Origin of the sequence: Aggregatibacter segnis, assembly GCF_003130075.1 — a bacterium.
GTDB lineage: Bacteria > Pseudomonadota > Gammaproteobacteria > Enterobacterales > Pasteurellaceae > Aggregatibacter > Aggregatibacter segnis_A.
This window is the reverse complement of record NZ_NRCW01000002.1, coordinates 57,672-115,342: the sequence shown is the minus strand read 5'-3', so window position 1 is coordinate 115,342 and position 57,671 is coordinate 57,672. Positions and strand designations below refer to the sequence as shown.

The window sequence follows — 57,671 nt, the reverse complement described above, 5'->3', positions numbered from 1 at the left end:
ATCATGCCGGTTATCCGGAAGAAGGACGCGTTTATTTCTCGAATTTGAAATATAGCTTCTAATACCTTTAACGGTACTTTATTAATAATTAAGCCCTGTTAAAACAGGGCTTAATTTTTTCTTACTCTTCGCTAAATTCTCGTTTAGCACTCCCCACATAAATTTGACGAGGACGAACTATTTTAAAGTCGCCTTGTTTATGCATTTCTTTCCAATGCGCAATCCAACCTACAGTTCTAGCAAGGGCGAACATCACCGTAAACATGGATTTTGGAATACCGATCGCTTTCAGCACAATACCTGAATAGAAATCGACGTTTGGATAAAGTTTATGCTCAATAAAATACGGATCACTGAGGGCGATTTTTTCTAATTCAACAGCAACATCTAATAGCGGGTTTTTAATTTTCAGCTCATTTAATACTTCGTGGCAAATTTCACGCATGACTCTTGCCCGAGGGTCGTAATTTTTATACACCCGGTGCCCAAAACCCATTAAACGGAACGGATCATTTTTATCTTTAGCGCGGGCAATAAACTCAGGTATACGATCAACCGTACCAATTTCCTCTAACATATTGATACAAGCTTCATTAGCACCTCCATGTGCAGGCCCCCAAAGTGAGGCAATCCCTGCAGCAATACAAGCAAATGGATTCGCCCCTGATGAGGCAGCTGTACGCACAGTGGAAGTCGATGCATTTTGCTCATGATCCGCATGCAAAATAAGAATTTTATCTAATGCTCGTTCTAATACCGGATTAACCACATAAGGTTCACTTGGAGTGGCAAACATCATATATAAGAAATTGGCTGCATAAGATAGATGATTTTGAGGGAACATAAACGGCTGACCGATAGAATATTTATAACACATAGCAGCCAACGTCGGAATTTTTGCCAATAAACGAATGGCGGTGAGCTCACGATGTTCAGGGTTAGCAACATCGATTGCATCATGATAGAACGCAGCAAGTGCTCCACTTACGCCACACATCACCGCCATTGGGTGAGAGTCTCGACGGAAACCTTGGAAAAATTTTGTCAGCTGTTCATGCACTAAGGTATGGCGTTTTACTAAATTTTTGAACTCTTCGCCTTGTTGCTTGGTCGGGCGGTCTCCAAACAATAATAAATAACTGACCTCCAAATAATCCGACTTATCGGCTAAATCCGCTATCGGGTAACCTCGGTATAGCAACATGCCTTCATCACCATCAACATAGGTAATTTCAGAACGACACACCGCGGTTGAAACCAAACCGGGATCGTAGGCAAATAATTTATGCTTCGCTAATGGACGAATATCTACTGCCTCATATCCCAATGTCCCTTTATGTACATCAAGATCATAATTTTGATTATCTATTGTCAATGTAACTTTAGTCGCTGACATGCAAGCCTCCTTTTAACGTATTTAGTAAGTAAACTGTTAGGTAAAATCAAGCCTTTTCGAGGAAACTAGCACTAATAAAATAAAAAATGCAAGATTTTTCATATGAACATAATAAATTTGTTAAAAAAATGTGATCTAACTAACGTTTTAAGTTTGTATCTATTTTTTTTTATTTCAATGCTGATATTGTTTAATTAACTACGGGGCGTGGCAAATCAATCAACCATCGCTATATACCTTCTTTTTTCTTATTACAGGAGTCGATATGTGTTCAAAAGTCAACATTCCACAAGGTGAAAAAATTCAACTTATTGATGGCGCATTACAGGTTCCTAACCATCCGATTATCCCCTTCATCGAGGGGGATGGTATTGGGGTGGATGTAACGCCAGCCATGCAAGCCGTACTTAATGCGGCAGTAGAAAAGGCCTATGGTGGTAAACGTAAAATTGCCTGGATGGAAGTTTATGCTGGCGGAAAAGCTAATGAAATATATGGGGAAAATACATGGCTGCCGTCTGAAACCTTAGATCTAATTCGTGAATATCATGTTGCCATTAAAGGTCCTTTAATGACCCCTGTTGGAGGAGGTATCCGCTCTTTAAATGTCGCTATGCGCCAAGGCTTGGATCTCTACAATTGTTTACGTCCAATTCGTTACTATGAGGGGACACCGAGCCCGGTCAAACACCCTGAGAAAGTGAATATGGTAATCTTTCGTGAGAACTCCGAGGATATTTACGCCGGTGTCGAATGGGTTGCCGGTTCACCTGAGGCCGATAAAGTCATCAAATTCTTGCAAGATGAAATGAACGTTACAAAAATTCGTTTTACGCAGGATTGCGGAATCGGAATCAAGCCGGTTTCCAAACAAGGATCCCAGCGTCTAGTGCGTGCTGCATTACAATACGTCCTAGATAATGACCGCACTTCTCTCACCTTAGTACATAAAGGTAATATCATGAAATTTACGGAGGGTGCGTTTAAAGAATGGGGCTACGAGGTTGCGAAAGAATTTGGTGCGCAAGTGATTGATCAAGGCCCATGGATGCGATTGACTAATCCCAAAAACGGACGAGACATCATTATTAAAGACTGCATCGCCGATGCCTTTTTGCAAGAAGTATTACTTCATCCTTCCGACTATGACGTAATTGCTACATTAAACCTTAACGGGGACTATATTTCAGATGCACTTGCCGCCCAAGTCGGTGGCATTGGCATTTCACCGGGGGCAAATATCGGCAACGAAGCAGCTATTTTTGAAGCAACTCACGGCACCGCGCCTAAAATTGCAGGTCAGAACAAAGGCAACCCAGGTTCATTAATTTTAAGCGGAGAGATGTTGTTACGCCATTTAGGTTGGGTTGAAGCCGCTGATTTGGTCGTGAACGCGGTGTCTAAAACCATCGCCAATAAAACCGTAACGTTCGATTTTGCTGAAATGTTGGAAGGTGCCACATTACGTTCAACATCAGAATTTGCACAAGATATTATTGCCAATATGTAACTTTACTCTACTGCTTGATTCCCTTTCGAACATTTAGGAGTGACTATGTCAGACTTTCTACAAAACTATCAAAAACATGTTGATGAACGTGCTGCACAGGGGATTCTACCTCTGCCCTTAACGGCAGTACAAACGGCTGAACTGATTGAATTACTCAAAAATCCGCCTGTGGGGAAAGAAGACTTTTTACTGGATTTATTTGAAAATCGAATTCCAGCCGGGGTAGATGAGGCCGCGTATGTAAAAGCTTCATTCTTATCAGCTGTCAGCACCAAAAAAGTCACAACCCCACTAATTTCACCGGAAAGTGCGGTGAGAATTTTAGGTAAAATGCAAGGGGGATATAATATTGAACCATTGCTACATGCACTTGATGATGCCACCCTTGCCCCTATAGCTGCAACTGAACTGTCTCATACCTTATTGATGTTCGATAATTTCCATGATGTACAAGAAAAAGCGGAAAAAGGAAATCCTTATGCTCAACAAGTACTCCAATCTTGGGCTAATGCAGAATGGTTTACCTCTCGTCCTAAACTTGCCGAAAAAATTACCGTCACGGTCTTTAAAGTTTCCGGTGAAACCAATACCGATGATCTTTCTCCGGCACAAGATGCTTGGTCACGTCCGGATATTCCTCTACATGCCAATGCGATGCTGAAAATGCCACGTGATGGCATCGTGCCTGATGCACCCACTCAAATTGGGCCAATCAAACAACTCAATGAATTAAAGAATAAAGGCTTCCCACTCGCTTATGTGGGTGATGTGGTGGGAACAGGTTCCTCTCGTAAATCAGCGACAAACTCCGTGCTCTGGTTTATCGGTGAAGATATTCCTTATATCCCGAATAAACGTACCGGTGGTGTAGTACTAGGTGGAAAAATTGCCCCAATCTTTTTTAATACGTTAGAAGATGCAGGTGCATTACCAATTGAAGTGGATGTCAGTCAGTTAAATATGGGTGACGTCATTGATATTTATCCTTATGCGGGCAAAATTTGCGTCCATGGCACAGATAAGGTTTTAGCCGAATTTAGTTTAAAAACGAATGTACTACTTGATGAAGTCCGTGCCGGTGGGCGAATTCCATTGATTATTGGACGAGGTTTAACCCACAAAGCTCGCACTGCCTTAGGTTTACCTGAAAGCAACATCTTTGTGAAACCACAATCGATCGAGGCGAGCAATAAAGGCTACACTTTGGCACAAAAAATGGTTGGTCGTGCCTGTGGTGTAGAAGGTATCCGTCCGGGACAATATTGCGAACCCCGCATGACGTCTGTCGGTTCACAAGACACAACCGGTCCGATGACCCGTGATGAACTAAAAGATTTAGCCTGTTTAGGTTTCTCGGCGGATCTTGTGATGCAATCCTTTTGCCATACTGCAGCATACCCCAAACCCGTCGATGTAATTACCCACCATACTTTGCCAGACTTTATTATGAATCGTGGTGGTGTATCTTTACGTCCTGGAGACGGTGTCATTCACTCTTGGCTTAATCGCATGTTGTTGCCGGATACCGTCGGCACTGGGGGGGATTCACACACACGTTTCCCAATCGGCATTTCTTTCCCTGCGGGTTCCGGATTAGTCGCGTTTGCTGCAGCAACAGGCGTTATGCCGTTAGATATGCCGGAATCTGTATTAGTTCGTTTTAAAGGAAAAATGCAACCAGGCATTACTTTACGCGATCTCGTTCATGCGATTCCTTACTACGCAATCCAACAAGGCTTGCTGACAATAGAAAAACAAGGCAAGAAAAACATTTTCTCAGGGCGTATTTTAGAAATCGAAGGTCTAGAAAATCTCAAAATCGAACAGGCCTTTGAACTTTCCGATGCCTCAGCTGAACGTTCTGCGGCAGCCTGTACGATTAGGTTAAACAAAGAACCGATTATCGAATATCTCACCTCGAATATTACGCTATTAAAATGGATGATCGCAGAAGGTTACAACGATAAACGTACCCTTGAACGCCGAATCAAAGCAATGCAAGCCTGGCTTGATAATCCGCAATTGCTTGAAGCGGATCCTGATGCTGAATATGCGGCTATCATCGACATTAATTTAGATGAAATCAAAGAACCAATTCTTTGCGTGCCGAATGACCCTGATGATGCTCGCTTATTATCTGAAGTACAAGGCGATCGTATTGATGAGGTGTTTATAGGTTCTTGCATGACCAATATCGGGCACTTCCGTGCAGCAGGTAAATTGCTCAACAAGTTCCAAGGCATGATCCCAACACGTTTATGGGTTGCACCACCAACCAAAATGGACGCTGCCTTACTCACGGAAGAAGGCTACTACAGCATTTATGGTAAAAGTGGTGCACGTATTGAAATGCCGGGTTGCTCACTTTGTATGGGTAACCAAGCTCGTGTGGCTAATAATGCCACCGTGGTTTCGACTTCGACTCGTAATTTCCCAAATCGCTTAGGCCAAGGCGCTCAGGTTTATCTTGCTTCGGCAGAATTAGCGGCAGTTTCTGCTTTACTGGGAAAACTACCGACACCGGAAGAATATCTGGCTCATGTAAATGGCTTGCAAGATGAAAAAGACGACATATATCGCTACATGAATTTTGACCAACTACTAAGCTATTCTAAAAAAGCAGATGAGGTGATTTTCCAACAGGCTGTGTAGTTTATTGTTAATTAAAAACACCATAAAAAAGCACCGCACTTTGGTTTACAGAATCAAAGTGCGGTTTGTTTTAGCGGTGTTTTTCAATTCATTTATGCAAAAATTTAGGCTTCGTATATAATGAGCCGCTTTCCAGATAACCGAATAGAAACAATGAATACAGCAAGCCAAACAGAAAAGAAACAAAGTTACAATTTCAATAAATTACAAAAACGCCTACGCCGCAACGTGGGCAATGCCATTGCCGATTTCAATATGATTGAAGAGGGTGACAAAGTGATGGTATGCCTTTCCGGTGGGAAAGACAGCTATACTTTATTGGATATTTTGCTCAATTTGCAACAAAATGCGCCGGTCAATTTCGATATTGTGGCAGTGAATTTAGACCAGAAACAACCGGGCTTTCCGGAGCACATTTTGCCTGAATATTTGCAATCTATAGGTGTGGATTACAAAATTGTAGAAGAAAACACATATGGCATCGTGAAAGAGAAAATCCCTGAGGGTAAAACTACTTGCTCGCTTTGTTCCCGTTTACGTCGCGGGATTTTATACCGTACAGCGACCGAACTTGGCGCAACCAAAATTGCGTTAGGGCATCATCGCGATGATATGTTGGCGACGCTGTTTCTGAATATGTTCTACGGCGGAAAATTAAAATCCATGCCGCCAAAATTGATTTCTGACGATGGCAAACAAATTGTGATTCGTCCGCTTGCCTATTGCAAAGAAAAAGACATTGAGAAATACGCCGTTGCGAAACAATTCCCAATCATTCCTTGTAACCTGTGCGGTTCACAGCCGAATTTGCAACGACAAGTGGTGAAAGAAATGTTGAACACTTGGGATCGCCAATATCCGGGACGTTTGGAAACCATGTTTAGCGCTATGCAAAACATTACCCTTTCTCATTTATGTGATCCGAAACTTTTCAACTTTAAAGGCATTAAACACGGTCAAGCGCTTGAAGGTATCGAGGGCGATACTGCATTTGATGAGCAAAATATCACACCAATGCAATTTGACGATGAAGATCAGACTGATTTCAGTGAACAAGAGATGATTGCCTTTAAAGAAGTGAAGTAAAAAAACGTGGCTAAAAACCACCGCACTTTTAGTGCGAGGTGCATACAAATAAAAAAGGTGCGTTTATACGCACTTTTTTTATTTATCTTTTCTTCTACATCACTTAAATACGTCTCGCCTGCCAATAGGCTTTGCGCCAATAATCGCTATTCATGGAAGAATAAACGACACCACCTTTGGTTGAGGCATGGAGAAATTTATCCTCTTTCACATAAATTCCCACATGATAACCGTTTGGACCTAAGCCTGTTTTAAAGAAAATTAAATCCCCGGTTTGAATATCCGCTTTTTCGATATATTGTCCGTATTTAGCCTGATCTTTGGTTTGACGCGGTAATTTTATGCCAAAGCGATCAAAAAACGTGGTTTGCACAAAACCGGAACAATCCACACCATTACGACCAAGCCCACCAAGCACATAAGGGGTTCCCGCCCATTCATGTTGTTGTTCGCTTAATAAAGCAATCGCCATAATGGGATCGTTAATTTGTCCTTTGTAATTAATGCGCGAGGATTTGTATCCGCCGGAACAGGCAGCTAACGCCAACACACAACCACAAAGCAATAAAGATTTTAAAACACGCATTGATAGAACATCTCAAACTAAAAAGCTATCAACAAGGACATTATTGATAGCTTATTTTTATACTTATTAGGCTTTCGGTTTGACTTTCTCTACCCGATTACGCAATTTTTGTCCCGGTTTAAACACCACTACACGGCGAGCAGAAACCGGCACGCTTTCACCGGTTTTCGGATTACGCCCCGGACGAGAAGATTTATCGCGTAACTCAAAATTACCAAACCCGGATAATTTCACGTCATTCCCGGTTTCTAACGCAATTCGGATTTCCTCAAAGAAACTTTCGACTAAATCCTTGGCTTCACGTTTACTGAGATGGAATTTCTCAATAAGATTCTCGGCGAGTTCTACTTTAGTTAATGTCATAGTTTAATCTCTCAAGTAAGCATTAAAACGTTGTTTTAACTCAGATAATACCGCTGAAATTACTGCGTTAATTTCATCTTCTTCAAGGGTTTTTTCATTGTCTTGAATCACGAGACTTATCGCTAAGCTCTTATGACCTTCTGCGACGCCACTACCTTGGTAAACGTCAAATAAATTCACTTGCGTTAATTTATTACCGCCTGCAACACGACAAGCGTCTAATACATCGTCTGCTGCAACACTATCCGCAACCACAAGGGCTAAGTCACGGCGGTTCGCCGGGAAGCGGGAAATTTCTTTTGCTTTCGCAATATCACGACGAGAAATATGCGCAATGGAAATTTCACACACAAATGCCTTGCCATTGATACCGATTTTTTGTGCAATCGTCGGATGAAGTTGACCGATAAAACCAATTTCTTCTCCGTCTAACATAATTGCAGCAGATTGCCCCGGATGTAACGCTGTGTATGATTTTGCTACAAATTTTGCGCGATTTCCAGCAGAACTTAATGAAAGTAAATTTTCAATATAACCTTTTAAATCATAGAAGTCGGCAGGTGCTGCTTTTTCGCTCCAGTGTTCATTTGCTTTCGAACCGGTCATCACTGCCGCAAAAACTTGTTCTTGGCGTACGCCGAATTCGGCTTTTTCATCCGGCACAAAACGTAAACCAAATTCAAACAAACGCACACGATTTTGTTGACGATTCTGGTTATAACTTACTGCGCATAACAATCCGGTTAATAGTGAAACGCGCATCGCGGACATTTCAACAGAAATTGGATTAGGTAGAATAAATGGCTTAATTTCCGGATGTAGTAAACTTTGAATTTTCGGATCAACAAAGCTATAAGTAATGGCTTCATAAAAATCGCAACTCACTAATGCCGCTTTGATACGCGATAATTCAATATCCGCTTCGCTATGTTCACGCATACGCAAATGCGCTAACGGTGCATTATTTGGAATACTGTTATAGCCATAAATACGCGCGACTTCTTCAATTAAATCTTCTTCGATTTCAATATCAAAACGCCAAGATGGCGCAACGGCCGTCCAACTGTTGTTAGCGTAAGAAACCTGTAAACCAAGGCGTTGTAAGATATCGGTTACCGTTTCTGTTTCAATATGATGACCAAGCAACGCATCTAATTTGTGACGTTGTAATGTAACTTGTTGACGTTTTGGTAAATGGGCTTCATGAGTGACCTCACAAATTTCACCGGGTTCACCACCGCAAATCTCTAATAAAAGTGCGGTCGCTCTTTCCATTGCTTTACGTGACAATTCGAAATCCACACCACGCTCAAAACGATGAGAAGAATCTGTATGCAAACCATATTGACGAGCACGACCGGTAATCGCTAATGGCGCAAAAAATGCCGCTTCTAAAATCACATCTTTTGTGTTTTCTACATTCACGCCACTCGCTTCACCACCGAAGATCCCCGCCATTGCCAATGCGCCATTTTGGTCGGCAATCACCAAAGTATTCGGTTGAAGTTTCGCTGTGGTGCCATCTAACAATACAAGCTCTTCATTTTCTTTTGCCATACGAACTTGTACCGGCTGTGCTACTTTTGCCATATCAAAAGCATGCATTGGTTGACCGAGTTCAAGCAAAATATAGTTCGTGACATCCACAATGGGATCGATAGAACGAATATCGCAACGGCGCAATTTTTCTTGTAACCACATCGGTGATTGCGCTTTAACGTTGACATTCTTAATCACGCGTAATAAATAACGCGGACAGGCTTCGGCAGCTTGAACATCAATTTGTACTTTATCGCTAATGGTCGGTTTAACCACATCAAAGTGCGGTGGATTTTCGTTAAGTTTATTCACCACAGCCAATTCACGCGCCACGCCGGCAATGCTTAAACAGTCTGCACGGTTTGGTGTTAAGCTAATTTCAATAGCGCTGTCGTCTAATGTTAAATAATCGCGTAGATTGGTACCGATAGGCGCATCTTGTGGCAATTCGATAATCCCATTCGCATCAGATTCAATACCAAGTTCGCTGAACGAGCAAAGCATGCCTTCGGAAGGTTGTCCGCGTAATTTGGTTTTCTTGATTTTGAAATCACCCGGTAATTCAGCCCCTTCTACAGCACAAGCGACTTTCAAGCCTTGACGACAATTCGGTGCACCACACACGATGTCTAACAAACGCTCACCGCCGACATTCACTTTGGTTACGCGTAATTTATCGGCATCAGGATGTTGTGCGCATTCCACCACTTCACCAACGACAACACCGGTGAAATCGCCGGCCACTTTTTCTACACCATCAACTTCCAAGCCTAACATGGTAATTTGTTCGCAAAGTTGTTCCGTAGAAATCGCCGGATTAACCCATTCGCGTACCCATTGTTCACTAAATTTCATACTTATCTCTCACTCAAAATTATTTAAACTGTTTCAAAAAGCGTAAATCATTCTCGAAGAATGAACGTAAATCTGTGACGTTGTAGCGTAACATGGTTAAACGCTCTACCCCCATACCCACTGCGAAACCGGAGTATTCATTCGGGTCAATGCCGACATTACGTAAAACGTTAGGATGCACCATACCGCAACCCAACACTTCTAGCCATTTGCCATTTTTACCCATCACATCCACTTCGGCAGAAGGCTCGGTGAATGGGAAGTAAGACGGACGGAAACGCACTTGTAAATCTTCTTCGAAGAAAGCACGTAAGAAATCGTGCAATAAGCCTTTTAATTCAGTGAAATTCGCATGTTTATCCACATACAACAATTCGATTTGATGGAACATCGGTGTGTGGGTTTGGTCATAATCGTTACGATACACGCGCCCCGGCGCCATAATGCGAATTGGCGGTTGTTGTTTTTGCATGGTACGAATTTGTACCCCGGAAGTTTGCGTTCTTAACAATAATTCAGGATTAAACCAGAACGTATCATGATCAGCACGCGCCGGGTGATGTTTAGGAATATTTAAGGCATCAAAATTGTAATAATCGCTTTCGATTTCAGGGCCGGATTCCACAGAAAACCCGAGTTCAGAGAAGAATTTGGTCACGCGTTCAATGGTAATAGAAACCGGATGTAAACAGCCCATTTCTACTTTGCGTCCCGGTAAACTCACATCAATGCGTTCGTTTTCCAATTGTGCATTTAACAGGGCTTGTTCCCATTCCGCTTTTTTTGCATTTAAGAAATCTAATGCGGCTTGTTTGGCTTCGTTAATTTTCGAGCCCATTGCCGGACGTTCTTCCGCCGCCACGTTGCGCAATTCTTGCATTAATTGGGTAAAATGACCCTTCTTACCAAAATATTCCACGCGAATTTCATCAAGCGCGGCAAGGCTTTTATCTTCAATGTTGTCTATGGCATTTCTTGCTTTATCCACAAGCTCTTTAAGATGCTGCATAAATATCCTCTGTGATGATTAATCTATCTAAAAAATACTGTCAATAATAATACTAACTGCTTAGAAAATCACGCGATTTATCTATGACCGCGGAAATTATTCCGTAATAAAACGAAGATTTATCGAGAAAAATGACCGCACTTTATTCTTCCGTTTATATTTCAACTGAAACTTTTCAGCCATTTTCTTTGGATAAAAAATAGAGGCTTAAAAAAGCCTCTATTTATTAAAATTTTACTCTTAAGGTAACTGTTGCAATGCTTCAATACGTTTTTCCAACGGCGGGTGGCTTAAGAATAATTCTTTTAAGCCGCCACCACGTTTACCGTTAATGGCAAATGCTGCCAAGGTGGAGCCTTCCAGCTCTTCCGGTTCATGCAAGTTTTGTAAGCGTTTTAGCGCATCAATCATTTTTTGCTTACCCACTAAATTCGCTGAACCTGCATCGGCTCTGAATTCGCGTTGGCGGGAGAACCACATGGCGATCATGCTTGCCAAGAAACCAAATACGACTTCAAGCACCATCGAAACTAAGAAATAGATCCCGGAATTGCTTGAGCTTTCATTGCCTTGATTGCGGGAGTTCGCCACCACGTTTGCAATGATTCGTGATAAGAAAATCACGAAAGTATTCAGCACACCTTGCAATAACGCCATGGTCACCATATCGCCGTTTTTAATGTGACTGACTTCATGCGCTAAGACTGCATCCGCTTCGCCACGGGTCATTTTATTTAACAATCCGGTACTCACCGCCACTAACGAATTGTTTTTGCTTGCGCCGGTGGCAAACGCATTCACATCAGCAGAATGATAAATCGCTACTTCCGGGCGCGGCAAACCGGCACGATCCGCTTGTGAATACACGGTGTCCAACAACCAACGTTCTGTTTCGTTTCTCGGTTGTTGAATCACTTCAGCCCCCACAGAACGAATTGCCATGGTTTTGGACATCAATAGAGAAATAATAGATCCCGCAAAACCAAATAATGCGGCAAATAGCATTAAACCGCTCGCATCACGAGATTGAATGCCGGTTAACGATAAAATGATGTTAAAAACCAACAATACTGCCATGTTGGTGGCAAGGAAAAGTAAAATGCGCATCATAGATGAAAAACTCCCAAATAAAACAGTAATAAAAACACGCTTGGCTATAATGGCGACAAAAAAAGGAAAATCAAGTAGGCCAATGAATTCAATGAGAAAAAATGTTTGTTTTCTTGGAAAAAAGAGAAAAGTGCGGTGGGTTTTGACAATGTTTTTGAAAAGAAAAAGGGAGTTGGTCGATAAGCCGGGTTCTGTCGTGGACAATCATTCATCTAGGCGCACATTTACACATGCGCTCAAGCAACCTACCCGAATCCTGAACGGGCCATTCATTGGATTCCTATTTGGTCTTGCTACGAGTGGAGTTTACCCTGCTACCAACCGTTACCGGCGGCACGGTGCGCTCTTACCGCACCCTTTCACCCTTACCTGATCCCTTGCGGGCCATCGGCGGTTTGCTCTCTGCTGCACTTGTCGTAGGCTCTCGCCCCCCGGACGTTATCCGGCACTCTGCCCTGTGTAGCCCGGACTTTCCTCCCGCCTACTTGTCCCCCAGTTTACGCTTACGCGATGTTAGAGGCTTCAATAGACCGGCGATTGCCTGACCAACTCAGGCGCGCAGTATAGCGTAAATGCCGCCGGAAAGCCAACGGCAAAATGCGCCGCCCAATCACCGAAAAGTGCGGTCGGTTTTAACCACGTTTTTTACCACACCGTCAACCGTGCGCCACAATATCAGCGTCATCAGAAATGCGACAACATACACACCGCGATAATCAATCACGCCGATTAACCGCAGCGCGCAAAAACCGGCAATGTACGCGCCGATCAGCGCAACAGAAAGCTGCAATGCGGTATCAACGGTCGGGAAAACTGCGCGATCCAATAACATCGTCATCACGATAGGCAACAAAAAACTGTAACTCACGCTAAATAAAAGGATCGGATAAGCAATGAAATCGGCGCGGTTAATCGGTTCCAAGTAATAAAAAATCGCGATCAAGATAATTTGCCCGCACAGAGTATTGCGCAGTAATGAATGGCGCGAATATTTTTGTAACAGCCAACCACTGAACGGCGTAACAATCACGCCGGCAACAGGCACGATCGCCGAAAGCAAAATGCCGATATGCTGCGGTTGCCACGCAAGTGCGGTCAATTTTGGGATAAAAATTGTCGCCATTAAGCTGTACGGCACGCAGGAAAACAGGAGAAAAAATAACCAGCGGCGACCGAACGGTATTTCGCGCCAGAAATTAATCAGTCGTTTAAACAAGTAACCCAGCGCGAATTGTTGCGCTGCCGGCGCAAAAGTCGGTTCGCGATAAAAAGCAATTTGCACCAACAAACCGAACGAAAATGCCAGCATCGTACCGATTGCGGCTTGCCAGCCATAATGCTGATAAATCAGTAGAATGAGTGCACCACCCAGCATTTTGCCCAAGCGCGCGCCGATAACCTGCATAATGCCGCCGAAGCCGCGTTGTTTTTGCGGTAATAAGGCGCAGGTTAAACCTAACGCGGCACAGCCGAAAAACAGGCTGGTCAACGTTAAGCCGACACAGATAAGCAGCAGAAGATCAAAATCGCGCGCCGGCTGTAAAAAATACAACAAGCCAAACAGCCCGCAGAAAATGACATTGGTTGCCAGCAACCATGTTTTGAAACGCCCCACTTTTTGCCAATAAAAACGTTCCAATAGCGGCGCGACAATGGCTTTTGCCGCTTCAACTATCGCCAACAGCCAAACCCAACTGATTTTTTCCAATTCGATTCGTTGATTGCGCAAAATCGTTATCATCGCCACCAAATAAAAGGCGGTAATGATAAATTTAAAGCAAGCGACCGTGGTTAATATCGCCCAATCTTGGCGCGTTAGTCGGTATTCTTGCAATGATTCGCTCCATTATTTTGTTGTTGGCAGATCCAGAATTGATAATAACGCCCTTGCTTGGCGAGTAATTGTTGTTGCGTGCCCTGTTCGATAATGGTGCCGTTTTCCAGCACATTAATTTGGTTCGCGGCGACAATGGTGGAAAGCCGGTGCGCGATCAATAAAATCGTTTTATTTTTAACCAACACATTTAACGCCCGCTGCACCGCCAATTCATTTTGCACGTCCAACGCAGCGGTCGGCTCGTCCAACAGTAAAATCGGCGCATTTTTCAAAATGGCGCGCGCAATCGCCAGACGTTGTTTTTCCCCGCCGGAAAAATTGCTGCCGATGTCGGAAACTTGGGTTTGATAACCGTTTGGCAAGGCGCGGATAAATTCATGACATTGCGCCGCTTTAGCCGCTTCAATTACCATTTCGTCGGTGGCGTCTGGTTTTGCCATGCGAATATTATTTAGAATGCTGTCCTGAAACAGATAAACATCTTGAAACACTACCGAAATCATTGACATTAACTGCGCCTGACTGAGCCGTTTAATATCGACGCCACCGATAGTAATGCGCCCCTGCTGCGGATCAGCGTGGCGCAGCAACAATTTCAATAACGTGCTTTTGCCGCAACCACTGCTGCCGACAAACGCATTTAATGAATTTTCCGTAATGGTCAGATTAATCGCTTTTAACACAGGTTCAGTTTGATTCGGATAGGTAAAGCCGACGTTTTCAAAGCGAATGTTGTAATCCTGCGGCTGTTCGGTCGTGGTATTTTCACTTAACTCGGGCAACGTCATCAGCATATCCAGCTTTTCGCAGCTAATTACAAAAATTTCCAGCAACGACGACATTTGCACGAAGAAATTCAATAAATCCGCCACCCGCGCGATCATAATCAGCATGACGGCAAATAATAACCAATGCACCGAGCCATTTATCACACCGACCACGCTGAACAAGGCAATCACAATCAAGCCGAATTGCACGCTGGAAGTAATCAGTAAATTCGGTATTTCCCCTTTTTTTGTGCCGATCCGTTGAATTTCCGCCACATCTTGCGCTACTTGATTAAAACGATCCTGCCGATTTTCAATTTGTCCGCTGGATTTGAGTATGGATAATCCCTGTACAAACTCCACCGCCTCGCCTTTCAATTTTCCATTGGCTTCGGCTAAAAAGCTAAATCCACGTCGAAAGGCTTTGCGCCGCCACAAATACAACGGCACGGCAAGCGGGAAAACGAGCAAAATAATCACGCCGAAGTGCCAATCGAAAAAGCCTATGCCGATCGCCGCGCCGACGGGGACGACAACCGCGTAAATAATGGTCGTCATTAAAGTAAACGCATAACCAGCGGCTTCATTTACGCCTTGCAACAGCGCATTATTCACTTCGCCTGCGCGTAATCCTTGTAATAATACCAAGGGGACGCGACGTAATTTCTCGCCTAAGGATAGCCGCAAGCGGTCAATGGCGAGATTGGCAAATCCTTTGGTGTCATAGTGTTCCGATATAATCCGCAACGCTATGGAACAAACTAACAACACAATTAACAGCCAAAAATAGCCACGCCACGCACGTTGCATTTCCATATTCAATAGCAATGGATACAGCATGGCGATACTAATGCCGAACAATAAAGCGGAAAGTGCGGCTAAATTTAGGCAGCGAATTAAAATTTTCTTCTGATCGCCAGCACTATTTATGAGATAAGCATAAGTCCGCCACAAGTCTTTGGCATGAAAAGTGTTTTGATTGAAATAGCGCGTTAAGTTCATCAATGATTCTCCAACGTCCATTGCTGCGTTTGTTGATAGTTTTCCCATAATTGTCGGTAGGATTCGGATTCGCGTAGTAATAGGCTATGTTTTCCTTGCGCGATAATTTTGCCCTGTTGCATATAGATGACTTGATCTGCGCGCGGTGCAACGGATAAACGGTGCGCGATCATCAGCACGGTTTTGTGTTGCATTAGCACATTAAACGCCTGTAATAAGTTGGCTTCATTTTCTGCATCGGAAAACGCGGTGGGTTCGTCTAGCAACAAAATCGGTCGATTTTGTAAAAATGCACGGGCAATGGTTAAACGTTGTTTTTGTCCGCCAGACAACAGCTGTCCACGCTCGCCGACTTCGGTTTGATAACCTTGCGGCAAGCTCATAATAAAATCGTGAATATAGGCTTGGCGGGCTGCGGTAATAATTTGTGCCTCGTCGGCATCTTGAATGCCAAAAGCAATATTTTCGGCAATCGTGCCAGAAAATAGATAATTATCCTGAAACACCACAGAACATTGTTGTAACAACCAGTTCGGCTCAATGTCCCGAATATCCACCCCACCGATTTTGATATTGCCTCGCTCCACGTCCCAAAACCGCAGCAACAGATTGAGCAAACTGGTTTTGCCCGAGCCTGATTGTCCGACCACTACCGTAAAACTGCCTGCTGGCACAAACAAATCCACGTCCGTGAGTGCAGGTTGTTGCTGTTTTGCATAGCGAAAAGAAACTTGCTCAAAACGAATATCAAATGTTTGCGGAAATTGCGGCGATTGCGTCAGCGGCAAAGAGTTGAGTGCCTCGATTTCATTAATTCGTTCAATCGCCGCACGGGATTTTTCCAATAAATGAAACAAGCCCATATACGGGTGCATGGTTTCAATCAAGCCCGCCGCCAGCAATAAAAAAGCAAACAGGGTAAACGTGGAAAGTTGGTTTTGCGCCTGCCAATAAGTTCCGATTAACAATAAAAACAACATCATCGGCATCGGCGTGAATAAGGCACGCGCTAAGCGGGTGGAAAAACCGACGCGCGCCAACCAATCGCGCATGATTTGCCGAAAATCCGCCAACGCGCACTGAAAACGTCCGAACGAACGCTGCCCTGCGTCAAACGCGCGCACGGTACTCATGCCCTGCACATATTCGATAATCGCGTTATTAATTTGCGCCAACGCCTGTCCGTATTGACGGCGGAATAATTTGCCGCGCCGAAATAAAATTTGCAGCACACCCAATATCACCAACACAAAAATCAGCACCACGCTGGCAAAACGCCAATCAAGCCAAAATAACGCGATTAACACCAAAACCGGCGTACTGAACGCTTCCGCTTTTAACGGCGGCGCGTCAGCAACAAAAGTATGCAATTCGTGCACGTCATCCAGCAGTACTTTGGTTAATGCGCCGGAACCGATATTTTGCACCTCGCCCAACGGCAAGCGGCTGATTTTGTGTGATAACCGGCGGCGCAAAATTTGTTCCAAGCGGAACGCGGCATAATGGGATTGATCGTGCGCCTTGATTTTAAAGGTGTAATACAACACGGTGAGCGCGAACAACGCAAAAACGCCGCCGAAAAGCACCGCACTTTGCGACGCCTGCGCATAATTGCGGGCAACATCAATCAGGTAAATCATCAACAGCCAGATAGTCAGCTTGATCAATTGCGCCAAACTTGCCAAAAACATGGAAAGGCGTAACTGCTTGGCGACTGGACGGCAAATTTCCGTATGCACTGAAGACATCGTTTTTCCTTAAAAATAAAGTGCAGTAAGAAAAAATAAAGTGCGGTAAGAAAAATAAAAATTTTTTTAACCGCACTTTTTCGGCTTAGAAACGCAATTCGGTGGAAATGCCGAATAAGCGCGGTTGTAACAACGCCGCTTCGCCGCGCACAGTGGACGGCACGGAAATGGCGGAGCGGTCGTTAAACAGATTATCCACAAACAAGGTCACGCGCCCTTGTTTGAAGTTATACGCCAAATACGCGTTGGTCTGCGCGTAGGCGGAAATTTTGCCCGTCGCGTTATTGGCATAATTGGAATAATAACCGTCGGTAAAACGAGCGTCCGCGCCGATTTCCCAACCGTTGCTAAAGCGGTAATTGGAACCGACGCTGAGGGTGTAATTCGGCGCACGGCTTAATTCTTTGTTTTCATAATCGCGGTGCGCAGAATATTTTTTTATTTTGGTTTTCAGCAAACCCAACGCCGCATAAACGTTCCATTGTTCGCTCGCCTTCCAATTCAAATTAAATTCCGCGCCGTAAGTACGCGCCTTTTCCGCATTGCCGATCAGCCCGTTGGCATAGGCGAGCTGCATATCTTTGTAATCGTTATAAAAAAGATTGCTATTCAATTCCAACGTGCGCGCCGCGTTGCTCCAGCGGTGATAAAGCTCGTAATTCCAGACGTATTCCGGATTGTATTCATAGCTGGCATATGGCGCTAAAAAGGTCACGCCGGCACCGCCCGGATTATAACCGCGCGCCGTTCTGAAACCGATCCGCTGCTGCGCGTCCAAATTGAACGCGATGTCCAGTTTCGGCAGCAACACGCGATCTGTTTTATCCCGCTGAATGCGCAACACCGAACTGCCGCCGTGGCGTTGATGACGTTCCTGTTCATAACGCGCGGCAAAGGTCACTTCCATATTTTCCAACGGCGTAACGCGGATTTCACCGAACAACGCCTTGGTTTCGGTTTTGTCGTTAAAGCGGTTGCGCCCGCCCAAGCGGGCATTCATATCTACCCATTCGTGTTGTTTGGAACGGAAATAATATAAACCGAGCAACGCACCGGTTTTCTGATCGGCGGATTTAAAGCTGATTTTCGGTTCCCACTGAATTTCTTTGCCGTCCAGCGCCGCCGGATTGCCGCGTAAATTCACCGGCAAGGAACGACGGTCATTGGTGTATTTGCTGTAAATCAACTGGTTTTCCCACTTCCATTGATCCGAAATCTGCCAGCCGATGTCCCAAATGCCGCTTTTGGAACCGGTTTTAAACACCGGTTTTTCGTAAGCATAGCGTACACCTTGCGGAATCACTTCATTTTGCGGCGCTTTGGCATCGATGTAATGATAAGTCAAACGGCTGTAAAAATCGGGCAAGGCGGACGGTGTCCATAATAATTTGGCACGCGCCGTTAGCGTTTCAAAACGACGCGGATCACCGACCGGTTGATACGATTGCAAATCAACGAAACTGGTGCGGCTCTGCCGTTCCGCACTTAAACGGAAGCTGAGTTCGTCTTTAACCAACGGTCCGGACAACATGGCGGCAAATTGGCGGTAATTCTGATTACCGAAACTGAATTTGGTTGCGCCTTCAAATTCATCGCTCGGATCGTTGGAGATCATCACCACCGAGCCGGCAACAGCATTACGTCCTTGCGCATAACTCTGCGCACCGCGGTAAATTTCCACCTGTTTCATATCCCACAGTGATTTTGTTCCAAACGCCAGTTCGTTATAGGTCGCCGAACGCCCATCAACAGATAAATTCAGGCGCGGACGTGAACCGGCGAAAAACGCCACCGCGCCGACCGCCGGTCCTGCGCCGTCGATACCGCGCACGGTCGGCAATTCGTTGCCCAATCCGGTATCTAAAATATTCGCGCTGTTTTGCAACAATGCGGTGGTGGAAATCCAATCCGCACGGCGTTTGAAATCTTTCTCCGTATAAACTGACAGGCTCGAACCAGTCACGGCTTGCGAACGTTCGGATTTTTCACCGACCACCACGATTTCGTCTAATTGGTCCGGCCGTGCCGTTTTCGCTTCTTCCGCTCCGCCCAACTGGCTGAACATCAAATAACTTCCCGCAAGTAAAACCTGCTGTTTGGTTAAACGCTGCATTTTTTCCTCCGCACTTAAGTTTACATTTTTACGTTAAAAATATGAATTTTGTTAATTATATTGATAATCGTAATAAAGTAAATGAGAATTTATCTTATTATCAGCGCTACCGATTTGACCGCTCGCCGATTTTTCACTATCGTTAGCGCATTACGCGTTTCCGGAAATGACAATGAAAAAAGAAGATCAGATAAAACACGCCGCCCTCACTTTATTTTCCCAATACGGCTGGCTACGCACTTCGGTGGAAGACATTTGCCGGCAGGCGAATATCAGCCGCGTCACATTCTATAAATACTTTCCGAATAAAAAACAGCTGCTGCAACAGCTCTTTCTTGAACAAAAAAATGACATGAAAGCCGGTTTCGAGGCGTTGCTGACAGAAAATTCGATCGAACAAATCATGCGGCATATTTTCACCTTGCAAAAACAGGCGATGCAAACCATATATTCCGCGCCGATGCTGATCGATTTACAGCAGCACAAAGACGAAGAACTGAGTCGTTTTTTTGCCGCAATGGAACGGGAAAAACACCAATTCATGCACGATTTTTTTCGTCAATTACAAGAAAAACAGCTGATTCAGCCTCAGCTGCCGATTCTGCTCATTGATCTTTTTATCCGCAAAATCGACGAAATCGTCAAAGATCCCGCCGTGATTGAGCATTACCGCAACAACGAACCGCAGCTTTTCCGCGACGTATTAAGCCTGTTCGCCTATGGTTTGGCGCAGCGAACGAAATAATAAAAAGTGTGGTGGATTTTTCCGGCATTTTTAAAACACGCCGAAAACCCACCGCACTTTTTCTACACAGGAATTGAATTATGCCGCACAAAGGCGTATAACCTACCCTGTCATTTCCAATTTGAGGAATGTTCAGTTTATGCCGACCGATCCGCTTACACCGACCTTAACGGTCACCGCTTGTTACCGGACGCAACAAACCGAAGTCATCTACCGCCGCGGCGAGCAGGTGATTTTTCAGCGTATTTTCCATGCCTTTGAATGCGAGCTGGATAGCTATATTTATAGCCATCAACGTCATCTGCATGCACTCACCAAAATCAGTGAAGCGCTTAAATTAAAGGGCGAAATTTGTGAATACCAAAAAGATTATTACCGTGCTTTTCGTTCTTACACCTTAGCGCTCAAACTCAACCCACATTTAGATATTCAAAAAAATCTGGACAGGGTCGCCAGCCATCTGCATCCCGATTTAATAGATTCTGTGAATATGGCGCTTGGGTTATATGCTAACGCTATGATTCGTATGAATAAAGATGTGAAAAATACGGCTTATAAGAAATATAGTGTTAAGTAGAAAGTTAAGCTAGAATGAGCGCCATTTAAAATACATGAAAAAGTGACCGCACTTTTTCCCTTTCCGACAAAAGGAATCCCAATGGATTATTTACAAATTGCTCGGGAAACCCTGGGCGTTGAAGAAAAAGCCCTCGGGCAACTCAGCGAAAAATTAGACGACACCTTCACTGACGTTGTTGATTTAATTTTAAATTGCAAAGGACGCTTAGTGATCGGTGGTATCGGCAAATCCGGTTTAGTGGGCAAAAAAATGGTTGCCACCTTTGCCTCCACCGGCACACCGAGTTTTTTCCTGCATCCTACGGAAGCCTTTCACGGCGATTTAGGTATGCTGAAACCCATTGATGTGGTGATGCTCATTTCCTACAGCGGCGAAACTGATGATGTCAACAAACTCATTCCAAGCCTAAAAAACTTCGGCAACAAAATCATTGCGCTCACTTCCAATAAAAATTCTACTTTAGCGCGCCATGCGGATTATGTGTTGGACATTAGCGTAGAACGGGAAGTCTGTCCGAATAACCTTGCCCCGACCACTTCCGTGGTTGTGACTATGGCATTGGGCGATGCGTTGGCAGTTTGTTTAATGCGCGCGCGTGATTTCCAACCGGAAGATTTTGCGAAATTCCATCCGGGCGGCAGCTTAGGTCGCCGTTTGTTATGTCGCGTGAAAGATCAAATGCAAACCCGTTTACCGATTGCCGCCTTAGCAACCTCCTTCACCGATTGCTTAACCATCATGAATGAAGGTCGTATGGGCGTAGCATTGGTGATGGAGCAACAGCAATTACGGGGCATCATCACCGATGGCGACATTCGCCGTGCATTAACGGCCAACGGTGCCAATACGCTTAGCAAAACCGCACAGGAATTGATGACCTCTCATCCGAAAACCATTCATCAAGATACCTATTTATCCGAAGCGGAAAATTATATGAAAGCACATAAAATTCACTCTTTGGTTGTGGTGGATGATGCACAAAATGTGGTTGGTTTAGTGGAGTTCTCAAGCTAATGACAACAGAATTACAAGAAAAATTAAAACAGGTGAAATTCGTTATCACCGATGTAGATGGCGTATTGACAGACGGTTTACTGCACTACGATGCTAACGGCGAAGCGCTCAAAAGTTTTCATGTGCGCGATGGTTTAGGTATTCGGATGTTGATGGAAGCCGGCATTCAGGTCGCTGTGTTATCGGGGCGTGATTCGGCCATTTTGCGCAAACGCATTGCCGATTTAGGCATTAAACTCGCTTTTTTAGGCAAGCTGGAAAAAGAAAGCGTCTGTTTTGAATTATGCCGCCAAGCCGGTGTTGCACCCGAACAAACGGCTTACATTGGTGATGACAGCGTTGATCTCCCCGCTTTCGCTGTTTGTGGTCTTTCCTTCGCGGTTGCCGACGCGCCGGAATATGTCAAAAACTGTGCCGATTACACCCTAGGGTTAGGCGGTGGCAAAGGCGCCTTCCGTGAAATGTCCGATATGATTCTAAACGCCCAAGGCAAAGCCGAAATTTACAATTCAGCTCAAGGATTTTTGACGACGGCGAAAAAGATGGCGCAGTAAAAACGCCGTGAGAAACGACCGCACTTTTTAAGTCATACAGTAGGCGGGTGCAGCCCGCTCTACTTTTCTCTCCCCTTGTTATCACTATTCTTAAATAAAAATTTTTATTTCCCCTTGACTTTAAACACCTGTACTAGTTTAATAGTGCAACTTTATTTTATGTTTTAAGGAAATGAGAATGTCTTCCGCTTTTATTCAAACTTTTACGCAAAACGTACCTTATCACAGCGATCCTACCGCCATTTTCGCCACATTATGTGAAAACAAACCGAATACGCTACTGTTAGAATCTGCCGAAATTTCCAGCAAAAACAGTCTTAAAAGTTTATTGCTCGTTAACGCGGCCATGAAAATTTCCTGTTTGGGACAAACCGTCACTTTTCATGCGTTGACCGACAACGGTGCCGCAGTGTTACCGTTAATTGCGCAAAAACTTTCGGCACAGGTAAACGTAACATCCCAAACAAGCACCGAACTGCAAGTAGCATTCAAACCTGCCGACAATAATGCAGACGAAGACAGCAAATTATTAGCACCAGGCATTTTCGACGGTTTACGTTGTTTCACCGAACTTTATCAAGCAAGCCCGTTGCCGATTTTTTTAGGCGGATTATTCGCCTATGACTTGGTGGCAAATTTTATTCCGATGGAAAACATCTCCTTGCAAGATGATGGCATTACCTGCCCGGATTATTGCTTTTATTTAGCGGAACAATTACTGGTGATCGACCATCAATTGCAACAAGCGGAATTACAAACCTTTTGTTTTGCACAAAATGCGTTGGCGACACTGCAGCAGAACGCCCAAGACATTGCCAAAAAACTCTTGAAAATTCGACCGCACTTGAGCCTCAAATCGGCTTCTACCGAGGTTGCCATTAATTTAGATGATGATAAATTCAAGAAAATTATTGAGCGCCTGAAGCAACATATTTATTGTGGCGACGTGTTCCAAATCGTGCCGTCCCGTCGTTTCTCCCTTGAATGCCCGAATACGTTGGCGACTTATCGTCAGTTAAAACAAAACAACCCAAGCCCGTATATGTTCTTTATTCAGGACGAGGATTTCACTTTGTTCGGCGCCTCACCGGAAAGCGCCTTGAAATATTCGCAAACTACCCGTCAGTTGGAGATCTATCCGATTGCCGGTTCCCGTCCGCGCGGTTTTGATGCTGACGGCAATATCGATCCGGAATTAGATTCCCGTTTAGAACTGGAATTGCGTTTGGATCATAAAGAACAAGCGGAACATTTGATGTTGGTGGATTTAGCGCGTAACGACATCGCTCGTGTGTGCGAAAGTAAAACCCGCCATGTGAAAGATTTAATGCAGGTGGATCGCTATTCGCACATTATGCACCTTGTTTCTCGCGTTGTAGGTAAACTTCGCCCTGAACTGGATGCGTTACACGCTTATCAAGCTTGTATGAACATGGGGACGCTAACCGGTGCACCGAAAATCAAAGCCATGCAGTTAATTTATCAGTTTGAACAACAAAAACGCCACAGTTACGGCGGTGCCGTAGGCTATTTACAATCTGATGGCAATTTTGACACCTGTATCGTGATTCGCTCCGCCTTCGTGCAAAACGGCATTGCCCATGTGCAAGCCGGTTGCGGTACGGTGTTGGATTCCGACCTGCAAATGGAAGCCGATGAAACCCGTCACAAAGCCCGTGCAGTCATCAACGCCATCGTACAAACCAATAAGAAAGCGAATCAATAGGAGTGACATCATGGCAACCATTTTATTTTTAGATAACTTTGATTCCTTTACTTACAATTTGGTGGATCAATTTCGCGGGTTGGGACATCAGGTTCACATTTACCGCAACGATTGCGATTTAGCGATTTTAGAAAAAAATGCCTTGGCGCAGCCGGATACGATTCTTGCCCTCTCCCCCGGGCCGGGCACCCCGGATGAAGCGGGGAATATGATTCCGTTAATTAAGCGCTTAATCGGCAAAGTACCGATGTTGGGTATTTGCTTGGGGCATCAAGCGTTAATCGAAGCCTTCGGCGGCAAAGTCGTTCACACAGGTGAAATTTTGCACGGCAAAGTGTCCAGAATTGCACACGACAATGAAGCCATGTTCAAAGGTTTGACCAACCCGATGCCGGTCGCGCGCTATCATTCCCTCATGGGAATTAATTTACCCGATGAATTGCTCCCAAACGCTTCTTATAATGGCATAAACATGGCAATTCGCCACCGCACTTTGCCCATTTGCAGCTTCCAATTCCACCCCGAGTCTATTTTAACGGTGCAAGGGGCACAGTTATTAGCACAGTCGGTGGAATGGTTGTTGAAACGGAATTAATATACCACGTCCCCTCTTTAGCAAAGAGGGGGGATTTTAAATAGAAAAGGATAAAACATGATCACAGTATATGGCTTAAAACGTACTCTCTCCCCGCGCAAATCTGCTGTAGCGGAGGTGATTTATAACTGCCTGGAACTCGGTTTAGATGTTGCCAAAGGCAAGCACGCGCTTCGTTTTATTTGTTTGGAAGACGATGATTTTTACTACCCGCATACCACAAACCGCACCGACAATTACATGGTGATTGAAATCAATTTAATGCAAGGTCGTTTAGAGCAAACGAAAAAGCGTTTAATCAAAATGTTGTTCAGCGAATTTGAATACAAATTAGGCATTAGCCCGTTTGACGTGGAAATCACCATCAAAGAGCAACCGGCACATTGTTGGGGCTTCCGTGGTATGACCGGCGATGAAGCGCGCGATTTGGATTACGATATTCATAAATAAGGACAAGGATGATGGAAAACCAAGCTCTATTAGAAAAACTTTATGACGCACAAACCTTAACCGCAGCGGAAAGCGAAGCCTTATTTAACGCCATCATGTTGGGCGAATTAAGCAACGAACAAATCTCTGCCATGTTAGTGGCTCTAAAAGTACGTGGCGAAACCATCGATGAAGTCAACGGTGCCGTATTAGCCGCCGTTAAAAATGCCAAACCATTTCCAACACCCGATTACCCCTTTGCTGACATCGTCGGCACAGGCGGTGACGGCGCCAACACCATCAATATTTCTACGGCGTCCGCTATCGTCGCAGCCGCTTGTGGTGCAAAAGTAGCAAAACACGGCAACCGTAGCGTTTCCAGTAAAACCGGCTCAAGCGATTTATTAACCACACTGGGTGTTAATATTGCTATGTCAACAGAACAAGCCCGCAAGGCATTGGACGACATTGGCATCAGCTTCTTGTTTGCACAGCAATATCACCCAGGTTTCAAATATGTCGTGCCTGTACGCCAAGCCTTAAAAACTCGAACACTCTTTAATATTCTTGGTCCGCTTATTAATCCGGCACGTCCAAAACGTCAATTGCTTGGCGTTTATTCTCCCGAACTGATTGATATTTACGCCAAAACCGTTGCCCAATTAGGTCACGAACACACGATTATCGTGCACGGCAGTGGCTTAGACGAAGTGGCAATTCATGGCGCGACAGACGTGGCGGAAGTGCGTAACGGCGAGATTGAACGTTATACCTTAACGCCACAGGATTTTGGCTTCCAAATCAAACCATTGGAAAGTTTGCGCGGTGGCGAACCGACAGAAAATGCGCAAATGATCACCGCACTTTTACAAGGCAAAGGCAAAGCGGAACACAACCAAGCCGTTGCCATGAACACTGCACTATTATTAAAACTGTTCGGACAAGAAGACATTAAAGATAATGCACAACGGGTATTGGATGTGATTGCGCAAGGTAAACCGTTTGAAACCTTACAGAAATTGACGACCTATTAATTTAAAGCCCCGTTTTCGAAAATAAGACATAAACATGATCACACAAGACTTTTCCAAACCACTTGAAACCGCCACGGTATTACAAAAAATCGTGCTCGATAAAGCCGAATGGGTAAAAAACAAAGAAGCGGAATTTCCGTTAAGTGAATTTGAAAAAAACATTCAAAAATCCGACCGCTCTTTTTATGATGCGTTGGCAAAAGGCACACGCCAAAAACCGGCGTACATTTTGGAATGTAAAAAAGCCTCGCCTTCCAAGGGGTTGATTCGCAGTGAATTTAAACCGACAGAGATTGCGCAGGTCTATAAACACTATGCCAACGCGATTTCTGTGCTGACCGATGAAAAATACTTCCAGGGCGATTTTGCCTATATCAAACAAGTTCGCGACGTTGTCACACAACCTGTATTATGCAAAGACTTTATGATCAGCGAATATCAGGTTTATTTGGCGCGTTTTTACCAAGCCGACGCGATTTTACTCATGCTTTCAGTGGTGAACGACGAGACTTATCGCATCTTAGCGGATTTAGCGCATTCTCTCGGAATGGGCGTGTTAACCGAAACCAGCAACGAAGAAGAATTTGAACGCGCCTTGGCGTTAGGGGCGAAAATTATCGGCGTGAATAACCGTAATTTGCACGATTTAAGCGTGGATTTAAACCGCGTAGTAGCATTAACCACCCGATATACCGACCGCATTCCTGCCGATGTGCGAATCATCAGTGAATCAGGCATTTACCATCATCAACAAGTACGTGAATTACAACACGTTGCCCACGGTTTTTTAATCGGTAGCAGTTTAATGGGCAGTCCCGACTTAAACAACGCCGTGCGTGAAGTCATTTTCGGCGAAAACAAAGTGTGCGGTTTAACCCGTGCACAAGACGTAAAAACCGTTTACGACAGCGGCGCATTGTACGGTGGGCTGATTTTTGTCGAAAACTCCAAACGTTGTGTCAGCTTACGTCAAGCCCAAGAACTGGTGACAGCCGCCCCACTTCGCTTTGTGGGCGTGTTTCAAAATCAAGACATCGATTTTATCGTGAAAATCGCACAGCAATTACAGCTCTACGCCGTTCAGTTGCATGGCGATGAAACATCGGAATTTATCACCGCACTTCGCACCGAATTGCCTGAAAGCATTCGCATTTGGAAAGCCATTTCCGTGGATGTAACCCATCAAAGTGCGGTGGTTTTTGACGATGTTTTTGAGATTGATCGTTTCGTTTTCGATAGCAAGTCAGGCGCACAACAAGGCGGTACGGGTGAGACTTTCGATTGGTCACTGATTCCAGCCCATCTGAAACATAAAATTATTCTGGCGGGTGGCATTAACCCTGATAACATTGAAGATGCATTGGCACAACATTGTGTCGGGGTTGATTTGAATTCCGGTGTGGAAAGTGCTCCAGGTGTGAAAGACGCGGAAAAAGTGCGGTCGGTTTTTGCAAAGATTTTATAGCATCAATAAACTACCGTGTGAATAAAAAACCTGTTTCTATCCAACATTAGAAACAGGTTAAATCTAATTAAACTCTACCAAAGATACTCATCATGTTTGTCAATAATTTCATTGAGATCTTGCACTGATGAACTGGATGATAATTTATTTAAATCTTCTTTCAGATCTTCCCAAACACCTAAAGTATCTGTAAGTTCATCTTCTTCATCAGAAAAAAGTTCAACCTCCGTATCATTAAGATTATCGTTTAACTGATCATTAAGCGAATCAATTACAGGATCCGTTTTAAGAACCAAATTTTCAACGAAATTGATATGATCATCGGTTAAAAAGCTTAAATCAAATGCTTTAGCAAGTATCAATAATCCATTCAAGCCATTAACAACCTTGCCAATTTCTTCGTTCATTTCTTCTGTAAAATGCATTTTTCTGCCTTAGTTAAGATTATATTTTTTTAAAAGATCACAAGCCCCTTGCTCGTTATTATTACAGGCTTTCGTTAGCCATTTTTTTGCCTGTTGACGATCTTCTTTTACCCCTGCCCCGTATAAATAAAATGCTCCTAAAGCTCTCTGCGCTTGAACGCTCCCATTATCTACAGCCTTGCGAGTCCATTTTACAGCCTCTTTAAGATTTATATCCAAATACAAGTTAACCAGCGCCTCTTGAGCTTTCAAACTACCAGCTTCTGCGGGTTTTAAGCAAACTTCAATCGCTTCATTAACCCTATCAATACTATTAGCAGTTACCGCAGCAACAGCACACTTTGCTTCCTCCGGCGTCACCTTACCTTGTTCATTGTTTGCGCTCGCAGTAATGCATAAAAGTAAACCACTAAAAAGGGTTGCCATTGTAGTTGTTTTAATTAATTTCATTAGATAGATCCTTACAGTTGTAAATTAATCGTTCCTTGTCTAACTTTCTATTTAGCAAGGTGTTTTGTTAGGTCTATCAAGACCTAACAACAAGCATTATAATGCTTCACCCTGGTTAAAAAAGAATCAACTCAATAATAAGAAAAACGAGAAAATAGGGGATAGAAATAAGCCTAACTTTGGCTCACTTTTACGCTTATAAAAAAGTGCGGTCAGTTTTTGTAAAGATTTTATAACATCAATAAATCACACTATAAAGGATAGCGCACAGTTTATAACGTGCGCTTTTTTCTTCATTGATTAAATTTTTCTTCCATTATCGTCTCCCCTTCCCAACTCCAAATAAAATTTAATACCTCGTTATAGTTACAACAATTTAACAAATGAGAATAACTCTCAATTATTTTGTAAAAACAAAAGGTTACATCTTATATTCAGATAAAAAATAGGGATATTCTTGATGACGATCAAATAATGTTCCACCTTATGAGCATATCATAGCGCCGATAACCATGTATAAAATGTGTGAATTGGAGTGAATATATGCAACGAAGCGATGGATTATTTTCTGCCTTAGCCGATGTTTCCCGCCGGGATTTCATGAAATTATGTACCGCACTTGCGGCAACAATGGGGCTAAGTAGTAAAGCCGGTGCGCAAATGACAGATGCCTTAACGGCGCCTGCTCGTCCGCCGGTGTTATGGATTGGTGCACAAGAGTGTACCGGATGTACAGAATCTCTGCTACGTGCCACTCACCCGACGGTGGAAAATTTAGTATTGGAAATGATTTCCTTAGAATACCACGAAGTCCTTTCGGCCGCGTTTGGGGAACAAGCTGAAGATAATAAACATAATGCTATGCATAAATATTATGGCAAATATGTTTTAGTCGTAGATGGTTCCATTCCGGTGAAAGACGGTGGTGTTTATTGTATGGTCGCCGGGAAACCGATTGTGGAACACATTCAAGAAGCGGCAAAAGGTGCTGCTGCGATTATTGCCATCGGTTCTTGTGCCGCCTGGGGTGGTGTGCCATCTAGCGGTGGTAACCCAACCGGCGCCAGCAGCTTGTCTGAAGTATTACCGAAAGGTACGCCGATCATTAACATTCCGGGCTGCCCGCCGAATCCACATAACTTCCTTGCAACAGTCGCTTACATTCTTACTTATAAGAAATTGCCGGCAATGGACAAACTCAATCGTCCGCTATTCGCTTACGATCGCTTAATTCATGAAAACTGCTATCGCAGACCGCACTTTGATGCAGGTCGCTTCGCCAAAGAATACGGCGATTATGGCCATCGCAACGGTTGGTGTTTATACCATCTCGGTTGTAAAGGCCCAGAAACTTACGGTAACTGCTCTACCTTAGAATTCTGTGATGTCGGTGGTAATAACTGGCCGGTAGGTATCGGTCATCCTTGTTACGGTTGTAATGAAAAAGGCGTGGGCTTTACCAAAGGCATTTTCCAATTAGCCGGAGTAGAAAACCCAACTCCGCGCGCTGAAAAACCGGATGTAAATAACACCGAAGGTTCAGGTGCCACGATGACAGCTATCGGTTTATTAGGTGGTGCTGCTGCCATCCTTGCCGGTGTCAGTGTCGTGACCTTACGCGAATTAAGTGTTCAACATAAAGCCCGTTCCGAAGCCAAAGCGGCAGAGAAAGAACAACATACAGGTAAATAAGATGGATAGACGAAAATTTCTAAAAGCCGGTGTGCTTGGCGGAATTGCTTCCACCTTGCCTGTGTCGAGTGCACAGGCATCGGAGGCGGTTGAGCCTATTCCCGGTGCGCTTGGAATGCTTTACGACTCTACCCTTTGTGTAGGTTGTCAAGCGTGCGTGGCTGAATGTCAAAACGTGAACCATACACCGGTGAACCCAAAAGGCGATCAGACTTGGTCAAATAACGACAAACTCACACCGTTTACCCGCAACATCATTCAAGTTTGGAGCGATGGCGATGGTAAAAATAAAGACCAATCGGAAAATGGCTATGCTTACGTGAAAAAACAATGTATGCATTGCGTTGACCCAAACTGTGTTGCGGTTTGCCCAGTTCAGGCCCTTACCAAAGATCCAAAAACAGGTATCGTGAAATACGATCCCGACATTTGTACCGGTTGCCGTTATTGCATGGTAGGTTGTCCTTTTGATGTACCAAAATACGACTATGACAATCCATTCGGTGAAATCAGCAAATGTGAACTCTGTAACCAAAAAGGTGTTGAACGCCTAGATAAAGGCGAATTGCCGGGTTGTTGCCATGTTTGCCCAACGGGTGCCATTATTTTCGGTACAAGAGAAGAATTATTGGCGGAGGCCAAACGCCGTTTAAGTTTATTACGCGGTACTGAATACGATTACCCGCGTCAACACGTCAATAGTACGGATAAATACCGCGCTACCGTGCCGGCATATCAATACCATATTTACGGTGAAAAAGAAGGCGGCGGAACACAAGTCCTAGCCTTAAGTGGAGTACCATTTGAAAATCTTGGCCTACCACCTTTAGATGAAGTGGCAACGGGAAGTCGTGCAGCGCATTTACAACATTTCTTGTATCGTGGTTTAGCGTTGCCGTTAGTGGCACTTGCCGGTCTTACCTTTATGACTTACAAAAATATGCATGGCGATAAAATTGCCGAGCGTATTGCAGCACAAAAAGAAGCCATGCGTCAGGCACGCAAGGAAATTGAAGAAGCGGAGGATGAGCATCATGAGTAATCCACGTCCGGTGGGCGGTCGCCTTGTTTCTGCCGCAATTCTCTTTTTTGCACCACTTGCCGTACTTTGCGTTTTATTAATTTTAAAACGTTTGGTTTTCGGTATCGGTTCCGTGACCGCACTTAATGGCGGTTATCCTTGGGGTTTATGGATTGCCTTTGACTTGCTTGTCGGTACAGGTTTTGCCTGTGGCGGTTGGGCATTAGCTTGGACTGTGTATATTTTCAATAAAGGGAAATATCACGCTCTTGTGCGCCCGGCATTGCTTGCCAGTCTCTTCGGCTATTCCCTTGGCGGTTTGTCCATTACCATTGATATGGGACGTTATTGGCATTTACCCTACTTCTACGTTCCGGGACAGTTCAATACCAATTCCGTGCTGTTTGAAACAGCATTTTGTATGACGGTGTATATCATTGTTGTCACCTTAGAATTTGCACCGGTGTGGCTTGGTTTCCTTGGTTTGAAGAAATGGTTTAATAAACTCAATAAAATCATGTTCTTCATTATTGCGTTGGGTGCCTTATTGCCAATGATGCACCAATCTTCAATGGGTTCCTTGATGATTGTAGCGGGACACAAAGTTCATCCGGTATGGCAAAGCTATGAAGTGTTACCGATTCTCTCCTTGCTTACTGCTTTCATTATGGGCTTCTCTATTGTGATTTTTGAGGGTTCTTTAGTTAAAGCGGGTCTTGCAGGAAAAACACCGGATGAACGTCATTTATTCACACAATTAGCGCGTGTCACTGCAGGTTTGATCTTCTGTTTCCTAGCAGTGCGTTTTGGTGAGTTGATTTATCACGACAAACTGCAAATGGTTGTGGGTTTCGATAAATTAACTAAATTTGAAGCATGGATGTTCTGGATGGAAGTCTGGTTGATGGTATTACCGTTACTTACCCTCTTCCTCGGAGAGAAAAAATCAGATTCCCGTTGGTTATTTATTTCGGCATTAAGCATGTTACTCGGTGCAGCATTATGGCGGATGAACTACTCTCTCATCATGTATAATCCTGGCAATGGCTATCAATATTTCCCATCAGCGGAAGAATTGCTTATTTCAATCGGCTTCGTCTCTATTGAAGTTGTAGCCTATATCTTAATCATTCGTTTATTCCCTGTATTGCCGGTATTTAAAGAAAAACATGCCGAAGACTCAGAAAAAATTATTGCCGAAAAAGCGGCATTCAGCAAAAAAGTTAGCGGAGCAGAATAATGTCAGAAAAAAAACGTATCTCAATTGACCCAATTACCCGTATTGAGGGGCATTTACGTATTGATTGCGAAATTGAAAACGGCGTCGTCACCAATGCTTGGTCATCCGGTACCATGTGGCGCGGTATGGAAAATATCGTAAAAGGTGCCGATCCACGTGATGCATGGATGATTATGCAACGTATCTGTGGCGTATGTACCACAGTACACGCGATTATCAGCGTGCGTGCCGTAGAAGATGCCATCGGCGCTAAAGTGCCGGTGAACGCACAATATATTCGTAACATGATTCTTGCCGCACACACGATTCATGATCATATTGTGCATTTCTATCAACTCTCCGCCATGGACTGGGTAGATATCACTTCTGCCTTAAAAGCAGATCCGGAAAAAGCGGCTGATATGCTAAAAGGTGTATCCACATGGTCATTAAACAGTGCCAATGAATTCCGCAATGTACAGAAAAAAATTCAAGCATTAGTAGATAGCGGACAACTTGGTATTTTTGCCAACGGCTATTTCGGTCATGCTGCAATGAAGTTGCCACCGGAAGTAAACCTTATTGCTGTGGCGCACTATTTACAGGCTCTTGAATGTCAACGTGATGCTAACCGTGTAGTAGCATTGCTCGGTAGTAAAACACCACACATTCAAAACTTGGCTATCGGTGGTGTGGCAAACCCAATTAATTTGGATTCACAAGCCGTGCTTAACCATGAACGCCTCATGTTCGTGAAAGCCTGTATTGATCGCTTAGGCGACTTTATCAACCAAGTTTATAAAATCGATGCAGCTGTATTTGCGGCTTTCTATCCGGAATGGTTCGACCTCGGTAAGACATCCGGCAACTACTTAGCCGTACCGGAATACCCGATTGATGCGGACAATTCTAAATTCATGTTGAAAGGTGGTTATGTAGAAAATGGTGATTTATCCACCATCCGTGTCATTGACCAACAAAAAGACGAATTTGTCGTAAAAGGCATTAAAGAAAGCGGTAAACACGCTTGGTATGAAGACGATGAGCCATTAGAGCCTTGGGCTGGTTTAACCCGTCCAAAATACACAGGCTGGCAAGACGACGGTAAATACTCTTGGGTAAAAGCACCAACGTTCTACGGCAAAGTCGTAGAAGTAGGCCCTCTCGCCTATTTAATCTGCGGATTAGCCTCCAATGACAAACCAACCGTTAAACATTTTAACGAAGTAAAAGACATTTACGAAAAATTAACCGGCAACACGTTAGCCACCGAGCAATTACACTCCACCCTTGGACGTATTATCGCTCGTACCGTGCATTGCTGTACGCTAAATGACGTTTTAGGTACGCAATGGCAAATGCTCATTGATAACATTGCGAAAGGCGATACTACCGCTTATATCAAAACTGACATTCCGGCAAGCGGTGAATTCCGCGGTGTAGGTTTTGGTGAAGTGCCACGTGGTATGCTTTCTCACTGGGTCGTGATCAAAGACGGCCGCATTGAAAACTATCAAGCTGTCGTACCATCTACTTGGAACTCCGGTCCACGTAACGAGCAAGACCAAATGGGGCCTTACGAGCTTTCCATTATTGGTACGCCGGTGGCAGATCCAACGAAACCGTTAGAAGTGGTGAGAACCATTCACTCCTTCGACCCTTGTATGTCATGTGCCGTACATGTGGTTAACACAGAAAATGGTGAAGTGACCGAAGTTAAGGTGCTGTAATGAAGCCGTTGATTCTAGGTGTCGGAAACATTTTATTAAGTGATGAGGGCGTGGGGGTACGTGTTGCGCAGGAACTTGAAAAACGCCCTGAAATTCAACCGCACTTTGACATCATCGACGGTGGCACTTGTGGCATGGAGTTGCTGGAAATCATGGCAAAGCGCGAGCATTTGATTATCATCGATGCCGTGCTTGCCAATAAGCAACCGGGTGAGATTATCGTATTACACGACGAACAAGTGCCGACGTTTTTCTCACGCAAAATCTCACCACATCAACTGGGTATTTGTGATGTCCTTTCCGCTCTCAAACTGACGGATGAATTTCCACAAAATCTTTGTCTCATCGGTATCCAACCGGAATCATTAGAAGCCGGCATTGGATTAACGGAAACGATACAAAAAGCATTAGCAAATGTTTTTGTAACCTTGAATCAAGTGATTGATGAGTATGGTTTGAATCTGGACTCCCCTCTTTAGAAAAGAGGGCTGGGGGAGATTTGACTTAATTAATAGAGGCAAGAGTTAAATCTCCCCTAACCCCCTCTTTAGAAAAGAGGGGAATTTTCTTTAAGCTTTCGCCTACTATTCTTTAATCTTATTAATATTGATAAATAACCATGTACCGACACGAAAAAACTCCTGAAAATGCCACCGCACTTTTAACCTCTGTTACCGGCTTTGATGAAAACCCAACGGATCTTTTTCTTGCTGAAATGCAAAAAATTGTTCCTGAAATGCAAGATCTCCCCTTCTTTCATCACAATATTGAATGTTTCTGCCCAAAATTCGTTTTATTTGAAGGGCAATGGGTCGGCTCAGTGTTAACTCCATGGATGATTAGCGTCGTTATTCTGCCTGGCCCGCAACAAACGTGGGAACCGCGAGAATTGGGCGACAAAATCACCGTTCAACTGCCTTACAAAGCCCTTACTTTCACGGTCAGTGGCGTTGAAACCGTACCGCAATATTTAAGCTGTTCCTTGCATTCCCCACTTGATCCGAATCTTACCAGCGAACAAGCCATCCAACTGACACAGGATTGCCTACGCATGATTTTATCCATGCCGACCAAACAAACGACGTTTGATCCAGATCGCCGCAATTTATTTAAAGCAATGGTAAAATAAGCGCAAATTTTTAATCGGAGTAAATGAATTATGTGTTTAGGTGTGCCCGGTCAAATTGTAAAAATCGGCGACAGCGCATTACAACTTGCCACCGTGGATGTTTGCGGTGTGCAACGTGATGTGAATATTTCCCTTATATGCAGCGATGACCCCAAACCTCTGCTTGGCAAATGGGTTCTCGTCCACGTTGGTTTCGCGATGAGCATCATTGATGAAGAAGAAGCCAAACAAACCCAGGAAGCCCTGCTTGCCATGAGCCAGCTGGAACATGAAGTAGGCGATTTTTTGGGTTTGAATCAGCAGTAACGCGAGATATTGAATGGCAATAATTTGAAGAAAAGCAGGCTTTTAGCTTGCTTTTTATTTTCATCTTTCAGTGCTTTGTTTGCAAGATCTGCTTATTTGCAATATTATTCCAGCATTTTATAGCTAACTCCCTGGAGGCATTCATGTTCGAAATCGATTCTATTGAGCTTTTAGGCTATGTCGCAACATTCTTTGTGGCAGCATCATTTTTATTTAAATCTATCGTTTCTTTGAGAACTGTTAACTGCATCGGTGCAATTTTATTTGTAATCTATGGTCTTTTAAAAGGCTCCTATCCCGTAGCGTTATTGAACATTTTCTTGGTTTTAGTGAACGTTTATCAATTATGGCGCTTAAGAAATAAAAGCACAGTAGTGAGTGTGAAATAGTCACAATAGAACTTCTCTTCAAATGCGTGCTCATGAGTTATTAAATTTGTCATAGGGTACGCATTTTTATTTTTAGATAAGCCTAAACTTCCCTTAAAAAGCACCGCACTTTTTTCCTCACTCCTCCCCCATTTCACTCAATTTATGATCTCAATCACGGTTTTGTGAAAATGACTTGGGTAGAATAAAAATCCCATATTAAATATAAGGATACGACTAATGACTTCGGCAGAACTTTTCGGTGAGGGAATTAATCTGATGTTTTCAGGGATGGGTTTTGTATTGGTCTTTTTGCTCATTTTGATTTGGGCAATCGGGCTAATGTCAAAGCTGATAAATAAATATTTTCCTGAGCCTCAACCCTCGCCAAAAACGCCTTCAAATTCCACCGCACTTTCTGCGGCACCTACTGACGATTTTGAGCGTTTGCGCCCTGTAATTGCAGCGGCTATCGCGCACCATCGCCGTACCCAACAGTTCAAATAAAAATAAGGATTTTACTATGACTAAAAAAATTAAAATGACCGAACTGGTGCTCCGTGATGCTCACCAATCGCTTTTCGCGACCCGTTTACGTCTTGATGACATGTTGCCAATCGCTCAAGAATTAGACAATATCGGCTATTGGTCGTTGGAAGCTTGGGGCGGTGCAACCTTTGACAGTTGTATTCGTTTTTTAGGGGAGGATCCGTGGGTACGTTTGCGTGAATTGAAAAAAGCCTGTCCGAAAACCCCGTTACAAATGCTGTTACGTGGTCAAAACCTCTTAGGTTATCGCCACTATGCCGATGATGTGGTAGAACGTTTCGTCGAACGTTGTGTGGCGAACGGTATGGATGTGTTCCGCGTATTTGATGCGCTCAACGACCCACGTAATATGAAAGCGGCATTGCAAGCCGTGCGTAAATTCGGCGGTCATGCACAAGGGACATTAAGTTACACCACCAGCCCGGTACACACCATGCAAACCTGGCTTGATACCACCGAACAATTACTTGAAATCGGTATCGACAGCTTAGTTATCAAAGATATGTCCGGTATTTTAAACCCAATGGCAGCCGCAGACTTAGTGCGCGAAATCAAAAAACGTTTCGACGTCGAATTGCATTTACACTGCCACTCCACTACCGGTATGGCAGAAATGGCGCTGTTAAAAGCCATTGAAGCTGGCGTAGATGGTATTGATACTGCAATTTCCTCTATGTCCGGCACCTACGGCCACCCTGCAACAGAATCCATGGTCGCGACCTTACAAGGCACTGAATATGACACTGGTTTGGATATTCCGCGTTTGGAAAAAATCGCTGCCTATTTCCGTAATGTGCGTAAAAAATATGCAAAATTTGAAGGTCAGCTACGTGGCGTAGATAGCCGTATTTTAGTCGCACAAGTGCCGGGTGGCATGCTTACCAACTTAGAAAATCAATTAAAACAACAAAACGCTTCCGATAAATTAGATTTGGTTTTAGAAGAAATCCCACGCGTACGCAAAGACTTGGGTTACATTCCGCTTGTGACGCCAACCTCTCAAATCGTCGGCACACAATCTGTTATTAACGTGCTCACAGGCGAACGTTACAAAACCATCGCCAAAGAAACCGCAGGTATTTTAAAAGGTGAATACGGCAAAACGCCTGCACCGGTAGATAGCACATTACAAGCTCGTGTATTGGAAGGTGCGGCACCGGTAACTGACCGTCCGGCTGATCACATCGCCCCTGAAATGGCGAAAATTGAAGCGGAAGTAGCTGAACAAGCCAAGGCGAAAGGCGTGAAGTTAGCAGACAATGCCGTGGACGATGCATTAATCGTGGCGCTCTTCCCACAAATCGCGTGGAAATTCTTAGAAAACCGCAACAATCCGGCTGCCTTTGAACCGGCGCCAACCGGCAATGAAAGTGCGGTAGAAAATAAACCTGTTTCTAAAGCTGCACCAGCAGCGTCTGGCTCCGCCGTTTATACTGTGGAATTAGAAGGCAAAGCCTTTGTGGTGAAAGTCAGTGAAGGCGGCGACATTTCACACGTAGCCACAACAACTCCACAAGCTGCGCCACAAGCCGCACCGGCACCAGCGCCAACCAGCAGTGGTACACCGGTAACGGCGCCAATGGCGGGTAACATTTGGAAAGTGGTGGCAACAGAAGGTCAAACTGTCGCGGCAGGTGATGTGTTATTCATTCTTGAAGCCATGAAAATGGAAACAGAAGTCAAAGCGGCACAAGCCGGTACCGTGCGTGGTATTTGTGTCAAAGCCGGCGATGCCGTCGCGGTGGGTGATACCGTTATGAACCTCGTCTAAGGAGTTACCTATGGATAGCATTATTGCATTAATTCAGGGTATGGGACTGTTCCATTTGCAATGGGGTCAAGCGGTGATGATCGCTATCAGCTTGCTCCTCTTGTGGCTTGCCATCGCACGCAAGTTTGAGCCATTGCTGTTATTGCCTATCGGCTTTGGTGGATTGTTATCAAACATTCCCGAAGCCGGTCTTGCCATGACCGCATTGGAGAATTTGCTTCATCTCGGCTCACCGGAGCAAATTGCTGTGATTGCTGCGAAATTAGGCGTAGCCTCTGATCCTGCACTGATTAAAAACGCCCTCGCCACGGCTTCCGGCTCTACCGTAAATCAACTGGAAGCCTTGTCGATGGACATGGGCTACAGCGCGGGGATCTTGGCTTTATTCTATAAAGTCGCTATCGGTTATGGCATTGCGCCGTTAGTGATTTTCATGGGCGTAGGCGCGATGACAGACTTCGGCCCGTTATTGGCAAATCCGAAAACGTTACTACTTGGTGCAGCGGCACAGTTCGGTATTTTTGCGACTGTACTCGGTGCATTGGCATTGAACTATTTCGGTATTATCGAATTCACGCTCCCACAAGCGGCATCCATCGGTATTATCGGTGGTGCAGACGGCCCAACCGCGATTTACCTCACCAGTAAACTCGCGCCGGAATTGCTTGGTGCCATTGCTGTGGCGGCTTATTCCTACATGGCGTTAGTGCCATTGATTCAGCCACCGATCATGAAAGCCTTAACCACGGAAGAAGAACGCAAGATCCGCATGACACAAATGCGTCATGTGAGCAATCGTGAAAAAGTGTTATTCCCAGTGATTTTGCTGTTGCTCGTTGGTTTGCTTTTACCGGATGCCGCCCCATTGCTTGGGATGTTCTGTTTCGGTAACCTCATGCGCGTCAGTGGTGTAGTAGAACGTTTAAGCGATACCACGCAAAACGCCTTGATTAACATTGTGACCATCGTGCTTGGCTTGTCTGTAGGTTCCAAACTGATTGCCGATAAATTCCTACAACCGCAAACCTTGGGTATTTTAATTCTTGGCGTGATTGCCTTCGGGATCGGTACCGGCAGCGGTGTATTAATGGCGAAATTGATGAACAAATTCAGCAAAAACAAAATTAACCCACTCATCGGCTCTGCCGGTGTGTCTGCCGTACCAATGGCTGCACGGGTTTCTAACAAAATCGGTCTGGAAGCAGACAACCAAAACTTCCTACTCATGCATGCCATGGGACCGAACGTTGCCGGTGTGATTGGTTCCGCTATCGCCGCCGGGGTAATGCTGAAATATGTGGGTGCCATGATGTAGCTTAAAAACACGGTGAAAAAGCACCGCACTTTTATTCATTTCAAATAAAAAAGCACGCGATTCCGAAGCGTGCTTTTTTATTTCCCATCAATTCATTGCAAAAAACAACCGCACTTTTCTTTACTCTCTTTTAAATTTCTTCATCAATTCCCTATACTTTTACGTACTAGTGTAGTAGTATATTGTTCATTATAGAAAGTGCGGTCATTTTTCTAAATGAATTTTTCCGTACGCCAATTCCACAACAAGGAGAAATGAACATGACAAAAATTGCATTGGTGACAGGCGCCACCGCCGGTTTTGGAAACGCCATTTGTCACACGTTATTGAAAGCGGGCTATTTAGTGATTGGTACAGGAAGAAGACAAGAACGTTTAGCGCAATTAGAACAAGAATACGGCAGCCAATTCTTTCCTCTTGCATTCGATATTTCGGATCGTCAAGCGACTGAAAATGCATTCAAAACGCTGCCGACAGAATTACAAGCCATCGATTTATTAGTGAATAACGCAGGCCTTGCCCTTGGCTTAGAAAGCGCAGATAAAGCCGATTTAGACGATTGGGAAAAAATGATCGATACCAACGTGAAAGGTTTGGTCACCGTAACCCGCTTAGTTTTGCCGCAAATGGTGGCGCGTAATCAAGGGCATATCATCAATTTAGGCTCAATTGCCGGCAATTATGCCTATCCGGGTGGCAACGTTTACGGCGGCACAAAAGCCTTCGTGAAACAATTCAGTTTAAACCTCCGCGCAGATTTGGCTGGCACCAATGTGCGTGTTTCCAATGTAGAACCGGGATTATGTGGCGGTACGGAATTTTCTAACGTACGTTTTAAAGGCGATGACGCCCGCGCAGATAAAGTGTATGAGAACGTCCAATATGTCACTGCACAGGATATCGCCAATATCGTGTTATGGCTCAATCAACAACCGGAACACGTGAATATTAATCGAATTGAAGTGATGCCGACGGCGCAAACTTTCGCGCCATTAAATGTGGCAAGAAATGGCTAACAAAAAAGGAAACTACATGTCAGACACGATTTTAAACCCTTATTTTGGGGAGTTTGGCGGAATGTATGTGCCGGAAATTTTAGTGCCTGTGCTTCAACAATTAGAAAAAGCATTTGTTGAAGCGCAACATGATCCGGAATTTCAACGTGAATTTCAGGATTTACTGAAAAATTATGCCGGCAGACCGACCGCACTTACACTTTGCCGTAACTTAACCAAAGGCACGAAAGCCAAAATTTATTTAAAACGGGAAGATTTGCTCCACGGCGGTGCCCACAAAACCAACCAAGTACTAGGTCAGATTTTACTGGCAAAACGCATGGGAAAAACCCGTATTATTGCAGAAACCGGCGCAGGTCAGCACGGTGTCGCTACTGCCCTTGCTTGCGCCATGTTGGATATGCCTTGCCGCATTTACATGGGCGCGAAAGACGTGGAACGTCAATCACCGAATGTATTCCGTATGCGCTTAATGGGTGCTGAAGTGGTGCCGGTGCAAAAAGGCTCTTGCTCCTTAAAAGATGCGTGCTGTGAAGCCATGCGTGATTGGTCGGCAAACTATGAAACAACCCATTATTTATTGGGTACGGCGGCAGGTCCTCACCCCTTCCCAACCATTGTACGCGAATTCCAAAAAATGATTGGCGAAGAAACCAAACGTCAAATCTTAGAAAAAGAAGGCCGTTTGCCTGATGCGGTGATTGCTGCGGTAGGTGGCGGATCAAACGCTATTGGTATGTTTACGGATTTCATTGATGAACCGAATGTACGTTTAATTGGGGTAGAACCCGCCGGTCACGGTATTGAAAGCGGTGAACACGGTGCACCGTTAGGCCATGCGAAAGTCGGCATTTATTTCGGCATGAAATCGCCGCTCATGCAAACCGAAGACGGCCAAGTGGAAGAATCCTACTCCATTTCTGCCGGGCTGGACTTCCCTTCTGTCGGCCCGCAACACGCCTATTTGCAAAGCATTGGGCGCGCGGAATACCCAAGCATTACCGATGATGAAGCCCTAAATGCGTTCCAAGCACTGGCAAAATATGAAGGCATTATTCCTGCATTAGAAAGCTCTCACGCGTTGGCGCACGCGCTAAAAATGATTCATCAAGAACCGAATAAAGCACAAATTTTAGTGGTGAATTTATCCGGTCGTGGGGATAAAGACATTTTTACCGTAGATAAAATTTTAAATGAAAAAGGAATGCAATTATGAGCCGTTTTGAATCGACCTTTTCCCGATTACACGCAAAAAAGGAAGGCGCATTCGTTCCTTTCGTTACCTTATGTGATCCGACATTTGACCGCTCTTTTGAAATTATTTGTACCCTCGTCGATAACGGTGCGGACGCATTGGAATTGGGCTTCCCGTTTTCTGATCCGTTATTGGACGGTCCTGTTATTCAGGCAGCCAATAATCGTGCTCTCAACGCTGGGCATAGCACAGAAGACAGCTTTAAATTGCTTGCCAAAGTGCGGTCAAAATACCCGGAGATTCCCATCAGCCTATTACTTTGCGCGAATTTAATTTTTGCAAAAGGCTTGGATAATTTTTATCAACGTTGTGCGGAAGTCGGTGTGGATGCCGTTTTAGTGGCGGATATTCCATTATTGGCAAAAGAAGACTATGTCAAAGCAGCCAAAAAAAACGGTGTTCAACCCGTCTTTATTTGCCCGCCAAATGCGGATGAAAAAACGATTCAAGGTGTGGCTGAAAGCAGTAAAGGTTATACGTATTTGGTCTCTCGTGCTGGCGTGACCAGCGCAGAAAACCAAGTTCATGCAGCTAACTTAGATACCCTTGTAGAGCAACTCAACGCTCACCATGCTCCGCCTATTCTACAAGGTTTCGGCATTGCCCAACTGGCGCAAGTAAAAGAAGCACTTCAACTCGGCGCAGCCGGCGCGATTTCCGGTTCGGCAACCGTAAAAATCATTGAGCGAAATTTAGAAAATCACACTCAATGTTTAACGGAACTCGCTGAGTTTGTTCGCAACATGAAAGCCGCTACGAAATAACGGAAAAAATGACCGCACTTTTGAAAAAAAAAACAATAAAGTGCGGTCAAAAAATGTTTCTTTTTTTCTCCAATCTCAAGCTTAATCAGCATCTCAATCCCTCACCTAATGCACCACTTCAGAAGACAAGATTTTCTATTCTTATCTGAACATGAATTTTATGCACGGAAGAAACGACAACATCATTTTACTAAAATACCTAAATTTTTTACCGAACTTTTAATGTATAAACTGTAACCAATTATCTCTAAAGGATTTTCTTGGGACCTCACAAATAGCAAGGACTTTTTCCTAAAATGTGATCTCGATCTAATTTTATTTTAGGCGTATAATGTCGCCCAGTTTTTTTAAGCATCATTGATATAAAGTTACGCAAAAATTAAAGTTTTTATAATACAAATAGTTATGGAGAATGTAATGTCTAGAAAGTTAAGAAGAACAAAAATTGTATGTACTATGGGACCTTCCACAGACCGCGGTAACAATTTAGAAAAAATTATTGCCGCTGGTGCGAACGTAGTGCGTATGAATTTTTCTCACGGTACACCGGAAGATCATATTGGTCGTGCAGAACGTGTTCGTGAAATCGCAAAAAGACTAGGCAAAACCGTTGCGATTTTAGGTGACTTACAAGGTCCTAAAATTCGTGTATCTACATTCAAAGATGGCAAAATTTTCTTAAATGTCGGTGATAAATTTATCTTAGATGCAGAATTACCTAAAGGTGAAGGCACACAAGAAGTTGTTGGCTTAGATTACAAAACTTTACCGCAAGATGTGGTTCCAGGCGATATCCTCTTATTGGATGACGGTCGCGTTCAATTAAAAGTGTTATCTACCGAAAATGCAAAAGTCTTCACGGAAGTTACTGTTGGTGGCCCATTATCAAATAACAAAGGGATCAACAAATTAGGCGGTGGCTTGTCTGCTGACGCATTAACAGAGAAAGATAAAGCGGACATCATTACAGCAGCGCGTATCGGTGTAGATTACCTTGCAGTATCTTTCCCACGCTCCAGTGCAGATTTGAACTATGCTCGTCAATTAGCGAAAGATGCCGGTTTAGAGGCCAAAATCGTTGCTAAAGTAGAACGTGCTGAAACCGTAGAATCTAACGAAGCGATGGATGACATCATTTTAGCTGCTGATGTCATCATGGTTGCCCGTGGTGACCTCGGTGTTGAAATCGGTGATCCGGAATTAGTAGCGGTTCAAAAGAAATTAATTCGTCGTTCCCGTCAATTAAACCGTGTGGTAATTACTGCAACACAAATGATGGAATCCATGATCAGCAACCCTATGCCAACCCGTGCGGAAGTCATGGACGTGGCGAATGCGGTATTGGATGGTACTGATGCGGTCATGCTTTCTGCTGAAACGGCTGCAGGTCAATACCCGGCTGAAACTGTTGCGACAATGGCAAAAGTTTGTTTAGGCGCAGAAAAAATGCCGGGTGCAAGCGTTTCTCATCACCGTATGAATGTTGAATTTGACGACATCGAAGAAACCATTGCCATGTCAACCATGTTTGCAGCCAACCATATGAAAGGCGTCAGCGCCATTATTGCGATGAGTAGCAGTGGCCGTACACCGTTATTAATGTCCCGTATTAGTTCCGGTTTACCGATTTTTGCCTTATCACGTAACCAAAAAACATTAAACTTGTGCGCATTATATCGCGGTGTAACTCCGGTCTTTTACAATGATGTTAGCCGTACAATGGAAGGTGCTCAAAAAGCAATTAGCGTGCTAAAAGACAAAGGTTTCTTAATGGCCGGTGATATCGTGTTATTAACTCAAGGGGCTGAATTTAGCGAAAGTGGTACAAACACTTGCCGTATTCTGACCGTTGAATAATTGATTGTATAAAACAAAAGGCTTAGAAGTATTTCTAAGCCTTTTTTATATTAATTATGTTGTCTTTATCGTGAAGAAAATCTTATCTCACTAAAAATACCTTATTTCCTGACCGCACTTTATTCTACTGCATTAAGCAACCAACTCGGTTTTCATATAAGTTAAACGATCTACGTTAGTAATAAAACGACTTAAGTCTTGCTCTTCCGGTTTGTGAACATAAGAAACCTCTCCCAGTAACGGGGCATCAATTTTTTGTTTCAAGGTTTCGATCACTTCTGCGTAATGCCCTAATCCAGGGTTAATTCGATTAGCTACCCACCCCAACAACGGCAATCCTTTATCAATAATCGATTGCACTGTTAATAAAGCATGGTTGATACAACCTTCTTTAATCCCAACAACCAACACAACCGGCATATGATGCTCTGCAACCCAATCGGCAAAGCTGTAATCTTTATTAATCGGTGTTAACCACCCAAAAGAACCTTCAACAACAACTGATTGATACTTGTCACGTAAATGAGCCAAGTCTTTATTTAATTTTTCAATATGAACCCGCTTACTGTCCTCTGTTAAGATAGGTATCGTGTGTAAAAACGTATAGCTATTCACTTCTTCATAACTAACTTTTTCTTCTGTACTCGCCATTAACGTTAATACATCAGGATTATCTTTCGTGTCATAGTCGCTATTTTCAGATAAATTATGTCGCGGATAAATCATTTCATCCTGACCAAATGCAATAGGTTTATAGCCGACGACCTGCACACCCGCTTTTTGTAAGGCCTGCATAATTGCCCGACTTACCACAGTTTTCCCTACATTTGTGTCAGTTCCGGTGACAAAAAAACTACTCATTAATATCCCCTTTTTCATATGATTTTCAGAATTCTAAGAGAATTTATAATGAGTAGTATTGAGCTAAAACAAATTTGCTGAATTTATTTACAATTTATTCCTGTTATTCCAAACTGGTTAACAAAGCTCCGTCATAAATTCCTTGCTTAATTGCGGCAGCAGCGACGACCGGACTATTCCATTCATATTTCCCCATCACAACTTCTGCAACCTTTCTATGAGAAAAATAAGTTGTGAGTTTTTGATTGAGTTCTTCAAGTAAAACATCTTTAACAATTAACATACTAGAGTTGAGCATGATCTTCTCTGCAGAGAAAATATGAAGGAGATTCATCAAAATATAGGCTAAACAATCCGTTAAATGATCCAAAATTCGTAATGCCGTCTTCTCTTGTTGGATAATATTTCTACACAAGAACTTAATTTTTTCAGCATTTGTGGAAAAATGATTATTCGGATACAGCAAATCAATGAGCTGAATAATTGCCCGGTGGGTAATCTGATGTTGTACTTGATAACGCTCTACTTCCGGTAAATCACGATTAATTAGGGCTTGTAACTCATTTAATCGAGGAACGACTAAGTGATTAATATTAATTCGCTCATGCTCTCGATTAAATAAAATATTCCCTTCTGACAATACGTTAAAATTAACCTCATCATCCAATTGAATAAATAACGCATCATCACAGTTAATTGCATTACCCAATGTAAATTCTGCCAATAACCAAGTGTTAAAATATTCTGCAATTAAAATCGGCACATCAAAATAAGGCGAAAATAACGTTCTAAGGTTTAATTGATTAAATCTCTGGTTCCCTAATTTCATTAGATTTCCGTCTCTATCCAATTTCCCTCCGACAGCGACTGAAAATGTAATTAAATTTGATAATGCTTTTGTTTTATTAAGAAATTGTTCAATACTATTGACTAAAAATTCATCGAGCGTTGACAATTTATTTGTTGATAAGGGGAAAGTTTTTTGTTTAATGATAACGCCATCAAGCTCACTCAGCGTGATTTCAAAACGATCTTCCGTCAATGTCGCACATAAAGACTGCCAATAAAGTGGAGAGACACACAAAGCAATAGCAGGTCGCCCAGGGTTATCCGTGTTGCGCACTGTTTTTTCCATAATTAAATGCTTTTCTATGAGATCGCGAGTAAGAGAAGTAATCGTCGCAGGAGCAAATCCAGAAAGTTTTGAAAGTTCAATACGGGAAATTTCTTCAAATTGTTCAATTAAACGGTAAATTCTGCCTAATTGAATTAGGCGTGAGGGTGTTTTTTCTTCCTTCTTCATTAAATACGTCCATATTTATTATTTTAATCATCAATTTGACGAACATAGTTATACCAGTTAGCACTTTTTACTCAAGAAATTTGCTTTAAATCTGTGCCTCCTGTCACAAAAATAAAAAGTACCGGATAGATTTTTGAAAATTTTCGAACTTGAGGTAAACTAACGCGGTTTCTAAAAATGCATTAATTCTGAGGTATATATGACAAAAATTGCATCAATTGTAGATGTACTACAAGGCAAAATTGCAATTGGCGAAAAAGTAACTGTACGCGGTTGGGTGCGTACTCGTCGCGATTCCAAAGCAGGCCTATCCTTTCTCGCCGTTTATGACGGTTCTTGCTTTGCTCCTATTCAAGCTATCGTAAATAATGATATCGTCAACTATGAATCTGAAGTATTACACTTAACAGCCGGTTGTTCCGTAATTGTCACCGGTACTGTTGTAGAATCCCCGGCAGAAGGTCAAGCGGTCGAATTACAAGCAGAAAGTGTCGAAGTCACCGGTTGGGTCGAAGATCCGGAAACCTATCCAATGGCAGCAAAACGTCATTCCATTGAATATTTACGCGAAGTCGCTCATTTACGTCCTCGTACCAATATCATCGGTGCCGTTGCCCGTGTGCGTCACTGTTTAGCACAAGCAATTCATCGTTTCTTCCATGAACAAGGTTTTTATTGGGTTGCTACGCCATTAATCACTGCTTCCGACACGGAAGGTGCGGGTGAAATGTTCCGCGTTTCTACCTTAGATTTAGAAAACTTACCGCGTACAGACAAAGGTGCGGTGGATTTTAGTCAAGATTTCTTCGGTAAAGAATCCTTTCTTACCGTTTCAGGTCAATTAAATGGTGAAACTTACGCTTGTGCATTAAGTAAAATCTATACCTTTGGCCCAACGTTTCGTGCTGAAAACTCCAATACAACTCGTCACTTAGCAGAATTCTGGATGATTGAACCGGAAGTGGCTTTCGCAACGCTCGCAGACAACGCAAAACTTGCTGAAGATATGTTGAAATATGTTTTCCGTGCGGTGTTAACTGAGCGTCGTGATGATTTGGAGTTCTTTGCTAAACATGTTGATGGTGATGTCATTAATCGTTTGGAACGTTTCATTCATTCCGATTTCGCCCAAGTAGATTACACCGATGCGATTGAGATTTTATTGAAATCCGGAAAAACTTTTGAATTCCCGGTTTCTTGGGGAATCGACCTTTCTTCCGAACATGAACGCTATTTAGCGGAAGAATATTTCAAATCGCCTGTGGTGGTGAAAAACTATCCGAAAGATATCAAAGCCTTCTATATGCGTTTAAACGATGACGGAAAAACCGTTGCTGCAATGGACGTGTTAGCACCGGGAATCGGTGAAATTATCGGTGGTTCACAGCGTGAAGAACGTTTAGATGTGCTGGATAAACGTATGGCAGAAATGGGCTTAAACCCTGAAGATTATTGGTGGTACCGCGATTTACGCCGTTATGGCACCGTACCACACTCCGGCTTTGGTTTAGGTTTTGAACGTTTGATTGTTTATGTTACCGGTTTACAAAACATTCGTGATGTAATTCCATTCCCGCGAGCACCACGCAACGCAAACTTCTAATTTAATGACACACAGAATCACCTTGTTAAAAACAAGGCGATTTTTTATGCTTACAAAAAACACATTTAAAATTGACCGCACTTTTGATGCTTTGAATAACAAAAAAGATACCTAAGTGCGGTATCTTTTTTCTGTGTTTTTTAATCTGATGATCGAGCAACTATTTCACAATGCGTAAGTGAGATGTAGATTTCTCCGCCTTTTTCGGTCTATCCGTTTTATCGACAGCTTTATCAAACCCAATTGGTTGTTCTTCTGCCTGCGCCGGATGATCATCATAAGCTTCTTCCGGCTCAAACATCACGCCATCGCCATTCTCACGCGCATAAATTGCTAATGCTGCCCCCATTGGAATGTAAATATCCTGTGGCACGCCACGAAAACGGGCATTGAATTGAATAAAATCATTGGTTAACTGTAAATTTCCGGTGGCATTAGCAGACAAGTTCAACACAATTTGTCCATCTTTTACATATTCAACCGGTACTTTCACCCCCCAATAAGTGGCATCTACCACCAAATATGGAGTGAAATCATTATCGACCAACCAATCGTAATAAGCCTTTAATAAATAAGGACGTTTCGGGGATGATTTATATTCCATTAAATCGCCTATTATTTTTCATCCATTAAGTTTTTCGGCGCTAATTCGCCCACGGATTGCAAGAAAGAATCGCGTTCAAAAATACGAGACATATAGGCTTTTACCGCTTTGCTGCCGGCACCGCTGAACTCGACACCTAATACCTGCATACGCCATAGTAACGGCGCTACATAACAGTCAATTAAGCTAAATTCCTCACTCATAAAATAAGCGGTTTGATTAAAAATCGGTGCAATCGCAAGAATTTCTTCTTTCAATTGTTTTAAGGCATTCGCACGTTCAGTTTCGGAAGCCGCATTTTGCGCGCTTTCCAACGTTGGATACCAGTCTTGCTCAATACGTAACATCAATAAACGGCTTTTTCCACGAGCCACCGGATAAACCGGCATTAATGGCGGATGCGGGAAACGCTCGTCTAAATATTCCATAATAATGCGAGAATTAAACAGCACTAAATCACGATCGACTAGCGTAGGCACAGTACCGTACGGATTGAGTTCCATTAAATCTTCTGATAATGCTTGCGGATCTACAATTTCCGTTTCATAAGCTACGCCTTTCTCAGCCAACACAATACGCACTTGGTGACAATAAATATCGGTTTTATTTGAAAATAGCGTCATCACAGAACGTTTATTTGCAGAACTTGTCATCTATTCCTCCGACGACTTGGTAATAATTGAAATATTCAACCGATATGCCTCATATCGGGAAAAATGGTCGACTATTCTAGCATAAAGCGTCATGTCTTTTCCAAGAAAAGGCATGATATTTTATTTTTAATAAGCATAAAAAAATCCGTTTTATAAAAAACGGATTTTTCTTTTTCAAATACGAATAAGTAAAATCAATGAGTTCTCTTATTTCCACTTATCGGCAGCTGCATAATCACTGTCGCGGCCTTCAATCCAACGCTCCCCTTTTTCGGTTTGTTCTTTTTTCCAAAAAGGCGCTTGGGTTTTTAAATAATCCATAATAAATTCATTTGCGTGATAAGCATCGCCACGATGCGCAGAAGCTGTTCCCACCAACACAATTTCATCACCGGTATTCAATTCACCTACACGATGGATGATAGAAATCTTTTGTAAATCCCACCGCACTTTTGCCTGTTGAGCAATATCCATCAACGCTTTATGGGTCATCGCCGGATAATGTTCCAAATACAAACTACTGACTTCATCCCCTAAGTTCATATCACGAACTTTGCCCACAAACATTACTGTAGCACCAACCGAATTTTCTTCACTTAACCAGCGATAAACGGCATTTTGGTCGAACGTCTGCTCTTGCACGGAAATTTGAATATCGTTCATTTAGCCCCCGGTCACCGGTGGGAAAAACGCAATTTCATCACCATTTTTGACCGCACTTTCTAACGGCATTAAGGTTTGATTGATGGCCACCAAAAGTTTATCCGATTGCAATGCCAACGCCCATTTATCACCTTTCGCCGCAAGATGTTGACGTAATTCTTCTACCGTGGCGAAATTTTCGTTCACTTCAATGGCATCCAAACCGATTAATTCTCGAGTTTGAGCAAAAAATAAAACACGTAACATTATTTCTCCTCCGCAATAAAATGCCCGGATTTTCCACCGCTCTTTTCTAACAAACGTACCGTTTCAATCACCATGTCTTTTTGCACCGCTTTACACATATCGTAAATGGTTAATGCGGCAACGCTTGCGGCAGTTAATGCTTCCATTTCTACTCCGGTTTTACCGCTTAATTTGCACAGGCTTTCAATGCGCACTTGATTGGTTTCAGGAAGTGCGGTCAAACTCACTTCGACTTTTGAAAGTAAAAGAGGATGGCACAACGGAATCAATTCCCAAGTGCGTTTCGCCGCTTGAATACCGGCAATTCGAGCGGTAGCAAACACATCGCCCTTGTGGTGTTGTCCAGAGAGGATCATTTGTAAGGTTTCCGGCGCCATACGAATATAGGCTTCAGCACGCGCCTCGCGAACGGTGTCAGCTTTGGCGGAAACATCCACCATATTCGCCTCGCCATTCGCATTAATGTGAGTAAATGTGGTCATGATAATTTAAAAGTGCGGTTGGTTTTCTTGATGTTTTCAGTATCGGCGTAAATTAACCGCCGATACTGGCTAAATGATTACGCACGCCGCTATCGCCGACATGCAGATAATGGTGTTCACGCTTACCTTGTAACGCAGAGAAAATTCTTGATTGCAAAAGCATTTGTTGTTCATCAGATTGTAACAAATCACGCAAATCAATCCCTTCTTCACCAAATAAGCAAAGGTGCAATTTCCCTTTGGCAGAAACTCTCAAACGGTTACAGCTGGCGCAGAAATTTTTCTCATAAGGCATGATTAAGCCGATTTCACCCATATAATCCGGGTGACGGAAAACTTTTGCCGGGCCATCAGAACGATTTTTTATCTGCAACTGCCAGCCGTCTTGCAAAAGTTTCTGTTCTAAAATCTGTCCCGATAAATGATGTTTTTGGAAGAAAGAATTCATTTCACCGGTTTGCATCAACTCGATGAAACGCATTTGAATCGGCTTATTTTTAATCCATGCCAAGAAACCGGAAAAGTCTTTATCATTCAAATCTTTCATTAATACAGAATTGACTTTGACTTTTTGATAGCCACATTCAAAAGCGCGATCAATACCACGCATAATGTCATCAAACTTATCGACACCGGTAATACGCTGGAACATTCTTGCATCTAGGCTATCCACACTGACGTTAATAGACGTCACACCGACTTGTTTCCAAGCAGCGACATCCTTAAGCAAACGAAAACCGTTTGTAGTCAGTGCGATTTGTTTGATACCGTCAATGCCACGAATTCTTTCGACAATTGGCAGGAAGTCTTTACGTAAGGTCGGTTCGCCACCGGTAATACGGACTTTTTCCGTTCCCATCACCGCAAAGCTACTGACCAAGCGACGAATTTCGTCCAAGGTTAAAAAACTCGGCTTATTAGGTTCAGGCTGATAACCGTCAGGTAGGCAATAATTGCAACGAAAATTACACACATCGGTAATCGACAGTCGCAAATAGTAGTATTCACGCTGGAACGAATCAACGAGTTGAGCCGCGCCAACATTTTTGATTGGAATGGTTTGCATTTGACACCTTTCTAAAAACGGAGAGGATAAATCGTTTCCAACGTATCCCTGAATAATACCGACTTCGTATTATTGGCATTACCACCCTATTTTGTGTTCAATACATTGTGCGCAAAACGTAGGTGAGTAAGCTCGGAGTTACATGCGGTTAATAAATTTTGCAGCATTGTAAAAGATTCACGAAAACAAAAGCAATCAATTAATTTGATCTAGGTTATAAATTCATAAAATTCTTTAAAATCAATTATATATACTGTTATATAGCGATAGTAAAACACCCTAAAACAACTATTTTCATACCCAATAATAATTAGCAATCTGTACTCTCTTTCAAAGCAGGTTATAATGCGCACGAAAAAATAAGGGAAATACAATGGCGGATTTTAAAGGATATCAACAGTACGAAAATTTAAGCACACTCAAAAAAATCGTCGCTATTGGTGGTGGGCATGGACTCGGCCGCGTGATGTCTTCTTTAAGTTTTTTGAAAGAACGTCTTACCGCCATTGTTACCACCACCGATAACGGCGGTTCAACCGGTCGAATTCGCACCAATCAAGGTGGCATTGCCTGGGGAGACTTACGTAACTGCTTAAATCAAATCATCACGGAACCAAGCACCGCCTCCGCATTGTTTGAATATCGTTTTGGTGGCAACGGCGAATTAGCGGGACATAACCTCGGCAATCTCATGCTCAAAGCCCTAGAAGATATGCATATTCGCCCAACGGAAGCAGTCAATCTCATTCGCGAATTATTGCATGTAAAATCTTTTATTGTCCCGATGTCGGAACAATCGGTACACCTCGCGGCCGTATTAAACGGCGGCAACAGCGTTGTTGGCGAAGTCAGCGTTGATAGCTTAACTGAACTACCCAAATCCATTTTTCTTGTGCCTTACGTCACCGCCACACCGGAAGCAATTCAAGCGCTAAAAGAAGCTGATCTGATTTTATTTGGCCCCGGTAGTTTCCTCACCAGCATTATGCCGCCTATTCTTCTACCGGAAATTACCGAACAGCTTCGACAAAGCGAAGCAAAAAAGATCTTTATTGATAATTTAGGTATTGAGCACAGCCCCGCCTCCAGTCTTTCTCTTGCAGATCGCATTCAGTGGATCAATGAAACCGTTGGTCAACCTATCATCGATGGTGCAATTGTGCCCTTTAATGCCGTACAGAATAGCCAACCCATGGCGATCAAAATCCTTGCGGGCCGTCTTAATGCAGACGATATTTCCTATCGCCACGATCGCGCTCTCCTCTGCTCCGCTATTGATGAACTCCTAGGCGAACTCTTAGAATCGCCAGAGGAAGAACATTCCGAACCCACCTCGCTTTAATAAAAAAAGCCTTTCCGTTTGGAAAGGCTTTTATATTTAATCAAGCAAATTATTTTTTCTTCGCTTTTGGATTTGGTAAGTCGGTGACGGAACCTTCGAATACTTCAGCCGCTAAACCGACAGATTCGTGTAAAGTTGGGTGAGCGTGGATGGTTAACGCAATGTCTTCCGCGTCACAGCCCATTTCGATCGCTAAACCGATTTCACCTAACAATTCACCCGCATTGGTACCTACAATAGCACCACCTAATACGCGATGAGTGTCTTTATCGAAAATCAGTTTTGTCATACCGTCGGCACAATCAGAAGCGATCGCACGACCGGAAGCCGCCCACGGGAAGTTTGCTACTTCGTAGTTCAAACCTTCTGCTTTACATTCTTTCTCGGTTTTACCTACCCATGCCACTTCAGGCTCGGTATAAGCGATGGATGGAATCACTTTCGGATCAAAATAGTGTTTTTTGCCTGCAATCACTTCAGCCGCAACGTGACCTTCGTGAACACCTTTATGGGCTAACATTGGTTGACCCACGATATCACCGATAGCAAAAATGTGAGACACATTGGTACGCATTTGTTTGTCAGTACGAATGAAACCGCGTTCATCAACGTTCACTCCGGCTTTTTCTGCATCAAGCAATTTACCGTTCGGTGTACGACCGATAGCCACTAATACGGCATCATAACGTTTCGTGATGTTGCCTGCTTTGCCTTCCATAGACACATAGATGCCGTCTTCTTTCGCTTCTACGGCAGTCACTTTGGTTTCAAGCATTAAATTAAATTTTTGCTCAATACGTTTAGTGAAGATTTTAACGATATCTTTGTCTGCAGCAGGAATCACTTGGTCGAACATTTCAACCACATCAACTTTAGAACCTAATGCTTGGTAAACGGTCCCCATTTCCAAACCGATGATACCACCGCCCATGATTAACAATTCTTTTGGCACTTCACGCAATGCAAGCGCATCCGTAGAATCCCAAACACGCGGATCGTGGTGTGGAATAAATGGCAATTCAATTGGATGAGAACCCGCCGCGATAATCGCATTATCAAATTTTACGTTAGTAACATTACCGTCTTTGTCGGTTACCGCTAAAGTGTGGGAATCAGCAAATTTAGCTTCGCCTTGTACCACTTGCACTTTACGCATTTTTGCCATACCGGCTAAACCACCGGTTAAGCGAGAAACCACGCCTTCTTTACCGGCACGAATTTTATCTAAATCAATAGTTGGTTCAGCAAAAACAACGCCGTGATGTTCAACGTGTTTGGCTTCTTCAATAATTTTTGCAACGTGTAATAACGCTTTAGACGGAATACAACCTACGTTTAAACAAACGCCGCCTAAAGTAGAATAACGTTCAACGATGACTGTTTCTAAGCCCAAGTCAGCACAACGGAATGCAGCGGAATAACCTGCCGGACCTGCGCCAAGCACAACCACTTGGGTTTTCACTTCTTTACTCATTTTGTCTCCTTAAAAATGCGATTTTTTATGACCGCACTTCATTTAATCAAGCGCTAAAAATTTAAAAATGCCTCTCTCATTTGAGAGAGGCACAATAAATTACATAATTAAACGACGTAAATCTGCTAACACAGAACCGATATAGCTAATGAAGCGTGCACCGTCGGCACCATCAATCACACGGTGGTCAAATGACAAGGAAATTGGCAGGATTAAGCGCGGTGCGAAATCTTTACCGTTCCATACAGGTTCCATAGAAGATTTAGACACACCTAAAATGGCCACTTCCGGCGCATTGACGATTGGTGCAAAGTGAGTTGTACCCAAACCACCGATACTGGAGATGGTGAAACAACCGCCTTGCATATCGGATGCTGTTAATTTACCGTCACGTGCTTTTTTAGACACTTCCGCTAATTCACGGGAAAGCTCGATAATGCCTTTTTTATTCACATCTTTGAATACCGGTACAACCAAACCGTTTGGTGTATCTACGGCAACGCCGATGTTGATGTATTTTTTCAAGATCAAGCGTTGTGCATCTTCAGTAATTGAACTGTTAAAACGAGGATACGCTTCCAATGCTTTAGCAACCGCTTTCATAATGAACACAACCGGGGTGATTTTCACGCCAAGTTTTTGTTTTTCCGCTAAGGCATTTTGTTCTTTACGGAAAGCTTCTAACTCGGTGATATCTGCTTTATCGAAATGAGTAACGTGTGGAATCATAACCCAGTTACGATGTAAGTTCGCACCGGAAATCTTATTGATACGACTTAATTCCACTTCTTCGATTTCACCAAATTTACTGAAATCCACTTTCGGCCATGGTAACAAGCCTAAACCTGCGCCATTTGCAGCACCAGCAGCCACTGAAGAACCACTTTCTAACGCTTTCACTGCCGCTTTTACATAAGCTTGAACGTCTTCTTTTAAGATACGACCTTTACGACCAGTACCTTTCACTTTATCTAAGTTCACGCCAAATTCACGAGCAAGACGGCGAATCACTGGGGTCGCGTGTGCAAAACTTTTCGCAGAAGTGACATCAGCATCAGATGCAGTCGCTGCCGGCGCAGAAGGTGCGGTAGCTGGCGCAGCTACCTGTGCTGGTGCAGCAGCTTGTGGTGCAGCTGCAGCAACCGGTGCAGCACCTGCCACTTCAAATTTCATAATTAATGAACCGGTAGAGACTTTGTCACCCGCTTTCACTAAAATTTCTTTAACAACACCGGCAAATGGTGCTGGCACTTCCATCGAAGCTTTATCACCTTCAACGGTAATTAATGACTGCTCTTCTGTGATGCTATCGCCCACTTTTACCATAATTTCAGTCACGTTAACTTCGTCACCGCCGATATCCGGTACATTCACCTCTTTCACACCACCGGCAACCAGTGCTGCTGGTGCGGCAGCAGGCGCAGATGCCACTGGTGCTGAAGCAGACGCACTGCCGGCAACTTCAAAACGCATAATCAATGTGCCGGTGGACACTTTATCGCCCGCTTTAATGATGATTTCTTTCACGATACCGGCAACAGGTGCTGGCACTTCCATAGACGCTTTATCGCCTTCAACGTTAATAATGGATTGATCCACTTCAACACGATCGCCTACGTTGACCATAACATCGGTAACGTTGACTTCATCAGAACCGATATCCGGTACATTCACATCAACTACTTGTGCAGTAGCCTGCGCAGCGGCAGGTGCTGCGGTCGGTTGAGCAGCTTGTGCAGGTGCCGCTTCAACGCTATCTAATACCAACATAGGCGTGCCGGTGGTCACTTTATCTCCCACTTTCACTAACACTTCTTTAACCACGCCTGCTTCAGGTGCCGGCACTTCCATCGATGCTTTATCACCTTCAACATTGATGATGGATTGATCCGCAGTAATCGTATCTCCAACTTTTACCATCACTTCGGTAACGGTCACTTCATCACTACCGATATCCGGGATTTGAATTTGTTTAGCCATTTCTTTTTACCTTTTAAACGTTTGGAAAACCAACCGCACTTTCATCAAGTGCGGTCGTTTTTTTCGTTATTTTTTATGCGTATAACGGATTCAATCTTTCAGGATCGATACCGTATTTTGCGATTGCTTCGGCAACCACTTTCTTGTCAACTGTGCCTTCTTGTGCCAACACATGTAATGCGGCAACCACAACGTGGTGTGCATCTACTTCAAAGTGGTCACGCAAGTTCGCACGGCTATCGGAACGACCGAAACCATCCGTACCCAACACATGATAATGTTTAGCCGGTACATAAGCGCGAATTTGCTCAGCGAAAAGCTTCATGTAGTCGGTTGCTGCAACGGCAGGCTTGTCGTTCATCACTTGAGCAACGTATGGCACACGTGGTGTTTCGGTTGGATGTAACATATTCCAACGAACCGCATCCGCCCCTTCGCGAGCCGCTTCAGTGAAGGATGGCGCACTATAAACATCAGAGCTAATGCCGTAGTCGTTAGCCAAGATTTGAGCAGCTTCACGTACATGACGCAAGATCGCACCGGAACCAAGTAATTGCACTTCGCCTTTACCTTTTCCTTGTACGCGTTCAAATTTATAAAGACCTTTACGAATACCTTCTTCTGAGCCTGCAGGCATTGCTGGTTGATCGTAAATTTCGTTTAATGTGGTGATGTAATAGAACACATTTTCTTGTTTTTCACCATACATACGGTTAATACCGTCTTGCATGATAACCGCCACTTCATAAGCGAATGCCGGGTCATAAGAGACACAGTTCGGAATCGTTAAAGATTGAATATGGCTATGGCCA

The 57,671-nt window shown here is 43.6% G+C and carries 53 protein-coding genes, 1 other RNA gene and 1 riboswitch (2 of these 55 cut by a window edge); of the genes, 30 read left to right on the top strand and 24 right to left on the bottom strand.

Annotated features, from left to right (window positions below):
• Positions 1–62, top strand: partial view of a TonB-dependent receptor plug domain-containing protein gene (locus DK415_RS02520; protein ID WP_109432314.1) — the final stretch only. 1,993 nt of this gene lie to the left of the window's left edge; the window shows 62 of its 2,055 coding nt (coding positions 1,994–2,055); the start codon falls outside the window, past its left edge; the stop codon is at positions 60–62.
• Positions 63–121: 59 nt separating this feature from the next.
• Here DK415_RS02520 and DK415_RS02515 read toward each other — a convergent pair whose 3' ends face one another.
• On the bottom strand, positions 122–1,396 hold the full coding sequence (locus DK415_RS02515; protein ID WP_109432313.1) for a citrate synthase: 1,275 nt from the start codon (positions 1,394–1,396) through the stop codon (positions 122–124).
• 265 nt (positions 1,397–1,661) lie between these two features.
• Between DK415_RS02515 and icd the strand changes: the two genes are divergently transcribed.
• The 3 genes from icd to ttcA all read left to right on the top strand — a co-directional run bounded on the left by icd (position 1,662) and on the right by ttcA (position 6,644).
• The gene (gene icd / locus DK415_RS02510) at positions 1,662–2,906 is read left to right on the top strand and encodes an NADP-dependent isocitrate dehydrogenase (protein ID WP_109432312.1); all 1,245 of its coding nucleotides are present in this window, start codon (positions 1,662–1,664) and stop codon (positions 2,904–2,906) included.
• A 45-nt stretch (positions 2,907–2,951) separates the two neighbouring features.
• Positions 2,952–5,558: a bifunctional aconitate hydratase 2/2-methylisocitrate dehydratase gene (gene acnB, locus DK415_RS02505; RefSeq protein WP_109432311.1), complete on the top strand. Its 2,607-nt coding sequence runs from the start codon at positions 2,952–2,954 to the stop codon at positions 5,556–5,558.
• A 153-nt stretch (positions 5,559–5,711) separates the two neighbouring features.
• Positions 5,712–6,644, top strand: coding sequence for a tRNA 2-thiocytidine(32) synthetase TtcA (gene ttcA / locus DK415_RS02500; RefSeq protein WP_109432310.1), 933 nt, complete (start codon positions 5,712–5,714; stop codon positions 6,642–6,644).
• Positions 6,645–6,747: 103 nt separating this feature from the next.
• Here the strand turns inward: ttcA and DK415_RS02495 are convergent, their stop codons facing one another.
• From DK415_RS02495 to DK415_RS02450, 10 genes are all read right to left on the bottom strand, one after another.
• Complete coding sequence (locus DK415_RS02495; RefSeq protein WP_109432309.1) at positions 6,748–7,230, bottom strand: C40 family peptidase; 483 nt, start codon at positions 7,228–7,230, stop codon at positions 6,748–6,750.
• Positions 7,231–7,296: 66 nt separating this feature from the next.
• Positions 7,297–7,593: an integration host factor subunit alpha gene (locus DK415_RS02490; protein WP_006718254.1), complete on the bottom strand. Its 297-nt coding sequence runs from the start codon at positions 7,591–7,593 to the stop codon at positions 7,297–7,299.
• A 3-nt stretch (positions 7,594–7,596) separates the two neighbouring features.
• Positions 7,597–9,987, bottom strand: coding sequence for a phenylalanine--tRNA ligase subunit beta (gene pheT / locus DK415_RS02485; RefSeq protein ID WP_109432308.1), 2,391 nt, complete (start codon positions 9,985–9,987; stop codon positions 7,597–7,599).
• A gap of 19 nt (positions 9,988–10,006) precedes the next feature.
• Complete coding sequence (gene pheS / locus DK415_RS02480; RefSeq protein WP_109432307.1) at positions 10,007–10,996, bottom strand: phenylalanine--tRNA ligase subunit alpha; 990 nt, start codon at positions 10,994–10,996, stop codon at positions 10,007–10,009.
• Between the two features lie 240 nt (positions 10,997–11,236).
• Positions 11,237–12,106 carry a protease HtpX gene (gene htpX, locus DK415_RS02475; RefSeq protein WP_109432538.1) on the bottom strand — a complete coding sequence of 290 codons (870 nt, stop codon included), beginning with the start codon at positions 12,104–12,106 and terminating at the stop codon, positions 11,237–11,239.
• A 164-nt stretch (positions 12,107–12,270) separates the two neighbouring features.
• An RNA gene (gene rnpB / locus DK415_RS02470) (RNase P RNA component class A) lies at positions 12,271–12,659 on the bottom strand.
• Between the two features lie 57 nt (positions 12,660–12,716).
• On the bottom strand, positions 12,717–13,940 hold the full coding sequence (locus DK415_RS02465; RefSeq protein WP_109432306.1) for an MFS transporter: 1,224 nt from the start codon (positions 13,938–13,940) through the stop codon (positions 12,717–12,719).
• A complete protein-coding gene (locus DK415_RS02460; RefSeq protein ID WP_239305484.1) occupies positions 13,922–15,760 on the bottom strand; it encodes an ABC transporter ATP-binding protein in 1,839 nt (612 codons plus the stop codon). Before DK415_RS02460 ends, DK415_RS02465 begins: the two co-directional genes overlap by 19 nt.
• A complete protein-coding gene (locus DK415_RS02455) occupies positions 15,712–17,460 on the bottom strand; it encodes an ABC transporter ATP-binding protein (protein WP_109432304.1) in 1,749 nt (582 codons plus the stop codon). The genes DK415_RS02460 and DK415_RS02455 overlap by 49 nt, the downstream gene beginning before the upstream one ends.
• A gap of 85 nt (positions 17,461–17,545) precedes the next feature.
• Positions 17,546–19,573 (bottom strand): TonB-dependent receptor, encoded by a 2,028-nt coding sequence (locus tag DK415_RS02450; RefSeq protein ID WP_109432303.1) that lies wholly within the window; start codon positions 19,571–19,573, stop codon positions 17,546–17,548.
• Between the two features lie 172 nt (positions 19,574–19,745).
• Here DK415_RS02450 and DK415_RS02445 point away from each other — a divergent pair, with 172 nt between their 5' ends.
• From DK415_RS02445 to trpCF, 9 genes are all read left to right on the top strand, one after another.
• A complete protein-coding gene (locus DK415_RS02445) occupies positions 19,746–20,318 on the top strand; it encodes a TetR/AcrR family transcriptional regulator (protein WP_162540453.1) in 573 nt (190 codons plus the stop codon).
• A 139-nt stretch (positions 20,319–20,457) separates the two neighbouring features.
• Complete coding sequence (locus DK415_RS02440) at positions 20,458–20,895, top strand: hypothetical protein (protein ID WP_239305482.1); 438 nt, start codon at positions 20,458–20,460, stop codon at positions 20,893–20,895.
• Positions 20,896–20,976: 81 nt separating this feature from the next.
• Complete coding sequence (locus DK415_RS02435) at positions 20,977–21,912, top strand: KpsF/GutQ family sugar isomerase (protein ID WP_109432301.1); 936 nt, start codon at positions 20,977–20,979, stop codon at positions 21,910–21,912.
• Entirely contained in the window at positions 21,912–22,466 is a 555-nt protein-coding gene (locus tag DK415_RS02430; RefSeq protein WP_109432300.1) for a KdsC family phosphatase, read from the top strand. Before DK415_RS02435 ends, DK415_RS02430 begins: the two co-directional genes overlap by 1 nt.
• Positions 22,467–22,644: 178 nt before the next feature.
• Positions 22,645–24,192: an anthranilate synthase component I gene (trpE, locus tag DK415_RS02425; RefSeq protein ID WP_109432299.1), complete on the top strand. Its 1,548-nt coding sequence runs from the start codon at positions 22,645–22,647 to the stop codon at positions 24,190–24,192.
• A 10-nt stretch (positions 24,193–24,202) separates the two neighbouring features.
• Positions 24,203–24,787, top strand: coding sequence for an aminodeoxychorismate/anthranilate synthase component II (locus DK415_RS02420; RefSeq protein WP_109432298.1), 585 nt, complete (start codon positions 24,203–24,205; stop codon positions 24,785–24,787).
• A 57-nt stretch (positions 24,788–24,844) separates the two neighbouring features.
• Positions 24,845–25,237 (top strand): tautomerase family protein, encoded by a 393-nt coding sequence (locus DK415_RS02415; RefSeq protein WP_005703192.1) that lies wholly within the window; start codon positions 24,845–24,847, stop codon positions 25,235–25,237.
• Positions 25,238–25,248: 11 nt separating this feature from the next.
• Complete coding sequence (gene trpD / locus DK415_RS02410) at positions 25,249–26,250, top strand: anthranilate phosphoribosyltransferase (protein ID WP_109432297.1); 1,002 nt, start codon at positions 25,249–25,251, stop codon at positions 26,248–26,250.
• A gap of 34 nt (positions 26,251–26,284) precedes the next feature.
• Positions 26,285–27,715, top strand: a complete 1,431-nt coding sequence (trpCF, locus tag DK415_RS02405) for a bifunctional indole-3-glycerol-phosphate synthase TrpC/phosphoribosylanthranilate isomerase TrpF (protein ID WP_109432296.1) — start codon at positions 26,285–26,287, stop codon at positions 27,713–27,715.
• Positions 27,716–27,789: 74 nt separating this feature from the next.
• Here trpCF and DK415_RS02400 read toward each other — a convergent pair whose 3' ends face one another.
• Positions 27,790–28,140, bottom strand: coding sequence for a hypothetical protein (locus DK415_RS02400; protein WP_109432295.1), 351 nt, complete (start codon positions 28,138–28,140; stop codon positions 27,790–27,792).
• A 9-nt stretch (positions 28,141–28,149) separates the two neighbouring features.
• Positions 28,150–28,590, bottom strand: a complete 441-nt coding sequence (locus tag DK415_RS02395) for a tetratricopeptide repeat protein (RefSeq protein ID WP_109432294.1) — start codon at positions 28,588–28,590, stop codon at positions 28,150–28,152.
• 543 nt (positions 28,591–29,133) lie between these two features.
• Here DK415_RS02395 and hybO point away from each other — a divergent pair.
• The 15 genes from hybO (at position 29,134) to pyk (ending at position 44,582) form a co-directional block, all read left to right on the top strand.
• A complete protein-coding gene (gene hybO / locus DK415_RS02390) occupies positions 29,134–30,282 on the top strand; it encodes a hydrogenase 2 small subunit (protein ID WP_109432293.1) in 1,149 nt (382 codons plus the stop codon).
• Between the two features lies 1 nt (position 30,283).
• Complete coding sequence (gene hybA / locus DK415_RS02385; protein WP_109432292.1) at positions 30,284–31,324, top strand: hydrogenase 2 operon protein HybA; 1,041 nt, start codon at positions 30,284–30,286, stop codon at positions 31,322–31,324.
• The gene (gene hybB / locus DK415_RS02380) at positions 31,317–32,543 is read left to right on the top strand and encodes a Ni/Fe-hydrogenase cytochrome b subunit (protein WP_109432291.1); all 1,227 of its coding nucleotides are present in this window, start codon (positions 31,317–31,319) and stop codon (positions 32,541–32,543) included. Before hybA ends, hybB begins: the two co-directional genes overlap by 8 nt.
• Complete coding sequence (hybC, locus tag DK415_RS02375) at positions 32,543–34,252, top strand: hydrogenase 2 large subunit (protein ID WP_109432290.1); 1,710 nt, start codon at positions 32,543–32,545, stop codon at positions 34,250–34,252. The genes hybB and hybC overlap by 1 nt, the downstream gene beginning before the upstream one ends.
• Positions 34,252–34,731, top strand: a complete 480-nt coding sequence (locus DK415_RS02370; protein WP_109432289.1) for a HyaD/HybD family hydrogenase maturation endopeptidase — start codon at positions 34,252–34,254, stop codon at positions 34,729–34,731. The genes hybC and DK415_RS02370 overlap by 1 nt, the downstream gene beginning before the upstream one ends.
• Before the next feature lie 140 nt (positions 34,732–34,871).
• Positions 34,872–35,381: a hydrogenase-2 assembly chaperone gene (gene hybE, locus DK415_RS02365; protein ID WP_109432288.1), complete on the top strand. Its 510-nt coding sequence runs from the start codon at positions 34,872–34,874 to the stop codon at positions 35,379–35,381.
• 30 nt (positions 35,382–35,411) lie between these two features.
• Positions 35,412–35,687, top strand: coding sequence for a hydrogenase maturation factor HybG (gene hybG, locus DK415_RS02360; protein ID WP_006718278.1), 276 nt, complete (start codon positions 35,412–35,414; stop codon positions 35,685–35,687).
• Between the two features lie 119 nt (positions 35,688–35,806).
• Positions 35,807–36,076, top strand: coding sequence for a YgjV family protein (locus tag DK415_RS02355; RefSeq protein WP_478209548.1), 270 nt, complete (start codon positions 35,807–35,809; stop codon positions 36,074–36,076).
• A gap of 219 nt (positions 36,077–36,295) precedes the next feature.
• Positions 36,296–36,562 carry an oxaloacetate decarboxylase subunit gamma gene (locus DK415_RS02350; protein ID WP_048750401.1) on the top strand — a complete coding sequence of 89 codons (267 nt, stop codon included), beginning with the start codon at positions 36,296–36,298 and terminating at the stop codon, positions 36,560–36,562.
• 16 nt (positions 36,563–36,578) lie between these two features.
• Complete coding sequence (oadA, locus tag DK415_RS02345) at positions 36,579–38,375, top strand: sodium-extruding oxaloacetate decarboxylase subunit alpha (protein WP_109432287.1); 1,797 nt, start codon at positions 36,579–36,581, stop codon at positions 38,373–38,375.
• A 10-nt stretch (positions 38,376–38,385) separates the two neighbouring features.
• Positions 38,386–39,690 carry a sodium ion-translocating decarboxylase subunit beta gene (locus DK415_RS02340; RefSeq protein ID WP_109432286.1) on the top strand — a complete coding sequence of 435 codons (1,305 nt, stop codon included), beginning with the start codon at positions 38,386–38,388 and terminating at the stop codon, positions 39,688–39,690.
• Positions 39,691–39,950: 260 nt separating this feature from the next.
• Entirely contained in the window at positions 39,951–40,706 is a 756-nt protein-coding gene (locus DK415_RS02335; protein ID WP_109432285.1) for an SDR family oxidoreductase, read from the top strand.
• A 16-nt stretch (positions 40,707–40,722) separates the two neighbouring features.
• Positions 40,723–41,922 carry a tryptophan synthase subunit beta gene (gene trpB / locus DK415_RS02330; RefSeq protein ID WP_109432284.1) on the top strand — a complete coding sequence of 400 codons (1,200 nt, stop codon included), beginning with the start codon at positions 40,723–40,725 and terminating at the stop codon, positions 41,920–41,922.
• The gene (gene trpA, locus DK415_RS02325; RefSeq protein WP_109432283.1) at positions 41,919–42,725 is read left to right on the top strand and encodes a tryptophan synthase subunit alpha; all 807 of its coding nucleotides are present in this window, start codon (positions 41,919–41,921) and stop codon (positions 42,723–42,725) included. The genes trpB and trpA overlap by 4 nt, the downstream gene beginning before the upstream one ends.
• 417 nt (positions 42,726–43,142) lie before the next feature.
• A complete protein-coding gene (gene pyk / locus DK415_RS02320; RefSeq protein WP_109432282.1) occupies positions 43,143–44,582 on the top strand; it encodes a pyruvate kinase in 1,440 nt (479 codons plus the stop codon).
• A gap of 132 nt (positions 44,583–44,714) precedes the next feature.
• Here pyk and bioD read toward each other — a convergent pair whose 3' ends face one another.
• Both bioD and DK415_RS02310 read right to left on the bottom strand, forming a co-directional pair.
• Complete coding sequence (gene bioD / locus DK415_RS02315; RefSeq protein WP_109432281.1) at positions 44,715–45,443, bottom strand: dethiobiotin synthase; 729 nt, start codon at positions 45,441–45,443, stop codon at positions 44,715–44,717.
• 103 nt (positions 45,444–45,546) lie between these two features.
• Positions 45,547–46,746, bottom strand: coding sequence for an ROK family protein (locus DK415_RS02310; protein ID WP_109432280.1), 1,200 nt, complete (start codon positions 46,744–46,746; stop codon positions 45,547–45,549).
• A 199-nt stretch (positions 46,747–46,945) separates the two neighbouring features.
• Here DK415_RS02310 and asnS point away from each other — a divergent pair, with 199 nt between their 5' ends.
• Positions 46,946–48,349, top strand: a complete 1,404-nt coding sequence (gene asnS / locus DK415_RS02305; protein ID WP_109432279.1) for an asparagine--tRNA ligase — start codon at positions 46,946–46,948, stop codon at positions 48,347–48,349.
• Positions 48,350–48,509: 160 nt separating this feature from the next.
• Here asnS and DK415_RS02300 read toward each other — a convergent pair whose 3' ends face one another.
• The 6 genes from DK415_RS02300 to moaA form a co-directional block, all read right to left on the bottom strand.
• Complete coding sequence (locus DK415_RS02300; protein ID WP_109432278.1) at positions 48,510–48,953, bottom strand: ClpXP protease specificity-enhancing factor; 444 nt, start codon at positions 48,951–48,953, stop codon at positions 48,510–48,512.
• An 11-nt stretch (positions 48,954–48,964) separates the two neighbouring features.
• The gene (gene sspA, locus DK415_RS02295; RefSeq protein WP_109432277.1) at positions 48,965–49,606 is read right to left on the bottom strand and encodes a stringent starvation protein SspA; all 642 of its coding nucleotides are present in this window, start codon (positions 49,604–49,606) and stop codon (positions 48,965–48,967) included.
• A gap of 207 nt (positions 49,607–49,813) precedes the next feature.
• The gene (gene moaE, locus DK415_RS02290) at positions 49,814–50,269 is read right to left on the bottom strand and encodes a molybdopterin synthase catalytic subunit MoaE (RefSeq protein ID WP_109432276.1); all 456 of its coding nucleotides are present in this window, start codon (positions 50,267–50,269) and stop codon (positions 49,814–49,816) included.
• Positions 50,270–50,515, bottom strand: coding sequence for a molybdopterin synthase sulfur carrier subunit (moaD, locus tag DK415_RS02285; protein WP_048750413.1), 246 nt, complete (start codon positions 50,513–50,515; stop codon positions 50,270–50,272).
• Positions 50,515–50,997: a cyclic pyranopterin monophosphate synthase MoaC gene (gene moaC, locus DK415_RS02280; RefSeq protein WP_162540452.1), complete on the bottom strand. Its 483-nt coding sequence runs from the start codon at positions 50,995–50,997 to the stop codon at positions 50,515–50,517. Before moaC ends, moaD begins: the two co-directional genes overlap by 1 nt.
• 52 nt (positions 50,998–51,049) lie before the next feature.
• Positions 51,050–52,063: a GTP 3',8-cyclase MoaA gene (moaA, locus tag DK415_RS02275; protein ID WP_109432536.1), complete on the bottom strand. Its 1,014-nt coding sequence runs from the start codon at positions 52,061–52,063 to the stop codon at positions 51,050–51,052.
• A riboswitch (molybdenum cofactor riboswitch) is annotated at positions 52,052–52,213 on the bottom strand. It overlaps the preceding gene by 12 nt.
• 223 nt (positions 52,214–52,436) lie before the next feature.
• Here moaA and DK415_RS02270 point away from each other — a divergent pair.
• Positions 52,437–53,405, top strand: a complete 969-nt coding sequence (locus DK415_RS02270) for a gluconeogenesis factor YvcK family protein (RefSeq protein WP_109432274.1) — start codon at positions 52,437–52,439, stop codon at positions 53,403–53,405.
• Positions 53,406–53,454: 49 nt separating this feature from the next.
• Here DK415_RS02270 and lpdA read toward each other — a convergent pair whose 3' ends face one another.
• From lpdA to aceE, 3 genes are all read right to left on the bottom strand, one after another.
• The gene (lpdA, locus tag DK415_RS02265; protein ID WP_109432273.1) at positions 53,455–54,879 is read right to left on the bottom strand and encodes a dihydrolipoyl dehydrogenase; all 1,425 of its coding nucleotides are present in this window, start codon (positions 54,877–54,879) and stop codon (positions 53,455–53,457) included.
• Positions 54,880–54,978: 99 nt separating this feature from the next.
• Positions 54,979–56,859 carry a pyruvate dehydrogenase complex dihydrolipoyllysine-residue acetyltransferase gene (gene aceF / locus DK415_RS02260; protein ID WP_109432272.1) on the bottom strand — a complete coding sequence of 627 codons (1,881 nt, stop codon included), beginning with the start codon at positions 56,857–56,859 and terminating at the stop codon, positions 54,979–54,981.
• Between the two features lie 73 nt (positions 56,860–56,932).
• Positions 56,933–57,671 carry the final stretch of a pyruvate dehydrogenase (acetyl-transferring), homodimeric type gene (gene aceE, locus DK415_RS02255; RefSeq protein ID WP_109432271.1) on the bottom strand. It continues 1,919 nt past the right edge of the window, so the window shows 739 of its 2,658 coding nt (coding positions 1,920–2,658); its start codon lies off the right edge, out of view — the gene reads right to left on this strand; the stop codon is at positions 56,933–56,935.

Coding starts and splice junctions, on each gene's coding strand:
- DK415_RS02515 (WP_109432313.1), bottom strand. CDS start 1,396: ATGTCAGCGACTAAAGTTACATTGACAATAGATAATCAAAATTATGAT.
- icd (WP_109432312.1), top strand. CDS start 1,662: ATGTGTTCAAAAGTCAACATTCCACAAGGTGAAAAAATTCAACTTATT.
- acnB (WP_109432311.1), top strand. CDS start 2,952: ATGTCAGACTTTCTACAAAACTATCAAAAACATGTTGATGAACGTGCT.
- ttcA (WP_109432310.1), top strand. CDS start 5,712: ATGAATACAGCAAGCCAAACAGAAAAGAAACAAAGTTACAATTTCAAT.
- DK415_RS02495 (WP_109432309.1), bottom strand. CDS start 7,230: ATGCGTGTTTTAAAATCTTTATTGCTTTGTGGTTGTGTGTTGGCGTTA.
- DK415_RS02490 (WP_006718254.1), bottom strand. CDS start 7,593: ATGACATTAACTAAAGTAGAACTCGCCGAGAATCTTATTGAGAAATTC.
- pheT (WP_109432308.1), bottom strand. CDS start 9,987: ATGAAATTTAGTGAACAATGGGTACGCGAATGGGTTAATCCGGCGATT.
- pheS (WP_109432307.1), bottom strand. CDS start 10,996: ATGCAGCATCTTAAAGAGCTTGTGGATAAAGCAAGAAATGCCATAGAC.
- htpX (WP_109432538.1), bottom strand. CDS start 12,106: ATGATGCGCATTTTACTTTTCCTTGCCACCAACATGGCAGTATTGTTG.
- DK415_RS02460 (WP_239305484.1), bottom strand. CDS start 15,760: ATGGGAAAACTATCAACAAACGCAGCAATGGACGTTGGAGAATCATTG.
- DK415_RS02455 (WP_109432304.1), bottom strand. CDS start 17,460: ATGTCTTCAGTGCATACGGAAATTTGCCGTCCAGTCGCCAAGCAGTTA.
- DK415_RS02450 (WP_109432303.1), bottom strand. CDS start 19,573: ATGCAGCGTTTAACCAAACAGCAGGTTTTACTTGCGGGAAGTTATTTG.
- DK415_RS02445 (WP_162540453.1), top strand. CDS start 19,746: ATGAAAAAAGAAGATCAGATAAAACACGCCGCCCTCACTTTATTTTCC.
- DK415_RS02440 (WP_239305482.1), top strand. CDS start 20,458: ATGCCGACCGATCCGCTTACACCGACCTTAACGGTCACCGCTTGTTAC.
- DK415_RS02435 (WP_109432301.1), top strand. CDS start 20,977: ATGGATTATTTACAAATTGCTCGGGAAACCCTGGGCGTTGAAGAAAAA.
- DK415_RS02430 (WP_109432300.1), top strand. CDS start 21,912: ATGACAACAGAATTACAAGAAAAATTAAAACAGGTGAAATTCGTTATC.
- trpE (WP_109432299.1), top strand. CDS start 22,645: ATGTCTTCCGCTTTTATTCAAACTTTTACGCAAAACGTACCTTATCAC.
- DK415_RS02420 (WP_109432298.1), top strand. CDS start 24,203: ATGGCAACCATTTTATTTTTAGATAACTTTGATTCCTTTACTTACAAT.
- DK415_RS02415 (WP_005703192.1), top strand. CDS start 24,845: ATGATCACAGTATATGGCTTAAAACGTACTCTCTCCCCGCGCAAATCT.
- trpD (WP_109432297.1), top strand. CDS start 25,249: ATGGAAAACCAAGCTCTATTAGAAAAACTTTATGACGCACAAACCTTA.
- trpCF (WP_109432296.1), top strand. CDS start 26,285: ATGATCACACAAGACTTTTCCAAACCACTTGAAACCGCCACGGTATTA.
- DK415_RS02400 (WP_109432295.1), bottom strand. CDS start 28,140: ATGCATTTTACAGAAGAAATGAACGAAGAAATTGGCAAGGTTGTTAAT.
- DK415_RS02395 (WP_109432294.1), bottom strand. CDS start 28,590: ATGAAATTAATTAAAACAACTACAATGGCAACCCTTTTTAGTGGTTTA.
- hybO (WP_109432293.1), top strand. CDS start 29,134: ATGCAACGAAGCGATGGATTATTTTCTGCCTTAGCCGATGTTTCCCGC.
- hybA (WP_109432292.1), top strand. CDS start 30,284: ATGGATAGACGAAAATTTCTAAAAGCCGGTGTGCTTGGCGGAATTGCT.
- hybB (WP_109432291.1), top strand. CDS start 31,317: ATGAGTAATCCACGTCCGGTGGGCGGTCGCCTTGTTTCTGCCGCAATT.
- hybC (WP_109432290.1), top strand. CDS start 32,543: ATGTCAGAAAAAAAACGTATCTCAATTGACCCAATTACCCGTATTGAG.
- DK415_RS02370 (WP_109432289.1), top strand. CDS start 34,252: ATGAAGCCGTTGATTCTAGGTGTCGGAAACATTTTATTAAGTGATGAG.
- hybE (WP_109432288.1), top strand. CDS start 34,872: ATGTACCGACACGAAAAAACTCCTGAAAATGCCACCGCACTTTTAACC.
- hybG (WP_006718278.1), top strand. CDS start 35,412: ATGTGTTTAGGTGTGCCCGGTCAAATTGTAAAAATCGGCGACAGCGCA.
- DK415_RS02350 (WP_048750401.1), top strand. CDS start 36,296: ATGACTTCGGCAGAACTTTTCGGTGAGGGAATTAATCTGATGTTTTCA.
- oadA (WP_109432287.1), top strand. CDS start 36,579: ATGACTAAAAAAATTAAAATGACCGAACTGGTGCTCCGTGATGCTCAC.
- DK415_RS02340 (WP_109432286.1), top strand. CDS start 38,386: ATGGATAGCATTATTGCATTAATTCAGGGTATGGGACTGTTCCATTTG.
- DK415_RS02335 (WP_109432285.1), top strand. CDS start 39,951: ATGACAAAAATTGCATTGGTGACAGGCGCCACCGCCGGTTTTGGAAAC.
- trpB (WP_109432284.1), top strand. CDS start 40,723: ATGTCAGACACGATTTTAAACCCTTATTTTGGGGAGTTTGGCGGAATG.
- trpA (WP_109432283.1), top strand. CDS start 41,919: ATGAGCCGTTTTGAATCGACCTTTTCCCGATTACACGCAAAAAAGGAA.
- pyk (WP_109432282.1), top strand. CDS start 43,143: ATGTCTAGAAAGTTAAGAAGAACAAAAATTGTATGTACTATGGGACCT.
- bioD (WP_109432281.1), bottom strand. CDS start 45,443: ATGAGTAGTTTTTTTGTCACCGGAACTGACACAAATGTAGGGAAAACT.
- DK415_RS02310 (WP_109432280.1), bottom strand. CDS start 46,746: ATGAAGAAGGAAGAAAAAACACCCTCACGCCTAATTCAATTAGGCAGA.
- asnS (WP_109432279.1), top strand. CDS start 46,946: ATGACAAAAATTGCATCAATTGTAGATGTACTACAAGGCAAAATTGCA.
- DK415_RS02300 (WP_109432278.1), bottom strand. CDS start 48,953: ATGGAATATAAATCATCCCCGAAACGTCCTTATTTATTAAAGGCTTAT.
- sspA (WP_109432277.1), bottom strand. CDS start 49,606: ATGACAAGTTCTGCAAATAAACGTTCTGTGATGACGCTATTTTCAAAT.
- moaE (WP_109432276.1), bottom strand. CDS start 50,269: ATGAACGATATTCAAATTTCCGTGCAAGAGCAGACGTTCGACCAAAAT.
- moaD (WP_048750413.1), bottom strand. CDS start 50,515: ATGTTACGTGTTTTATTTTTTGCTCAAACTCGAGAATTAATCGGTTTG.
- moaC (WP_162540452.1), bottom strand. CDS start 50,997: ATGACCACATTTACTCACATTAATGCGAATGGCGAGGCGAATATGGTG.
- moaA (WP_109432536.1), bottom strand. CDS start 52,063: ATGCAAACCATTCCAATCAAAAATGTTGGCGCGGCTCAACTCGTTGAT.
- DK415_RS02270 (WP_109432274.1), top strand. CDS start 52,437: ATGGCGGATTTTAAAGGATATCAACAGTACGAAAATTTAAGCACACTC.
- lpdA (WP_109432273.1), bottom strand. CDS start 54,879: ATGAGTAAAGAAGTGAAAACCCAAGTGGTTGTGCTTGGCGCAGGTCCG.
- aceF (WP_109432272.1), bottom strand. CDS start 56,859: ATGGCTAAACAAATTCAAATCCCGGATATCGGTAGTGATGAAGTGACC.